General features: G+C 37.6%; 53 protein-coding genes (2 of these 53 running past the window's edge). 27 read left to right on the forward strand and 26 right to left on the reverse strand.

Annotation, left to right across the window (positions count from 1 at the left end; translation table 11 throughout):
• A protein-coding gene (crcB, locus tag BLP81_RS06260) for a fluoride efflux transporter CrcB (RefSeq protein ID WP_093367213.1) crosses the window boundary here: on the forward strand, positions 1–81 show its final stretch. The gene continues 300 nt to the left of window position 1, outside the view; the window shows 81 of its 381 coding nt (coding positions 301–381); its start codon lies beyond the left edge, outside the window; the stop codon is at positions 79–81.
• 59 nt (positions 82–140) lie between these two features.
• On the opposite strand, the gene BLP81_RS06265 is transcribed toward crcB, so the two are convergent.
• Positions 141–1067 (reverse strand): 2-hydroxyacid dehydrogenase, encoded by a 927-nt coding sequence (locus BLP81_RS06265; RefSeq protein ID WP_093367216.1) that lies wholly within the window; start codon positions 1065–1067, stop codon positions 141–143.
• 84 nt (positions 1068–1151) lie between these two features.
• Positions 1152–1382 carry a hypothetical protein gene (locus tag BLP81_RS06270; protein WP_093367219.1) on the reverse strand — a complete coding sequence of 77 codons (231 nt, stop codon included), beginning with the start codon at positions 1380–1382 and terminating at the stop codon, positions 1152–1154.
• A 37-nt stretch (positions 1383–1419) separates the two neighbouring features.
• On the opposite strand from BLP81_RS06270, the gene BLP81_RS06275 reads away from it, so the two are divergent.
• A complete protein-coding gene (locus tag BLP81_RS06275) occupies positions 1420–1809 on the forward strand; it encodes a pyrophosphohydrolase domain-containing protein (RefSeq protein WP_093367221.1) in 390 nt (129 codons plus the stop codon).
• A gap of 148 nt (positions 1810–1957) precedes the next feature.
• On the opposite strand, the gene BLP81_RS06280 is transcribed toward BLP81_RS06275, so the two are convergent.
• Genes BLP81_RS06280 through BLP81_RS06290 form a run of 3 tightly spaced genes read right to left on the reverse strand, consistent with a single transcriptional unit; the run spans position 1958 to position 3732 of the window.
• Positions 1958–2572, reverse strand: a complete 615-nt coding sequence (locus BLP81_RS06280) for a deoxynucleoside kinase (RefSeq protein WP_093367223.1) — start codon at positions 2570–2572, stop codon at positions 1958–1960.
• Between the two features lie 4 nt (positions 2573–2576).
• Complete coding sequence (locus BLP81_RS06285) at positions 2577–3365, reverse strand: hypothetical protein (RefSeq protein WP_093367225.1); 789 nt, start codon at positions 3363–3365, stop codon at positions 2577–2579.
• A 43-nt stretch (positions 3366–3408) separates the two neighbouring features.
• Positions 3409–3732, reverse strand: a complete 324-nt coding sequence (locus BLP81_RS06290) for a DUF6122 family protein (RefSeq protein ID WP_093367228.1) — start codon at positions 3730–3732, stop codon at positions 3409–3411.
• Positions 3733–3852: 120 nt separating this feature from the next.
• On the opposite strand from BLP81_RS06290, the gene rpe reads away from it, so the two are divergent.
• The 4 genes from rpe to BLP81_RS06310 are packed head-to-tail and all read left to right on the forward strand — an operon-like array spanning position 3853 to position 7551.
• Positions 3853–4515 (forward strand): ribulose-phosphate 3-epimerase, encoded by a 663-nt coding sequence (rpe, locus tag BLP81_RS06295; protein WP_093367231.1) that lies wholly within the window; start codon positions 3853–3855, stop codon positions 4513–4515.
• Between the two features lie 2 nt (positions 4516–4517).
• Positions 4518–5477: a YpdA family putative bacillithiol disulfide reductase gene (locus BLP81_RS06300; RefSeq protein ID WP_093367234.1), complete on the forward strand. Its 960-nt coding sequence runs from the start codon at positions 4518–4520 to the stop codon at positions 5475–5477.
• 48 nt (positions 5478–5525) lie between these two features.
• Positions 5526–6437, forward strand: coding sequence for a hypothetical protein (locus BLP81_RS06305; RefSeq protein ID WP_093367237.1), 912 nt, complete (start codon positions 5526–5528; stop codon positions 6435–6437).
• A 49-nt stretch (positions 6438–6486) separates the two neighbouring features.
• Positions 6487–7551 (forward strand): flavin-containing monooxygenase, encoded by a 1065-nt coding sequence (locus BLP81_RS06310; protein ID WP_093367240.1) that lies wholly within the window; start codon positions 6487–6489, stop codon positions 7549–7551.
• Between the two features lie 54 nt (positions 7552–7605).
• Here the strand turns inward: BLP81_RS06310 and sucC are convergent, their stop codons facing one another.
• Complete coding sequence (gene sucC, locus BLP81_RS06315) at positions 7606–8799, reverse strand: ADP-forming succinate--CoA ligase subunit beta (protein WP_093367243.1); 1194 nt, start codon at positions 8797–8799, stop codon at positions 7606–7608.
• 124 nt (positions 8800–8923) lie between these two features.
• Between sucC and BLP81_RS06320 the strand changes: the two genes are divergently transcribed.
• From BLP81_RS06320 to BLP81_RS06335, 4 genes are all read left to right on the forward strand, one after another.
• The gene (locus tag BLP81_RS06320; RefSeq protein ID WP_093367249.1) at positions 8924–9148 is read left to right on the forward strand and encodes a DUF3820 family protein; all 225 of its coding nucleotides are present in this window, start codon (positions 8924–8926) and stop codon (positions 9146–9148) included.
• Between the two features lie 83 nt (positions 9149–9231).
• A complete protein-coding gene (locus tag BLP81_RS06325) occupies positions 9232–10842 on the forward strand; it encodes a CTP synthase (RefSeq protein ID WP_093367253.1) in 1611 nt (536 codons plus the stop codon).
• Positions 10843–10948: 106 nt separating this feature from the next.
• The gene (yidC, locus tag BLP81_RS06330; RefSeq protein WP_093367256.1) at positions 10949–12889 is read left to right on the forward strand and encodes a membrane protein insertase YidC; all 1941 of its coding nucleotides are present in this window, start codon (positions 10949–10951) and stop codon (positions 12887–12889) included.
• A 217-nt stretch (positions 12890–13106) separates the two neighbouring features.
• Complete coding sequence (locus tag BLP81_RS06335; protein WP_093367259.1) at positions 13107–14462, forward strand: NAD-dependent succinate-semialdehyde dehydrogenase; 1356 nt, start codon at positions 13107–13109, stop codon at positions 14460–14462.
• A gap of 325 nt (positions 14463–14787) precedes the next feature.
• Here BLP81_RS06335 and BLP81_RS06340 read toward each other — a convergent pair whose 3' ends face one another.
• Positions 14788–16566, reverse strand: coding sequence for a fasciclin domain-containing protein (locus BLP81_RS06340; RefSeq protein WP_093367262.1), 1779 nt, complete (start codon positions 16564–16566; stop codon positions 14788–14790).
• Between the two features lie 163 nt (positions 16567–16729).
• Here BLP81_RS06340 and mnmA point away from each other — a divergent pair, with 163 nt between their 5' ends.
• On the forward strand, positions 16730–17926 hold the full coding sequence (mnmA, locus tag BLP81_RS06345; RefSeq protein WP_093367264.1) for a tRNA 2-thiouridine(34) synthase MnmA: 1197 nt from the start codon (positions 16730–16732) through the stop codon (positions 17924–17926).
• A gap of 9 nt (positions 17927–17935) precedes the next feature.
• Positions 17936–18886 carry an NAD(P)H-dependent flavin oxidoreductase gene (locus BLP81_RS06350; protein ID WP_093367266.1) on the forward strand — a complete coding sequence of 317 codons (951 nt, stop codon included), beginning with the start codon at positions 17936–17938 and terminating at the stop codon, positions 18884–18886.
• A 19-nt stretch (positions 18887–18905) separates the two neighbouring features.
• Here the strand turns inward: BLP81_RS06350 and BLP81_RS06355 are convergent, their stop codons facing one another.
• Positions 18906–20831 (reverse strand): amino acid ABC transporter substrate-binding protein, encoded by a 1926-nt coding sequence (locus tag BLP81_RS06355; protein WP_245686426.1) that lies wholly within the window; start codon positions 20829–20831, stop codon positions 18906–18908.
• Positions 20831–22360 (reverse strand): glutamine-hydrolyzing GMP synthase, encoded by a 1530-nt coding sequence (gene guaA, locus BLP81_RS06360; protein WP_093367272.1) that lies wholly within the window; start codon positions 22358–22360, stop codon positions 20831–20833. The genes BLP81_RS06355 and guaA overlap by 1 nt, the downstream gene beginning before the upstream one ends.
• 70 nt (positions 22361–22430) lie before the next feature.
• Between guaA and BLP81_RS06365 the strand changes: the two genes are divergently transcribed.
• Complete coding sequence (locus BLP81_RS06365; protein ID WP_093367275.1) at positions 22431–22970, forward strand: pyridoxamine 5'-phosphate oxidase family protein; 540 nt, start codon at positions 22431–22433, stop codon at positions 22968–22970.
• A 48-nt stretch (positions 22971–23018) separates the two neighbouring features.
• On the opposite strand, the gene BLP81_RS13640 is transcribed toward BLP81_RS06365, so the two are convergent.
• Together BLP81_RS13640 and BLP81_RS06375 are read right to left on the reverse strand one after the other, a co-directional pair.
• A complete protein-coding gene (locus tag BLP81_RS13640) occupies positions 23019–24956 on the reverse strand; it encodes a CHRD domain-containing protein (RefSeq protein ID WP_176752691.1) in 1938 nt (645 codons plus the stop codon).
• Between the two features lie 110 nt (positions 24957–25066).
• Positions 25067–25699, reverse strand: coding sequence for a 7-carboxy-7-deazaguanine synthase QueE (locus BLP81_RS06375; protein ID WP_093367278.1), 633 nt, complete (start codon positions 25697–25699; stop codon positions 25067–25069).
• A 114-nt stretch (positions 25700–25813) separates the two neighbouring features.
• Between BLP81_RS06375 and BLP81_RS06380 the strand changes: the two genes are divergently transcribed.
• The 6 genes from BLP81_RS06380 to BLP81_RS06405 are packed head-to-tail and all read left to right on the forward strand — an operon-like array spanning position 25814 to position 29851.
• Positions 25814–26371, forward strand: coding sequence for a hypothetical protein (locus BLP81_RS06380; protein WP_093367281.1), 558 nt, complete (start codon positions 25814–25816; stop codon positions 26369–26371).
• Between the two features lie 35 nt (positions 26372–26406).
• The gene (locus BLP81_RS06385) at positions 26407–27255 is read left to right on the forward strand and encodes an alpha/beta fold hydrolase (RefSeq protein WP_093367283.1); all 849 of its coding nucleotides are present in this window, start codon (positions 26407–26409) and stop codon (positions 27253–27255) included.
• 2 nt (positions 27256–27257) lie between these two features.
• Positions 27258–27959: a pseudouridine synthase gene (locus tag BLP81_RS06390; protein ID WP_093367623.1), complete on the forward strand. Its 702-nt coding sequence runs from the start codon at positions 27258–27260 to the stop codon at positions 27957–27959.
• A 21-nt stretch (positions 27960–27980) separates the two neighbouring features.
• Entirely contained in the window at positions 27981–28406 is a 426-nt protein-coding gene (locus tag BLP81_RS06395) for a VOC family protein (protein WP_093367286.1), read from the forward strand.
• A 1-nt stretch (position 28407) separates the two neighbouring features.
• Entirely contained in the window at positions 28408–29478 is a 1071-nt protein-coding gene (locus BLP81_RS06400; protein ID WP_093367288.1) for an AI-2E family transporter, read from the forward strand.
• Positions 29438–29851, forward strand: coding sequence for a YkvA family protein (locus BLP81_RS06405; RefSeq protein WP_093367291.1), 414 nt, complete (start codon positions 29438–29440; stop codon positions 29849–29851). Before BLP81_RS06400 ends, BLP81_RS06405 begins: the two co-directional genes overlap by 41 nt.
• A gap of 40 nt (positions 29852–29891) precedes the next feature.
• Here the strand turns inward: BLP81_RS06405 and ffh are convergent, their stop codons facing one another.
• The 6 genes from ffh to BLP81_RS06435 form a co-directional block, all read right to left on the reverse strand.
• Positions 29892–31220: a signal recognition particle protein gene (gene ffh, locus BLP81_RS06410; protein ID WP_093367294.1), complete on the reverse strand. Its 1329-nt coding sequence runs from the start codon at positions 31218–31220 to the stop codon at positions 29892–29894.
• Positions 31221–31338: 118 nt separating this feature from the next.
• Entirely contained in the window at positions 31339–31845 is a 507-nt protein-coding gene (locus tag BLP81_RS06415) for an inorganic diphosphatase (protein WP_093367297.1), read from the reverse strand.
• Between the two features lie 88 nt (positions 31846–31933).
• Positions 31934–32350 (reverse strand): DUF2141 domain-containing protein, encoded by a 417-nt coding sequence (locus tag BLP81_RS06420; RefSeq protein WP_093367300.1) that lies wholly within the window; start codon positions 32348–32350, stop codon positions 31934–31936.
• A gap of 154 nt (positions 32351–32504) precedes the next feature.
• Positions 32505–35033, reverse strand: coding sequence for a TonB-dependent receptor plug domain-containing protein (locus BLP81_RS06425; RefSeq protein ID WP_093367303.1), 2529 nt, complete (start codon positions 35031–35033; stop codon positions 32505–32507).
• Positions 35020–35907: a FecR family protein gene (locus BLP81_RS06430; protein ID WP_093367306.1), complete on the reverse strand. Its 888-nt coding sequence runs from the start codon at positions 35905–35907 to the stop codon at positions 35020–35022. Before BLP81_RS06430 ends, BLP81_RS06425 begins: the two co-directional genes overlap by 14 nt.
• A 43-nt stretch (positions 35908–35950) precedes the next feature.
• Positions 35951–36472: an RNA polymerase sigma factor gene (locus BLP81_RS06435; RefSeq protein WP_093367309.1), complete on the reverse strand. Its 522-nt coding sequence runs from the start codon at positions 36470–36472 to the stop codon at positions 35951–35953.
• 125 nt (positions 36473–36597) lie between these two features.
• On the opposite strand from BLP81_RS06435, the gene BLP81_RS06440 reads away from it, so the two are divergent.
• Positions 36598–37638, forward strand: coding sequence for a hypothetical protein (locus BLP81_RS06440; RefSeq protein ID WP_093367312.1), 1041 nt, complete (start codon positions 36598–36600; stop codon positions 37636–37638).
• A gap of 12 nt (positions 37639–37650) precedes the next feature.
• Entirely contained in the window at positions 37651–37881 is a 231-nt protein-coding gene (locus BLP81_RS06445; protein ID WP_093367315.1) for a hypothetical protein, read from the forward strand.
• Between the two features lie 499 nt (positions 37882–38380).
• On the opposite strand, the gene BLP81_RS06450 is transcribed toward BLP81_RS06445, so the two are convergent.
• From BLP81_RS06450 to BLP81_RS06460, 3 genes are all read right to left on the reverse strand, one after another.
• Positions 38381–39400, reverse strand: coding sequence for a hypothetical protein (locus tag BLP81_RS06450; protein WP_093367318.1), 1020 nt, complete (start codon positions 39398–39400; stop codon positions 38381–38383).
• 75 nt (positions 39401–39475) lie between these two features.
• The gene (locus BLP81_RS06455; protein WP_093367321.1) at positions 39476–41968 is read right to left on the reverse strand and encodes a DUF5686 and carboxypeptidase-like regulatory domain-containing protein; all 2493 of its coding nucleotides are present in this window, start codon (positions 41966–41968) and stop codon (positions 39476–39478) included.
• 64 nt (positions 41969–42032) lie between these two features.
• Positions 42033–43010: a pyruvate dehydrogenase complex E1 component subunit beta gene (locus tag BLP81_RS06460; RefSeq protein WP_093367324.1), complete on the reverse strand. Its 978-nt coding sequence runs from the start codon at positions 43008–43010 to the stop codon at positions 42033–42035.
• A 155-nt stretch (positions 43011–43165) separates the two neighbouring features.
• Between BLP81_RS06460 and BLP81_RS06465 the strand changes: the two genes are divergently transcribed.
• From BLP81_RS06465 to BLP81_RS06480, 4 genes are all read left to right on the forward strand, one after another.
• Entirely contained in the window at positions 43166–43912 is a 747-nt protein-coding gene (locus BLP81_RS06465; RefSeq protein WP_093367327.1) for an electron transfer flavoprotein subunit beta/FixA family protein, read from the forward strand.
• A gap of 18 nt (positions 43913–43930) precedes the next feature.
• A complete protein-coding gene (locus BLP81_RS06470) occupies positions 43931–44899 on the forward strand; it encodes an electron transfer flavoprotein subunit alpha/FixB family protein (RefSeq protein WP_093367330.1) in 969 nt (322 codons plus the stop codon).
• Between the two features lie 91 nt (positions 44900–44990).
• Positions 44991–45608, forward strand: coding sequence for a bifunctional nuclease family protein (locus BLP81_RS06475; RefSeq protein WP_093367333.1), 618 nt, complete (start codon positions 44991–44993; stop codon positions 45606–45608).
• 3 nt (positions 45609–45611) lie between these two features.
• Positions 45612–47303 carry a NupC/NupG family nucleoside CNT transporter gene (locus BLP81_RS06480; RefSeq protein WP_093367336.1) on the forward strand — a complete coding sequence of 564 codons (1692 nt, stop codon included), beginning with the start codon at positions 45612–45614 and terminating at the stop codon, positions 47301–47303.
• Between the two features lie 585 nt (positions 47304–47888).
• Here BLP81_RS06480 and BLP81_RS06485 read toward each other — a convergent pair.
• Genes BLP81_RS06485 through BLP81_RS06510 form a run of 6 tightly spaced genes read right to left on the reverse strand, consistent with a single transcriptional unit; the run spans position 47889 to position 56176 of the window.
• Positions 47889–49550 (reverse strand): sodium/sugar symporter, encoded by a 1662-nt coding sequence (locus BLP81_RS06485; protein ID WP_093367339.1) that lies wholly within the window; start codon positions 49548–49550, stop codon positions 47889–47891.
• Positions 49551–49561: 11 nt separating this feature from the next.
• The gene (locus BLP81_RS06490; RefSeq protein WP_093367342.1) at positions 49562–50614 is read right to left on the reverse strand and encodes a UDP-glucose--hexose-1-phosphate uridylyltransferase; all 1053 of its coding nucleotides are present in this window, start codon (positions 50612–50614) and stop codon (positions 49562–49564) included.
• Positions 50615–50626: 12 nt separating this feature from the next.
• Positions 50627–51793: a galactokinase gene (gene galK, locus BLP81_RS06495; protein ID WP_093367345.1), complete on the reverse strand. Its 1167-nt coding sequence runs from the start codon at positions 51791–51793 to the stop codon at positions 50627–50629.
• A complete protein-coding gene (locus BLP81_RS06500) occupies positions 51793–54129 on the reverse strand; it encodes a glycoside hydrolase family 2 TIM barrel-domain containing protein (protein WP_093367348.1) in 2337 nt (778 codons plus the stop codon). Before BLP81_RS06500 ends, galK begins: the two co-directional genes overlap by 1 nt.
• Before the next feature lie 2 nt (positions 54130–54131).
• On the reverse strand, positions 54132–55145 hold the full coding sequence (locus tag BLP81_RS06505) for a glycoside hydrolase family 53 protein (protein WP_093367351.1): 1014 nt from the start codon (positions 55143–55145) through the stop codon (positions 54132–54134).
• A gap of 2 nt (positions 55146–55147) precedes the next feature.
• Positions 55148–56176: an aldose epimerase family protein gene (locus BLP81_RS06510; RefSeq protein ID WP_093367354.1), complete on the reverse strand. Its 1029-nt coding sequence runs from the start codon at positions 56174–56176 to the stop codon at positions 55148–55150.
• Positions 56177–56267: 91 nt separating this feature from the next.
• On the opposite strand from BLP81_RS06510, the gene BLP81_RS06515 reads away from it, so the two are divergent.
• Both BLP81_RS06515 and BLP81_RS06520 read left to right on the forward strand, forming a co-directional pair.
• On the forward strand, positions 56268–57266 hold the full coding sequence (locus BLP81_RS06515) for a GntR family transcriptional regulator (protein ID WP_093367627.1): 999 nt from the start codon (positions 56268–56270) through the stop codon (positions 57264–57266).
• A 57-nt stretch (positions 57267–57323) separates the two neighbouring features.
• On the forward strand, positions 57324–57671 hold the 5' portion of the coding sequence (locus BLP81_RS06520) for a thymidylate synthase (RefSeq protein WP_093367357.1). Its footprint extends 477 nt past the window's final position; 348 of the gene's 825 nt are visible here — the first part of the coding sequence; it begins with the start codon at positions 57324–57326; its stop codon lies off the right edge, out of view.

Below are 57671 nucleotides of genomic sequence, written 5' to 3' on the forward strand. Positions count from 1 at the left end.
CTTTGGTATGGGTTAGGCAGCCTGTTGTTAGGAATACTCGCTGTTTTTATAGGCATTTTAATCATGAGGATAAAAGACTAATGCGTGCTTTAGTCTTGCACGAAATCATAAGCCTTCGCTCAGCTTTGTAAAGCAATTAGCTAATAGCCTTTATCCACATCCACTTCATTCATCAAAGACTCACCATTCTGCATGCGTCTGTAATTTTCCAACAACTGATTTGCTACCGACTCTGGGTCTGTCATACTGGCTACATGCGGTGTGATTTGAATATGGGGATGATTCCAGAAGGGATGAGACTCAGGTAAGGGTTCCTCCTGGAAAACATCCAAACTCGCTCCTTGGAGGATACCTCGGTCTATGGCTGATATCAAATCTGCTTCCACTACATGTTCTCCTCTTGCTACATTTACCAAATAAGCATTTGACTTAAGTTTCTTGAAGACTTCAAGGTTTAAAATGCCTTTGGTTTTGGAGGTCACCGGGAGTAAACACACCAAAATCTGTGTGTTTTTCAAAAACTCATCGCGCTCATCTGCCCCATAAACTTTAATGCCGTCTACAGTTTTGGAGGTGTTCGCATAACCCCTCACATCAAACCCGTTTGCTTTTAAAACATTTCCAGCTGCCTGTCCCAAAACCCCGTAACCCATGATACCGACACTGGTTTTCTCAGGGGTTTGATAGGACTTCATTTTCCATGTCTTGGACGCCTGATCCTGAAGATGAGTAAAAAGATTTCGAGAGACCGCCAGGCATTGCAGCAATACAAAATGGCTCATGTCTTTGGTCAATTGATCATCAACAATTCTTGTGACTTTTACATGTTCCGGGAGATTTTCATCTTTTAAAATATGATTTACTCCGGCACCCATGGAGGCGATCACCTTTAAATTGGGATAAGTTTGATAAAGCCCCTCAGGATGTTTCCAGGAAATAGCAAATTCTATATCTTCAGGTCTGTCGACATCAGGATAAATTTGGATATCGAGAGATTCATTTTTTTCCTTCAGTGTGGAAGCCCACTTTTCCGGAGCTCTAGCAGTACTAACTAATACTATTGACATAAACTTTAAATTTTAAATTGGCCTTATACCTCAACTATTTCAAAATGGGGCACACTTGCCTGAATTCTCTAATAACAAATCACCCTAAGAACCTCCCATCATCTGTTTAATGAGATCTAGGAGAGATTCTTCTCTCCAATAAAACCTAAGAAAAACCAAGGATATGATGAAAATAAAAAAGCCTAATAAAACAAACAAAGTTCCTTTATAATATTTGTTGTGTAAGCCTTTATCTTTGATGTAAGAGTAAATCAGAATAGAGACAAAAGCCACTACAAAAAAAATGATAAAGGCAATGCGGCCTGGAGTAAACATAAATGTTTTATTTTAGACAAAAATACTCCATATTCTCATGAAAAAACCCCTAGACCAGGTAAAAAAATTCCATAAAGCTTTTGGCTTGGATGTTTCAGAATCTCAAAAAGCCGACTTGGGACTCGATAAGAATTTGTTGCGATATAAACTTATGAGAGAAGAAAACGAAGAATATTTAGATGCCGCTACTCAGGGAGATATGGTAGAAGTCGCCGATGCTTTGGGGGATATGCTTTATATTTTATGCGGCACCATTATTTCTCACGGCATGCAACACAAAATTGAAGAAGTCTTTGAGGAAATCCATAGCAGTAACATGAGCAAACTTGGAGATAATGGTCTGCCAATTTACAGGAAGGATGGAAAAGTTTTAAAGGGACCCAATTATTTAAGACCAGAACTCAAAAGGATTATTGAAGGGGATTAGTTTGTTAGTCTATGAATTGGTGAGTTCCTGAGTCTGGGATTCACTGAGGTTAACTCTGTGTTCTCTGTGACTTTGTGGTGAGTAGTGGTGAGTCTTTGAGTTGATGAGTGCTGAGTTCCCCTTCTTTGGTGGGGCAGAGGCATCTTTTTTAAAACAATCCGTTAATTTCTCCATCAATTTTATTTAAGATAACACCAAAGTCTTCAGGCTTATCCACAAAATCTAATTCATCTACATCTATGACGAGCAATTTTCCTTTGTCATAAGTTTGTATCCAGGCTTCGTAACGTTCGTTGAGCTTGTTGAGATAATCTATGGAAATAGAATTTTCATAATCCCGCCCTCTTTTCTGAATTTGCTTCACTAAATTGGGCACACTGCTTCTGAGATAAATCAACAAATCCGGCGCTTCTGTTACGGATAACATGAGATCGAACAGGGACGAGTAATTTTCAAAATCTCTATTGGACATCAATCCCATCGCATGCAAATTGGGAGCAAAGATATAAGCATCCTCGTAGATGGTCCTATCTTGGATAATATCGATTTTATTTTCGCGAATTTGAAGGATTTGTCTAAATCGGCTGTTTAAAAAATAGATCTGCAAATTGAAAGACCAGCGCTTCATGTCTTCATAAAAATCCTGTAAAAACGGATTTTCTATAACATCTTCATATTCTGCTTTCCAATTGTAGTGTTTGGCGATAAGTTTAGTCAGCGTAGTTTTTCCAGCTCCTATATTTCCAGCGATTGCAACGTGCATAAAATCAGTTATTTACTATATTATATTGGTACGTATAAAGTACTTTATCGCTGTAAATATAGAGGTTTTCACCATTGAAATAAAATTGATTGAAGCTAATTTCAGGTTTTTTAAATCTGATTTTGAATTCTGGATTTTTATCGAATAACTCTAAATAATTTTCGGTCTGAACCATGACTTGATTTTTGAAAATATTGAATGAGACCGCTTCTTCAAATTTAAATTCATCGATAAGACTACCATTGATATTAAATTTTAAAAAGCCTTCAGGATGTCTCAGCCAAGAGAAATTGTAATTGCTTCTGAAGCCTATAATTTCTTTAGTGAGCGGTAGTGAAGAACTTCTTGTACCCAAGGATTCGTAATTGAAAAGTTCTAACTGCTGCACTTCGGCATTGAAGATCCAAAACAGATTATCCTTTGAAATTCCTGCAAAATCGAGGGTTTTGAAATCGGGGATAAAATTGAAGTTCACACGCTCAATTTCATTGAGCCGGTTGTCCACAATCACAATGGTATTGGCATCTTTGTAAAACAGAAGAATTTTAAGTGGATTCAACAAATCTACACCTTCAAGTTCGCCGAGTTGTAAATCCTGAAATTGAAATCTCTTTTGTTTTTCAGTTTTGTAAAACACATTGTTTTTAGAAAAATAGAGGTGTTGATAGGTATCAACTCCCCAGAACTCATCGGCATCTACTGCCAGTCTGTCCACTAGCTTTAATCCGGAGGGTTGTGCACATAAAGCCAAGGCGAATGCATTCAGAAAAAAAAACACAAAAAAACGATTCATGGAAAATTGATGTTGTGAAATATAGCAAATAAAGATTAGTGATTCAAATTCCAGACCACAAACAGTCGAGGCCATCAGTAATCATGTGGAAGATCAGACCAATACAAAAGAGTTTGATCCATTTATTTCCGATGATAAACAAACTAAAAATGTAAATAATAATTGCAATTTCGGAATGAAAGGTATGAAACCCAATGCTACAGCGGTTAGGGTCAAAAATGGGAGTTGCCCACAAATGGTCAACATCAACCAGCATTGTAGACGCTAAGATCAAATAAGCTTTCCAAAAATGCCCGGGGCTATAAATCCATGCGATCAGCAGAATGACGATAAAGTGATTGGAGTAATGAACTAAAGTTTGCCACATTTTTTTGTCCTAAGTATTCTTGCAAAATACAGTTAAACAGCTCTTAAACACAAGTCGTTTTAATGAATTATTATCCTTTTACCCAACTAAAATCTTATTTTTGCAAAAAAAAACACTCTCATGAGCAACAAACTTATTGCCCCCTCTCTACTGGCAGCAGATTTTGCAAATCTGCAACGCGACATAGAGCTTATAAACGACAGCGAAGCAGATTGGTTCCACATCGATATTATGGATGGTGTTTTTGTGCCAAACATTTCTTATGGAATGCCGGTTTTAAAAGCCATGACCAAGCATACCAAGAAATTTGTAGATGTTCACTTAATGATTGTAGATCCGGATCGCTACATCAAGGAATTTGCAGATTTGGGAGCGAATATGCTTACGGTCCATTATGAAGCCTGTACACATCTGCATAGAAGTTTGCAATCTATCAAACAACACGGGATGCAGGCTGGAGTGGCCTTGAATCCTCACACCAGCGTTGAGCTGCTGAGAGATACGATCAATGATATTGATATGGTTTGCCTGATGAGCGTTAATCCAGGCTTTGGCGGTCAGCATTTTATCGAACGAAGCTTTGATAAAGTGAAGCAGCTTAAGGCTTTGATAAAAGAAGAAAATGCTTCTACCAAAATTGAAGTCGATGGCGGAGTCACCGATAAAAATGCAAAAAAACTGGTAGATATGGGTGCAGATGTTTTAGTTGCTGGCAGTTATATCTTTAAGGCTGAAAACCCGAAACAAACCATTTCAGATTTAAAAAAATTAATAAATAAATAAGTATGCTATATGATGTTTTGATTATTGGAGGCGGTCCCATTGGGATTGCATGTGCATTGGAGGCGAAGAAGAAAAACCTTTCTTACATCATTATAGAAAAAGGAACTTTGGTCAATTCCATTTACAATTATCCAGATAAAATGACTTTCTTTTCCACTTCAGAAAAGCTAGAGCTGGATGATATTCCTTTTGTGAGTAATAGTCCAAAACCTAGCAAACAAGAAGCCTTAGAGTACTACAGAAGAATTGTGGAATCCAAGCAAATTCATATTCAATTATTTGAAAAAGTAGAGCGTGTAAAAAATGAAGATCATGTGTTTACAACCACTACTTCAAAATCTACGTACCAATCCAAAAATTTAGTACTGGCCACCGGATTTTATGACATCCCCAATTACTTGAATATTCCTGGAGAAGATCTAGACAAAGTCACACACTACTATAGGGATCCTCATTACTATGCCACACAAAAGGTGGTGGTGGTAGGCGCAAGCAATTCTTCTGTGGACGCTGCTTTGGAGACCTACAGAAAAGGAGCTGAAGTGACCATGATTGTTCGTGGGGAACAAATTGGCGAGCGTGTCAAATACTGGGTAAGACCGGATGTTATCAACAGAATAGAGGAGGGAAGTATCAAAGCTTTTTTCAATTCTGAACTGACAGAAATTGGAGAAGATTACGTAAGGTTTAAAGACAAAAATGGAAAAATTCAGACCCTGGAAAATGATTTTGTATTAGCACTTACGGGGTATAGACCCAATTTCGAGTTTTTAGAAAAAATGGGAATTGAATTGAGCGATGACCAGCTTTCCATTCCCAAGTACGATAAACAAACCATGAAAACCAATATCGAAGGCATTTATTTGGCAGGTGTCATCTGTGGCGGTATGGAAACTCATAAGTGGTTTATCGAAAACTCAAGAATACATGCCAAAATGATTATGGAGGATATTAAATCTTAATTAAGTTTTGTGCAAAGTTCTGTTTTAAGAATTTAGCTATATTTAGGCATGCCAAAGACCAAATTAAGCAAATATTATTCTCAGTTAAATTCTTTTGTTCTTTCTGAAAGCCTCAAAGAGAAACTGGAAAAGGTAATCGTTATTACCGCTATCTTAAGTTTCCTGATACATCTGGCCATTATTGGTCTGATTGACTTTGACCTTATAGATTTCGGGGGATATGACGGTAATCTGATCATTAGTCCCATTTCGGCCATCTACACACCCTTCTCGATTATTCTGATCTATGAAGTTTACCTGCTTGTATTTTATCTACCCAAGTCCATCACCATCTACATCGGCAAGCAATACGAAATCATTACCCTCATTTTGATTCGGAAAATATTCTACGATTTATCCAATTTACAGTTTTCTTCAGACTGGTTTTCCATAGAGGCAGATATTCAGTTTACCATTGACCTCGTCTCTACGTTAATCCTGTTCTTTTTAATATTTCAATTCTACAGATTGAATTCTAAAAATAAAGCTGAAAAGGAAAAAATCACTACCAAAACAAAATCACACATCCAGGTTAAAAAAGTATTTGCAACTGTTTTGGTTCCGGCTATTGTAGTCCTGGCCTTGTTTTCCTTTGGGTCCTGGTTTTATGATACACTCACCGGTACCGATTACTCCTCTACCTCCATCAAGACTGTAAACACTATATTTTTTGATGATTTTTTCACCGTATTAATCCTCATTGATGTGCTCTTACTTCTCTTTTCATTTTTACAAACCGAAGAATTCAGCAGAGTGATACGCAATTCAGGATTTGTAATTTCAACCATTCTCATCAAATTATCATTCTCTGCAGATAACATCATCAATACGATATTAATCATAGTAGCCGTAAGCTTTGGTGTTTTAATCCTTTACATTTACAATCAATATTTCAAACTGAATAAAACGCTCAAAGCTTAAGCATTTGCCATTGTCGTTTAAAATTTTATATTGGAGTAAACCTTGAAAAATGTACGATTTTATAATTATTGGTGCTGCACAGGCTGGACTTTCCATGGCTTATGAACTTGAGCAGCTGGGAAAAAATTATATAGTCTTGGATAAAGAAAAGGAAATAGGCGCTTCCTGGCTCAAGCGCTGGGATTCGCTCAGGCTTTTTACCCCTTCAGAATTTAATAATTTGAAAGGCATGGATTTTCCTAAACCCAAAGGGCATTATCCCAATAAATATGAAGTGGCCGATTATTTCAAAGCCTATGTGGAGAACTTTGAAATTCCCATAAGGTTCGACACCCTGGTGATCGAAATTCAGGATAAAACCGATCATTTTGTCGTTAAACATGAGGAGGGATCTTTTGATTCCAGACAAGTCATTGTTGCTACAGGACCGTTCCATATCCCGTATACCCCTCCTTTTCATACCAAAATAGACTCTTCCATCTTTCAGATTCATAGTGATTATTACAAAAATCCGGGTCAGCTGCAGGATGGAAAAGCCATGGTCGTAGGGGCCGGAGATTCCGGGTATCAAATCCTGGATGAAATTTCCAATACCCGCAGGGATGTTTATTTCTCCGGAGATACCGAGGTGAAAACACTGCCTCAGGAATTCCTAGGTAAAACCTTATGGTGGTGGTTTACAAAAACCGGCTATTTAAGTTTTGGAAAAGATTCTTGGCTTGGCAAAAAAATAAGCGAATCTAAACAACCTGTTATTGGGGTAGATGTGAAGGGCATTTTGAACAAAAAAAATGTGATTCCAGTCGGGAAAACCGTCGATGCCAAACAGGAATTGATTATCACCGAAGAAGCCAAATTGGATGATATTAAAAACATCATCTGGGCGACGGGCTACCGGCCTAAATTCGACTGGATTGAAGGTCTGGAGCTCGATAAGAACGGCTATCCTGTTCATGAGAGAGGTGTCAGTAACGTGGAAGGTCTTTACTTTATCGGTCTGCCATGGCTACATACTCGAGCTTCAGCTACGCTTGGCGGCATCAAAAAAGATGCAGATTATCTGGGTGGTTATATCAAACACAAAGCTTCAGACCGAGAATCCGTTTTGGTTTAACAAAAAACCCTCGATAAATCGAGGGTTTTGGAATTGTATGAAATGGATGTTTTATCAATCTAAAACTTCATGAACTTTATCTGCAGCTTCTTTAAACTGAACTGCTGTTTTCACGTTGATTCCAGCGTCGTTGATAAGTTCCACAGCTTTTTCAGCGTTGGTCCCCTGAAGTCTTACGATGATAGGCACTTTGATTTCATCACCCATATTTTTGTAAGCTTCAATAATTCCTTCAGCAACACGATCACATCTTACGATACCGCCAAAAATATTGATCAGAATCGCCTCCACTTTATCGTCTTTTAAAATCAGCTTAAAAGCTTTTTCAACGCGTTTGGCATCTGCAGTACCACCAACATCAAGGAAGTTGGCAGGCTCTCCACCGGCAAATTTGATCAAATCCATTGTCGCCATGGCAAGGCCGGCTCCGTTGACCATGCAGCCTACGTTCCCGTCAAGATTTACATAGCTCAAACCAGCTTCTCTGGCTTCTACTTCGGTAGCGTCTTCTTCACGCGTGTCCCGCATGCTTTGGTAATCTTTATGTCTGAATAAAGCTGAATCGTCTAAGGTAACTTTAGCATCAACAGCAATAATTTTGTCATCACTTGTTTTCAGGACAGGATTGATTTCAAACAATGAAGAATCTGATCCATCATAAGCTTCATAGAGTGAAGTCACGAACTTGGTCATCTCTTTAAAGGCTTTTCCTTCCAAACCAAAATTGAAGGCAATTTTTCGAGCCTGAAAAGGAAGAATTCCCGTAGCAGGATCGATTTCTTCTGTAAAAATTTTTTCTGGTGTTTTATCTGCAACACTTTCGATATCCATTCCCCCTTCCGGAGAATACATAATCATGTTACGTCCTGTAGCTCGGTTTAGCAATACAGACATATAATATTCTTCGGGCTCATTATCACCCGGATAATAAACATCCTCTGTCACAAGCACCTGGTGTACTTCTTTACCTTCTTTACTTGTTTGAGGGGTTACCAAATGCATTCCTAAAATCTCATCTGCAAGTTGCTCAACTTCTTTTAAGTTTTTGGCGAGTTTCACACCCCCACCTTTACCACGTCCACCGGCATGGACCTGGGCTTTAATCACGTGCCATCCCGTTCCAGTTTCTTCAGTAAGCTTTTTTGCAGCTTCAACAGCTTCTTTTGGAGTTTTTGCAACTATTCCTTTTTGGATAGCAACGCCAAAACTACTTAGTATTTCTTTGCCTTGATATTCATGTAGATTCATAATCAGGTTTTATGATATAAATTTGGTTCACAAAAGTAATAATTTAAAGTTTGGCTACAATAATTTAAAAGGGTTTCTTAGCATCCTAAGCAAAAGCTTATTTCGTAATGATAATTAACATCAAATGAATTCCGAACCTCATAAAAAAGCTTTACTTGAATTGGCGAATGCCAAAATGCATTTTGGCAAATACAAAGGCTTTTATCTTTCAGACATTCCAGAATATTATTTGATATGGTATAGGCGTAAAGGCTTTCCAGATAATAAGCTGGGTCAACAGATGCAGGAAGTACTCGAACTGAAAGAAAATGGCCTGGAGTATCTCTTGAGAAAAATCAGGAAAAGCTAAAGGATTTTTGAACTAATTCTCTGATAAAGCAAAAATTAAATGATATTTTTGCATCCCGTATAGACACAAAACTCATAACACAAATGGCCGATACAAAGTATATTTTTGTAACAGGAGGTGTTTCTTCGTCTTTAGGGAAAGGAATAATCGCAGCATCTTTAGCTAAACTACTTCAAGCACGAGGGTACAAAGTCACCATCCAAAAACTTGATCCCTATATCAATATCGATCCGGGAACCCTCAACCCCTATGAGCATGGTGAATGTTTTGTAACAGAAGATGGTGCAGAAACCGACCTTGATCTTGGACATTACGAGCGCTTTTTGAATGTCAATACCTCTCAGGCCAATAATGTCACAACCGGTAAGATTTATCAAAGTGTCATCGATAAAGAGCGAAGAGGTGATTTTCTTGGGAAAACAGTTCAAGTGATTCCTCACATTACCAATGAAATAAAAGAACGCATACAGATTTTGGGGCAGGACGATGCTTACGATATCGTCATTACTGAAATTGGCGGAACCGTTGGAGATATTGAGTCCTTACCTTATATAGAAGCCGTAAGACAACTAAAATGGGAGCTTGGCGAGCACAATGCCCTGGTTATTCATTTAACTTTAATTCCTTATTTATCGGCTGCCAAGGAACTTAAAACCAAACCTACACAGCACAGCGTCAAAACACTGATGGAGAGTGGTATTTCTCCTGAGATTTTGGTGTGCAGAACTGAGCATCAGATCAATGATGACATTAGAAGCAAACTTGCTCTATTCTGCAATGTTAAGAAAGAAGCTGTCATCCAATCCATAGATGCTGAGTCGATCTATGACGTGCCTAACCTCATGGCTGAAGAAGGCCTGGATACCATAACCCTAAGAAAACTTGACCTTAAGGATGATGTAGTACCTAATCTCGATAAATGGAACTTCTTTGTCGATAAATTGAAAAATGCCACAGAAGAATTATCCATAGGTTTAGTCGGTAAATATGTGGATTTACAAGACTCCTATAAGTCAATTTTAGAATCCTTTATCCATGCTGGCGCCTACAACGATGTGAAGGTAAATGTAGTATGGATCAATTCTGAGCAGGAGGATCACAATGAAACGATTTTTCACAAACTGGACGGACTTCTCGTTGCTCCGGGTTTTGGGGAACGGGGCGTTGAAGGAAAAATAGCCGCCGTAGAATATGCAAGAACGCATGATGTCCCCTTTTTGGGCATCTGTCTGGGGCTGCAAATGGCAGTTATAGAATTTTCCCGTCATGTCTTAAAACTAGCAGAGGCCAATTCAGTAGAAATGAACCCCAATACACCACATCCGGTTATCGGGCTTATGGAAGATCAAAAAGATTTAAAACAAATGGGGGGCACCATGAGACTGGGAGCCTGGGACTGCGAACTTCAGCCCAATTCTAAGCTTGCCGAAATTTATGGAACCACTCAAATTTCGGAAAGACATCGCCACAGATACGAAGTCAACAATAGCTATGTAGCCGATTTAGAGAAACACGGAATGCTTTGTACCGGTAAAAACCCACAAACAGGTTTGGTGGAAACTATCGAGCTGGAGAATCATCCCTGGTTTGTGGGTGTGCAGTTTCATCCGGAATATAAAAGTACTGTGGCCACACCACATCCGTTATTTTTAGGATTTATAAAAGCTGCAAAAAAATTTCACACAAAAGCTTGATCAGATCAATTCCTTAAATAATCTGAGAATAAGTTTATATAAATAAATTAAATGTTGATTTTTGCACAGATTTTGAAAAAATCATTATTCACAATAGTTATAGTCAATGGAAGATAAAAAGACGTTTGATACAAACTCTATTATAGGATTTACGCTTATAGGTTTGATACTGATTTTATTCATGTACCTGAATCCGACTCAGGATGCAGCACCTGAGGAAAAGCCTGCAGAGCAAGTTGAACCCTCAGTTCAAAAAAATCCTGAAGTTGCCAACCCGCAAAGCTCACCTTCTCTTACTGAAACGACTGGAAGCAGTTTACAGGACTCTGTCACTGCAGAACTCGCCAAGAGAGAATATGGTGCTTTTGCCTACTCTGCTGTAAAAGATTTTGCCAAGGATGATGCGGTTACGACTATTGAAAATGAAGTTTTAGAACTCAAAGTCAGCAATAAAGGCGGACAAATCGTTGAGGCTAAAATGAAAAAACATGATACCTATAAAGGTGATCCTGTTTATTTGATAAAAGATGGTAATGCTGATTTCAATATTTCTTTTGAAGCCAGCGATGGTCGCACCTACAATACCCGTGATCTTTACTTCGAGCCCAATCTAAGCACAGATAATGGCAACCAGACTCTGAGCATGAGAGCAAAAGTTTCTGATATTGAGTTCCTGGAGTTTTATTATGAATTGGAACCTGGGGACTACATGATGAATTTCGGGATTCGCTCTCAGGGCTTAAGCAATTTAATCTCTTCAGAAAACGCTAATTTGTCCTGGGAGGTGAAAGCGCTGCGAAAAGCGAAAAGCATCTCTTACGAAAATAGATATACCGAAATTGTTTATCTCTACGAGGGTGACAAAGACGATTACACAGGACAGGGAGACGAAGCCATTGAAGAAGATGAACTTATAGAATGGATTGCCTTCAAGCAACACTTCTTTACCTCCATTTTACTCTCTGACCAGGCTTTCCCAAGTGCAAAAATGACGTCGAGAAATCTGGTTCAGGACGAACAGATCGACACCTTATATACCAAAAATTTTCTGGCTGAGGTTCCTTTGAAATTGAATAATGGAGAATTTGCAGAGACGATGAATTGGTACCACGGTCCCTCAGATTTTGACATACTGAGTTCTTACGAACGCAAGCTGGACGAAATCGTTCCTCTGGGCTGGGGTCTTTTTGGATGGATCAACAGATACGTGTTCATTCCGTTCTTCGGGTTTTTGAGCAGTTCGCTTCCAAGTTATGGATTGGCGATTATTGTGATGACTATTGTGGTGAGAATTGTCCTTTCGCCTATTACTTACAAATCCTATTTATCCCAGGCCAAAATGAAAGTTTTGAAGCCGGAGATCAATGAGATCAATGAAAAGTACAAGGACAATGCGATGAAAAAGCAGCAGGAAACCATGAAATTGTACAGCAAAACCGGAGTGAGTCCGCTGGCAGGCTGTATACCGGCGCTTTTACAGATCCCTGTGTTTTACGCTCTTTTTCAATTTTTCCCAAGTGCCTTTGATTTAAGGCAAAAAGGATTCTTGTGGGCAGAGGATTTATCGAGTTATGATGTGATTTACGAATGGGATACCTACATACCTCTCGTATCCTGGGCTTATGGAAATCACGTGAGTTTATTCCCTATTCTAGCTTCTGTAGCTATCTTCTTTTATACGCAGATGACCGCAGGTCAGAACATGCAGCAAAGCTCGCAGCCGGGAATGCCAAACATGAAAGTTATCATGTACTTCGCTCCTCTGGTGATGCTTATCTTCTTCAACAATTACGCGAGTGGTTTATCACTGTATTACTTCATATCCAACTTGATTACCATCGGTATCATGTTAGTTATCAAACATGTGATTATCGATGAGAATAAAATCTTAGCGAAAATCGAAGAGAAAAAGAAAAAGCCTAAAAAGAAAGGTAGATTTGGTAAAAAATTCCAGGAAATCATGGAACAGGCTGCCGAACAACAAAAAAAGAAGCAAGGCGATAAAGAAGATCCTAAAAAGCTTGGTAATAAAAAAGATAAGAAATAATTCTTATCTAGGGTTAAGCAAAAAAGGAGTCCAGTTTGGACTCCTTTTTTATTTAGATAAAATTCAAGTTCTGTTTTAGTTAACAGATAATCTCAGATTTATAAAAATCGCTACTTATGAATTAAGTCAAGTATTTATAAACGACTCAGCGTTAATGTACTCTTAAGTAGCTCTTACTTTATAAGTTTCTGTTTTAAATTTTAGTAAAAATTAAAACATGAAATCCGTTAACCCTTACAATCAAGAAACCGTATTTGAAATAGATGAGTTGTCTGATGAGCAAATCAATCAAGCAATTGAAAACGCCGATAACCGCTTTTCGTCCTGGCGCAAGACTTCTTTTTCGGAGCGAAGCAAACTCATGTTTGCTGCTGCAGAAGAACTGAAAAAAAACAAGAGAGAATATGCGGAAACAATGACTTTAGAAATGGGAAAACCCATAAAACAAGCCATTGCTGAAATCGAGAAATGTGCCTGGGTTTGTGAATACTATGCTGAAAATGCAGAAAATCACTTGTCGGATCGTCACATTGAAACAGATGCTGAACAGAGTTATGTAAGTTACGAACCTATTGGGGTTGTTTTGGCGGTGATGCCCTGGAACTATCCTTATTGGCAGGTATTTCGTTTTGCTGCTCCTGCACTCATGGCAGGAAATATCGGTATCCTAAAGCATGCCAGCAATGTAATGCACTGCGGAGAAAAAATTCAGCAAATTTTTGAAAGAGCTGGTTTTCCCGAATATTGTTTTCAGCATCTGCCATTAAACAGTGATAAAGTAGATGGCATTATTAAAAATAAGAAAGTAAAAGCCGTTACCTTAACCGGGAGTAAACCAGCAGGGAGCGCAGTGGCTTCTAAAGCTGGCTCAGAAATTAAAAAATCTGTTCTTGAATTGGGAGGAAGTAATGCTCTTGTTGTTTTTCCAGATTGCAACATGGAAGAAACTTTAAAAACTACAGTCCAAGCTCGATTTCAAAATACGGGACAAAGTTGTATTGCAGGAAAAAGATTACTCTTACATGAATCTATTGCGGAAGAATTTACAGAGAAATATGTGAGTGCTGTTCGTGATTTAAAAAGTGGAGACCCTATGAATGAGGATACTTACATAGGTACAGTTGCACGAGAGGATCTCGCAAAAGATCTCGAAGAACAGTTGCGTAAATCTGTTGATGCCGGGGCCAAAGTTTTAACAGGTGGCAAACGTGACAAAGCTTACTTTGAGCCTACAGTTGTGGATGGTGTTACAACAGATATGACCCTGTTCAATGAAGAAACCTTTGGTCCTGTCATCGGGATTACAAGATTTAAAACCGAAGAGGAAGCCCTAAACCTTGTCAACATCTCTGCTTTTGGTTTGGGTGTTTCTGTTTTTACCCAAGATCTGGATCGCGCCAAAAAACTCATCCCAGAATTTGATGATGGTGCTGTATTCATAAATGAACTTGTAAAAAGCGACCCACGACTTCCTTTTGGAGGTACAAAAATCTCAGGTTATGGTCGCGAACTTTCTAAAGATGGAATTCGAGAATTTATGAACCTGAAAACGGTATATATCAACAAATACTAGGCTTATATTTTTTTAAGAATTTATCTATTTTGGAATTGTAATTCCAAAATAGATAAATTCTTTTTCAAGTCTGGTATATTTCAATCTATAGTTTAGTTGTTATTCACAACTAAAAAATCAATACCTTCTGTGAATGGTCTTTGTTCCTATGCCACTTTCTACAAAACATGGTAAATCTAAAAGACCTGTTATTTTAGATAAACAGCACATATGTTCTAAACTGTGAAATCCCTGAGCCTCCTCTGTTTTGAAACCGATCGTGACTGTAAACTAAAACAGGCGCTCTTTCGAGCGCCTGTTAAAATCATAATTAAGGAATTCAGTATTATTGTTGATTTGGCAATAACACCTTATCAATAGCATGAATTACTCCATTTCCAGCTTGAACATCTACAGCAATGATATTTGAAATACGACCATTTAAATCAGTTATCGTCGTATTTTGAGCATCAATTATAATGTCATCTCCCAAAGTTGAGACTGTTCCACTAGCTAAAGTTGAAGATGTTACATTAGTTCCTGGTATAACATGGGTATCCAGAGTAGCTTCTAAAGTTGCTGTAGGAATATCAGCTAGAGAATTTACATTTAATTCATCCAGTAAGTCAACAAAAGCTGCATTTGTAGGAGCAAATACTGTGAATGGAGCTGGTGAATCTGTAGATTGCAGCGTGCTCACGTAAGTAAAGCCTGGCTCTCGCGTTAGTGCAGCAACCAAAGTACTAAAATTAGGATCTGCTGTAGCAAATGTGGTTACATCCGGGATAGTAATCACCTCATCAACTACGTGCACTACACCATTATCAGCTTCTAAATCTGCTGTAGTAACACTAGAAATACCATTCAAACTTACACCGGAGTCTGTATTGATGTAAAGACTTAGATTATTGTCGTTACCTGTATTAGTCTCTACTGCTAAAGTATTCACATAAGTAGTTGATAAATCGGTTGATAAAAAGGTACCATCCACTACGTGATTCAGTAACACATTCGATACCTGAGCAGCTGATAAGCCAGAAATATCAATTAAACCGAACGCAGCATCCGTTGGAGCAAATACAGTATATTCTCCAGAATTTAAAGCATCTACTAAATTAGCATCGATTAATGCTTGCTCTAAAACGGTATGGTCTGGGCTTTCCGAAATGATTTCAAAAGTGGTTTCTATAGCTGAATCTGGAAGTATAACTCTGTCTATGGCATGTATGACACCATTTCCAGCTTGAACATCTGTAAGAATAATCTCTATTATTCTACCATTGCTATCCGTAATTGTAGCATTTTCAGCATCGATCGAAATATCACCACCTAAGGTAGTTACTGTACCACTGCTTAACATTCCTGAGGTTACATTCGCTCCTGCAATGACATGAGAATTTAAAGTGGCTTCCAAAGTAGCCGCTGGTACATCTGCCAGAGACCCAATGCCAAGCTCATCTAATAATGCCGCAAAAGCTTCGTTGGTAGGTGCAAATACCGTGAAAGGTGCAGGTGCCTCAAAAGAGCTTAAAGTGCCCACAAAATCAGGCTGATCCTCTCTGGTTAGTGCTTGAACTAAAACTTCAAAAGTTGAATCTGCAGTTGCAAACGTAGTTACATTCGGAATTGTAATCACTTCATCTACAATATGAACAACCCCATTGGTCGCTAAATTATCTGGACCAGTCACTGTTGAAATTCCATTTAATGTAATCTCACTTCCCACATTAACATACAAACTCAAGGGATTTTCATTACCGGAAATTTGTTCGGTAGCCAAAGTCGTCTGGTATGAAGTGATTAAATTTGAAGACATTGCTGCACCAACAAGAACATGATTTAAAAGTAAATTTCTCGCCTGATCTGCAGAAAGAGAAGAAGTGTTTATATTGCCAAAGGCATCATCAGTAGGTGCAAAAATTGTATAGACACCATCGTTAAGCGTCTGGCTTAAACCAGCATCGTCCAGCAATTGCTCTAAGATGGTATGATTAGGGCTATTTTGAATAATTTGTAAGGTAGTCAGATCCTCACCAATTGGCCCTGAAGCATCATCATCGTCACTACAAGAAGTAACAAAGATTGCTATAAAAGCAATAATTAATGTTTTAAATTGAGTATTCATAGTTGTTTTTTTTAAATACCTTATAAATGTATAATAAGAAGCAGATATATACTGTTTAACTTTAGTTAATAGTTAATAAACATATGTTAAGTAAATAATTTAAGAGTTCTCTAATTCTAAAGCTTATTCTTTATCATTAATTTTGCAAATCAATTAAATCAATATGAAAAAACGCGTTGTTGTTGGACTTAGTGGAGGGGTAGATTCAAGTGTTGCCGCATACCTGTGCAAAGATCAGGGCTATGAGGTGATAGGTCTATTCATGAAAAACTGGCACGATGATTCGGTAACGATTAGCGATGAATGCCCCTGGCTGGAAGACAGCAATGACGCAATGCTGGTTGCAGAGAAGTTAGGAATTCCTTTTCAGACTGTAGATCTTAGCAAAGAATACAAAGAGCGCATCGTAGATTATATGTTTGCAGAATACGAAAAAGGAAGAACTCCAAACCCTGATGTACTTTGCAACAGAGAAATAAAATTTGATGTCTTTATGGACATAGCCACTTCTTTAGGAGCGGATTATGTAGCCACTGGACATTACTGCAGAAAAGATAGTATAGAAAAGAACGGTCAAACGCTTTACAGATTACTAGCTGGAAAAGATCAAAACAAAGATCAGTCCTATTTTTTATGCCAGGTATCTCAACAGCAGTTGGCTAAAACGCTTTTCCCCGTCGGCGAGCTTCAAAAGACTGAAGTGAGGAAAATCGCTAAAGAGCAAAATTTAATAACCGCAGAAAAGAAAGATTCTCAGGGCCTTTGCTTTATTGGTAAAGTGAAACTTCCAGATTTTCTTCAGCAAAAACTTGAACCCAAAAAGGGTCAGGTCATTGAAATCGATTCTTCACACGAAGTTTTCGCCAGGATCAACGAAGCGGCAACAACTTCAGAATTGATAACTCAGCTTAAAAAACAGAGCAAAAAACCCGAGTTAAAACCTGAGTTTGGAAAAGTGCTGGGCACACATGAAGGTGCTCATTTTTTTACCAAAGGACAGCGAAAAGGCCTGGCTATTGGGGGAACTAAAGAACCTCTTTTTGTCATCGATACCGATGTAGAAAAAAATATTTTATATACGGGTCAGGGCAAAAACCATCCAGGACTCCATAAAAAAGGACTCTGGGTGAACAACGATGAGGTGCATTGGATCAGAGCAGATTTGAAACTTAGTAGTGGTGAAACCATGGATGTGAAAGCAAGAATACGGTATAGACAACCTCTGGAACATGCCAAACTTTACCAAATGGAAAATGAACTTTATGTCATTTTTGAAAACGAACAAACCGCTATTTCGGAAGGCCAGTTTGTCGCTTGGTACCAAGATGACGAGCTTTTAGGCTCTGGAGTAATTGCTTAAAATAAAGTCATGACTCAAAATAGAATTACAGAATTATTTGCTATAAAATATCCCATTATCCAGGCAGGCATGATTTGGGCAAGTGGCTGGAAATTGGCTAGCGAAGTTAGCGAAGCCGGAGGTCTTGGTATCATTGGCGCAGGATCTATGTATCCGGATATTTTACGAGAGCATATTCAAAAGTGCAAAAAAGCCACGTCAAATCCCTTTGCAGTCAACGTGCCCATGCTTTATCCAGATCTGGATAAAATCATGGAAATCATTATTGAAGAAAACGTACCCATTGTATTTACCTCGGCTGGAAACCCGAAAACCTGGACGTCTCATTTGAAATCTCACGACATCAAAGTCGTACACGTAGTGAGCAGTGTAAAATTCGCTTTAAAATCTCAGGAAGCAGGAGTGGATGCCGTTGTTGCCGAAGGTTTTGAAGCAGGCGGTCACAATGGTCGTGAGGAAACTACTACCTTTACGCTCATCCCTATGGTAAAAAAGGAACTGGACATTCCCCTTATCGCCGCCGGTGGAATTGCTTCCGGTGCAGGCATTCTTGCTGCCATGATCCTAGGCGCAGACGCCGTACAGATAGGGACGCGTTTTGTCGCTAGTGAAGAAGCATCCTCGCATGTCAATTTTAAAAACGAAGTGGTAAAAGCTCGAGAAGGAGATACTAAGCTTACTTTGAAGGAACTTGCTCCCGTGAGATTGCTTAAAAACAAATTTTATCAGGACATTGAAAACCTCTATACTACTTCGCCCAGCAAGGAAAAACTTCAAGAATTGCTCGGAAGAGCAAGAGCCAAAAAAGGAATGTTTGAAGGCGACCTTGATGAAGGAGAACTAGAGATTGGTCAAATTTCCGGACTGGTCGGAGATATTTTGCCAGCTAAAAAAATCGTGGCAAGGCTTATTTCCGAATTTGAAGCTGCTAGAATTGAAGCGAGCACATTCCGGTTTTAAACCAACCTCATCATTCATTTTACTCAACGTCCAGAACAAGGAAATCAGCCAAATCTAAAGCTTTTACTTTCAAGCCTTTTTGGTACTGCAAAAGATAAATCGCATCGTTTTCATAGCCCAAAGAAAACTCTTTCTTCACATAATTGAACTTGTTTTCAGCATGCTCTGTAAAGCCTTCAATTTCTGTGGAAGCCTGAAGGGTTTTAGCATAAGCAAGTCGCAAAATTAAATCCATCATCACATCAAATCCCCTCATCACGTAGCGACTGGGATAAACACCATATTTTTGCTTAAACGTCTCAGTATACTTATCCTCTCCAGATAATAACTGTGTTTTTGAGATGGATGGAAATGTAAAATTAAGATTGCTTAAATAATAGTTAGAAATTTCATTATCATAAAAGGCATTTCTTTTGGATGTAAACAAACGGATATCAAAACCGTCTCTCCGAAAAGAATTAAGTAATCCCACTGCAGACTCAGCCAAACCCAGGTTTTGAGTTTCTAAAATAAACCAGTTGGTTCCCAGAGAATCCAGCTGGGGTCTCAGGTCTGATCTCTGCAAATAATCGGACTTAGCCTGATTTACCACTTTAAGATCGGGAAAAGTATAGCTATATTTTCTTTGGATAGGTTTTGAAATACTATCTGAAAGAATTACCAGGTTCTCATCCGTATGTGTTTTTTGCAAATAAGTAATTAGGACTTCCTGCATTTCCTCGTCTTTGGGAAGGGTATTGAAGAGGTTATTAAATTCAAAGTTGGGATTTACCAAAGGAGAAATTACAGGAACGCTATCAGTAGACAAATAACTGGCCACTACTTTTAAGCTTGGGTCCAAAAGTGGACCTACGACAGCCTGGTAGTTTTTGAAATCTTCATTTAGTTGTTCCCTGACATAACTGGGATTATTCCTGGTGTCGAAAACATCCAGATTCACTCTTATCCCCTTATTTCGAGCAGAATCGATAGCCATCTGTATACCTTCATAGAAGTCTAAAGAGATCCTCAACAAATTACTAGCTTTCAGTAAAGATGTCGGACTTATACTATCGATTTCTGTTCGCTCTAAATTTAGAGGGAGCATAAGTGCTATCTTTTTAGTATCAAAATATCGAAGTTTGTCTTCAAAAATGAACTGCTTATATTTTGAGTAATTTATTTTTTCGGCTTGTGGTATTTTCAAAACAAGGCCTACACTCATGCCTTCAAATTTCAGTGAAGGATTAGATTCAATAAGCTCCTCTTCAGTAACATCGTAGTTTTCTGAAATGCTTTGAATGGAATTCTCAGAATTTACTTCAAGAAAAGCATAATTTTTATTTTTTAATCGCTTGGTTTCTGAAGTATCTGCCGGGCGCTCTATGTTCAAAAATTGACCTGGCTGAATTTCCTTTTCATCGATTCCAGGATTTAAGTCTTCTAACTGCTCAACTGTAAGTCCATATTTTCTAGAAATACCATACTTGGTTTCTTTTGGCAGAACCAAATGCATAAGTGAATTAAATTCAGAATTCTTTATACTTTGGTTGATGTCCAAATCCTTGTCCTTAAGTTCATAAGTTGGGATTCTCAAAACATCATTGTAATTCAATTCTCTTTCGGTTAAGAAAGGATTGTAAATCTTAAGATCCTTTACCTTGAGGTTGTAAGCTTTAGAAATGCTATACAGTGTTTCTTTCGGACTTACATCATAAGCGATAAGCTGAACTCGCGGGTCCAAGCTATAATTAGGCTGGGTTGGCACTACCAACAGACTATTGGAAAGGTCACTTTCATTCAGAATGTTTGGGTTTAATCTTTTTAAAGTAGTCAAGTCGATCTGAAACTTAGAAGCAACATCTTCGAGTTCTTCATCTGCACCTGCTTCATAGGTTCTCAAGTCCTGAGCATTCAGGCTTAAAACTGAAAGCAGTAAAATTATACTTGTTAAAAAAGATTTCATTATTCCCATTCTATTGTTGCTGGTGGTTTAGAACTGATATCGTATACTACTCTATTAACGCCTTTTACACGATTTATTATTTGGTTGGAGACTTTTTGTAAAAAGTTATACGGTAAATCCACCCAATCTGCTGTCATTCCATCTGTGGATTCAACAGCTCTCAAAGCTACAACTTTTTCATAGGTCCGCTCGTCACCCATAACCCCTACCGAATCTACAGGGAGAAGAATGGCTCCGGCCTGCCATACTTTGTCATAAAGATGCCATTCTCTGAGTCCGTCAATAAATATAGCATCGACTTCCTGTAAGATACGGACTTTTTCTTTGGTGATATCCCCAAGTATTCTAATGGCCAATCCAGGACCTGGAAACGGATGCCTCCCCAATAATTTAGAATCAATACCCATCTCTGCCCCTACACGTCTCACCTCATCTTTAAAAAGCATTCGCAAAGGCTCTACAACCTTCAGTTTCATAAACTCTGGAAGTCCTCCCACATTGTGATGAGATTTTATAGTAGCAGAGGGACCATTAACGGATATAGACTCGATCACATCCGGATAAATAGTTCCCTGGGCTAAGAAGGTGGCATCTTCAACTAAGGAGGCTTCATCATCAAAAACTTCAATAAAGGAATTTCCGATAGCTTTGCGCTTTTGCTCTGGATCTGAAATACCTTTTAAAGCATCCATAAACCTATCGGTGGCATCAACACCTTTTACATTAAGACCCATGTCCTTATACTGGTCTAGTACAGATTCAAATTCATTTTTCCTCAACAACCCATTATTGACAAAAATACAGTGCAGGTTCTTACCAATGGCTTTGTGGAGCAAGGTTGCGGCCACAGTGGAATCTACACCTCCACTAAGCCCAAGAATTACTTTATCGGCTCCAATTTTTTCTTTTAATTCTGATACCGTCATATCTACAAAGGCAGATGGCGTCCAGGACTGAGGAACTTTAGCTATTTTGACCAGGAAATTTTCCAGCAACTGAGCCCCGTCTGTAGAATGATAAACCTCGGGGTGGAATTGTATTCCATAAGTATCTTCGCCTTCAATTTTATAGGCTGCATTAAGAACATCAGTCGTACTTGCAATTCTCGTAAAGTGCTCGGGAATCGATTTGATGCTATCACTGTGAGACATCCAGACTTGAGATTGCTCGAGGATATTTTCAAAAAGCATTTCTCCGTCTTTTATGAAGGATAAATTGGCCCTACCAAATTCACGTGTGTCTGAACTTGCGACTTCGCCACCATAATTATGAGCCATAAACTGGGCACCAAAACAAACACCTAAAAGCGGTACTTTACCTTTGATATTTGAAAGGTCAGGTTGTGGAGCTTCCGGATTTCTACAGGAGAATGGACTCCCAGAAAGAATCACTGCCTTAAAAACAGATAAATCCTCAGGCAGTTTGTTAAAAGGATGAATTTCACAATAGATGTTGAGTTCGCGAACACGCCTTGCGATGAGCTGGGTGTACTGCGATCCAAAGTCGAGAATAAGGACATTTTTTTGCATAGGCAAAAGTATAAATTTGAGATAAAACAGGCTTCGGTTTACCTCCTCTTTTTTTACATTTAAAACAAAAATGCTAAATCAAATTTTAGAAGACTTAAAAAACGAAGTTAAATCCGGTTACCTCAAAAAGAAGCATCCCTTTCGCTATCCAAGCTTGGCTAGTATTGAAGACAACTCCCCTACTCAACGAACGGTTGTTTTAAGAGATACTTCAGATGATTTTGAATTAATCATGTACACCGATGAACGAAGCGATAAAATAAGTCAATTTGAAAACAACCCAAACTCTAGCTTATTGTTTTATAATCATAAGAAACTTCTTCAGGTCAAGATTGAAGGAAAAATGAAAATGATAAAGTCTGGTGAAGAATATAAAAAGTATTGGAGCAAAGTTCAGGGTAAATCTCAAAAAGATTTCATCACCCAGAAGCCACCAGGAACTCCTATTGAAAATCCGGATGAAATTGAATACAAAGAAGACGAACATCATTTTTGTTTGCTGAAATTGGTCCCGGAACGCATGGAATCCCTTCAGCTGAAAAGACCAAATCACATTCGCGCAGTATTCGAAAAATCCAATGACTGGGAAGGACAATTCTTAAACCCATAAAAAAAGCGGCCTAATGGCCGCTTTTCATTTATAATCGAATGGGTACGATTAATCATTAGCACCTATATTGCCTTGAGCAACAATGGTGGCCAGATCATTTGCGCTTAAATGAACGTTGACATATCCGTCAACAGTCAAGACATCGGAATATCCAAATGCAGTGCCATCATCTAAAGCTTCAACCTGAGATTGACTCATTCCTGTAGTACCATCTACTGGCGTAAAGGTATAAACTATACCACCACCCTCAGCTGCAGAGTTTTCATGAATATGCGCAGGATGTGTGCCGCCATCAGGTGTTCCTGTGAGGCTAATTGTTGCTAAAGCTGCACCACCTACTCGTTCTTCGAAGACTACGCTTCCGCTTATCCCTGCTACATCTGCTTCAGCAAGGTTATATGTAACCGAGTTTCCGGTCAATTCATTTATACCGATATCGCCTTGAGCAACAATAGTTCCTAAGTCTCCTGCACTTAGATGGACATTGACGTAACCGTCTTCGTCCAAGACGTCTGCATATCCAAACGCAGTTCCGTCATCTAATTCAGCTACATTGGACTGACTCATCCCTGTAGTTCCATTTACTGGTGTAAAGGTATAGAGTATACCACCGCCTTCAACAGCAGAATTGGCATGGATGTGTGCGGGGTGTGTTCCGCCGTCAGGCGTTCCTGCAAGACTGATCGTTGCAAGTGCTTCACCGTTCACCCTTTCTTCAAAGAGTACTGAACCGTTTATACCAGGCACTGCTCTTTCTTCCAGACCATAACTTTTGGATTCGCCTGTCAACTCATTTTGACCAATGTCTCCCTGAGCAACAATAGTTCCTAAATCAGCTGCACTCAAATGAACATTGACATAACCGTCAACGACCTGTACATCTGAATAGCCGAAAGCAGTTCCGTCATCTAATTCAGCTACATTGGACTGGCTCATACCTGTTGTGCCGTTCACTGCGTTGAAAGTATAGATTATGCCTCCGCCTTCTACTGCCGTATTCATATGTATATGTGCGGGGTGCACTCCACCGTCAGGCGTTCCATCCAGGCTGATTGTTGCTAAGGCTTCACCGTTTACTCTTTCTTCAAAGAGCACTGATCCGTTTATGCCGGGCACTGCTCTTTCTTCCAGATTATAACTTTTGGATTCACCTGTCAACTCATTTTGACCGATATCTCCCTGAGCAACGATAGTTCCTAAATCGTCTGCACTCAAATGCACATTGACATAACCATCAACCGTCAGTACATCTGAGTAGCCAAAAGCAGTTCCGTCATCTAATTCAGCTACATTGGATTGACTCATCCCTGTTGTGCCGCTCACCGCGTTAAAAGAATAGATTATGCCTCCGCCTTCTACTGCCGTATTCATATGTATATGTGCGGGGTGCACTCCGCCGTCAGGCGTTCCATCCAGGCTGATTGTTGCAAGTGCTTCGCCGTTTACTCTTTCTTCAAAAAGAATTGTTCCGCTGATACCTTCAACTGCTCTTTCTCCGAGATCATAACTTTTAGATTCACCTGTCAATACATTCTGACCGATGTCACCCTGAGCTACAATGGTGCCTAAGGCATCTGAACTCAAATGAACGTTGATATAAGCATCCAGATTCGCGATGTCTCCAAAAGAAATGGGAGTACCATCATCTAAAGATGTAAATGTTGTAATACTCAAACCAGTAGCACCATCAACAGGTTCTAAAGAAACAATGATTCCGCCACCTTCAGCAGCTGAATTCATATGGATATGAGCAGGATGCGTATTTCCACTTGAAGTTCCCTGTACTTCTAAAATAAGTTGAACCGAACCGTCTTCCTGTTCATTAAATGTTGCGTCACCACTAACACCCGAATCTGATTTTTCATCCAAATCATACTCGACACTATTTAAGATAGGGCCGTTATAAGGTTCGAAATCATCATCGCTACAAGAGATAAAAAGTACTCCTATAAATAAGAGCAAACTTAAATTTTTTAATTTTTTCATGACTATATGTTTATTTATTACAACATAAGTACGATGAAAATTGAATAACGGTTTTAAAATTTATGTTATTAAATATTTTTTTAACATTTGCGTCGCAAACCAAATTGGAGTTAAGGGATATTAAGATATTTATGAGTCTGCAGAGAAATTCTCCATTTAGGATTTTTCATCACATACTCCACAATTTCAGGAATCATTTTTTCTCTTACACTCCACTCGGGCTGAAGAAACAATTCACAGGTATCGTTTACTTTTTCAGCCTGCTCCTCAGCAAACTTAAAATCATGCTTGTTGTAGATAATGACTTTAAGCTCATCAACCCGCGCATAAATTTCAGGTTTCGGTAATTTTATTTTTTTTGGAGAAAGGCATATCCAGTCCCAAACGCCTGTCATATCATAAGCGCCGGAGGTTTCTATGTGAATCATCAATCCATTAGCTTTCAAACCCTCGGTGAGTGAGGTCATATCCCAGGTCAAGGGTTCTCCTCCGGTGATGACTATCGTATTGCTGTATTTTTTAGCATTTTCAATGATCGATCCAATCTGGGTTGGTGGATGTCTTTCCGGATCCCAGCTTTCTTTCACATCACACCAATGGCATCCCACGTCACATCCTCCTATTCTTATAAAATAAGCAGCGGTTCCCGTATGGTAACCTTCACCTTGTATGGTATAAAACTCTTCCATCAAAGGAAGCATCACCCCTTTTTGTACAAGTTTTTCAATATTTGAATTTTGCATGCTGCAAAGATACTGAAAGCATTTTTTGAATTAAAACTTAAATCTCAACTTATAACATAGAAGTTAGCGCATATTGTTGATGACTTTATTTATTTTTGAAAAAAAATAATTTTGATGAAACTTTTATCCTTATTCTTCCTTTCAGTAATTTTAATGGGGTGTAGCAACTCCACCTCTGAAACATTAATAGCTAAAAACCAGTTAGGGCTGCTTAGACCAAGCACGCAAATCAATGAAATAAGTTCTATTTTGGAGAAAGATTCTATCGGTGAATTTAATCTGAAGTCTCGCATAAACACTACAAATGAGATAGAAGTTTTCACTAAAGAAGGTGAAGTATCCCTTATTATTGAACCCAATTATCAAGGTGATTCTCTGGTGACTATAAGTGAAATTCAAATTTTGGATCCCAAATATAAAACCAGAGAAGGATTAACGATTCAGAGTGATTTTAAAACTATTTATGAGAATTACAAAATCAACAATATTCAAAACACCATCAACAGTGTGATTTTAAGCATAGATGAAATAGGAGCCTACATTGTGATTGATAAAAAGCATTTACCAAGTAAGTTAAAATTTGATTCTGAAATCAAAATTGAAGCCAATCAAATCCCAGGTAAAGCGCCATTTAAATATTTTTGGTTGAGATTTGAGGAATCCACTCCGTAAGCAACCTTATTTTTAACTGTTCCCATTTATTTTTTATGAAAGCTTCAAAAAAACTGCTTAATAAATATTTACCGAAGATTATAGGATTAAGACTTAATTCTTTATTTCTAATCAAACCGGAAAAAGCTGTTTACAAAGCTTATCTCTTATTTTCTTCACCCAGAAAAGGGGATGTAAAGCCAGAGCAAGAAAATTTTTTGAATAAGGCTAAAACAACATCTATAGAGTACGATTCCAAAAAAATACAGACCTACCATTGGAAAGGAGAGGGTAAAACAGTGATCCTTGTTCATGGCTGGGATAGCAACACGCACCGATGGAAAGATTTAGTCGAAGATTTACAAAAAGAAAAGTATAATATTATTGCTTTTGATGGTCCGGCGCATGGATATTCTGAAGGTAAGCTTTTAAATGTCCCCTTATATTCAAAATGCCTTGATCGCCTGCTCAAACTTTATCGACCAGAAGTCATCATTGGACATAGCGTTGGCGCAATGACTATTGTTTATAATCAATATTTAAAGCAAAGTCCTTTTGTAGAGAAACTGGTCTTGCTCGGGGCTCCTTCAGAAATGAGCCTGATAATGAGTGATTACAAACGCATACTAAATTTAACTGACAAATTTATGACGGCTCTGGAAACTTATTTTATAAAAAAATTCGATTACAGTTTTGATGAATTTTCAATTGCAAAATTTGCAAAAAATGTTGAAAAACAGGCCTTAATTATCCATGATGAATTTGACAGAGTAGCTCCTGTAGAAGCGGCGAGAACCATTCATAGAAATCTTAAGCACTCTAAACTTAAAATCACAGAGGGAGCGGGACACTCTTTAAATAAAGACGAAATTCGTCAAGAAATACTGCACTTTTTAAATCGATGAAAATGAGTCAAGATGCTATTCGAATTAATAAATATTTGAGTCAAGCTGGATTTTGTTCTAGGCGAGAAGCCGATAAACTTCTTGAACAAGGCCGAGTCACTATAAATGGTGAATTTATTGAAATGGGGACCAAAGTAAACCCAGGAGATCAGGTTTTTGTAGATGGTAATCTCGTAGAAAAGGAGACCGAAGAAAAAGTGTATTTGGCAGTCAACAAACCTAAAGGTGTTGTATGTACCACAAATTCGAAAGTCGAAAGAAACAATATCGTTGATTTTGTAAATTATCCTACTCGTATATTTCCCATCGGCAGATTGGACAAAATGAGTGAAGGACTTATTTTGATGACCAACGATGGTGAAATTGTGAATCATATACTAAGAGCTAGAAATTATCATGATAAGGAATATTTAGTGACCGTAGATAAAACCATTACCGATGAATTTATTCATAAAATGAGAAATGGTGTCCCTATTTTGGATACCATCTCCCGTAAATGTGAGGTCGAAAAGCTTGGTGACAGGAGTTTCAAAATTGTCTTGACGCAAGGCTTAAATCGTCAAATTCGAAGGATGTGTGAAGCTTTAGATTATAGAGTAAGAACTTTGAAGCGTACAAGGATAAAAAACATTAAATTAGACGTGGAAAAAGGTGAATATCGGCACCTAAGCCTCGAAGAAGTAAACGACTTATATCAAAATTAATAACCAAAACCCTTACAGCTTATGGCTTCACTAAATCCCTTCCACCTCGCAGTTCCTGTCAATGATCTTGCAAAAGCCAGAAAATTTTATACCGATACTTTAAGTTTTAAAGAAGGAAGAAATGATATTCATTGGGTTGACTATGATTTCTTTGGCCATCAATTCGTGATACACGAGGACAAAAGTCATCAGCCAAATCCAGATGCGTTCAGTATGGTGGACGGGCATGAAGTCCCTGTTCCTCACTTTGGAGTAGTCCTGGAATGGAAAAGCTTTCATGAATTCGCGAAGCATCTTCAAGAAAAAAACATTGAGTTTGTCATTGAACCATACATCAGGTTCGAGGGAAAGCCAGGTGAACAGGCGACCATGTTTTTCAAAGATCCCAGCGGGAATGCACTTGAGTTCAAAAGCTTTAAAGACATGAACCAAATCTTTGCAAAATAAGATGGAAAAGCTTTCACCCAGACTTGTAAGGCAACTCTTTATCTTATTGATTATATTATCTTTAGGAGGATTGATTTTTGCTGAAATCCTGCCTTACATTTCAGGAGTTTTAGGAGCGATTACGTTTTATGTACTGTTCAAAGGACTTATGCAAAAAATGCTTTCCAAAGGCTGGAATGCCAGCTTAAGCGTAAGTATTTTAATACTTGGATCTTTTATATTGATATTAGTTCCAGTACTGGGTATAATCCTGATGCTATCCTCTAAAGTAAGCAAGGCGATTAAAAATTCTGAAAAAGTTGTAGAAGCTACAAAAGCTCAGCTGGTACAATTAGAAGATCTGACGGGATTTAATATCAGTGAAAAAATAGACAGTTCAGCGGTTACAGACTGGTTATCTAGCAATCTCCAAGGTTTAGCAGGTGGCACTTTCGAAATTTTTATAGCGATAAGTATTATGTACTTTTTATTATACTACATGCTATTAAATCAGAAAAAACTCACCATCTCCATGGAAACTTATATTCCTATAGATGTTGAAAACTTAAAGCTAATAGGATCAGAATCAGCAAAAAAAGTTAAAGCAAATGCTATTGGCATTCCCATGGTCGCTCTTTTTCAGGGAATCATTTCCTTGATTGGTTATTGGATATTTGGCGTCCCTGAAGCTATGTTTTGGTTTGTAATTACGACGATTGGCTCCATGATTCCATTTGTAGGAACCGCCATTGGATTTATTCCTGTCACTTTATTGATGTACTACCAGGGAGATACGTTTGGAGCTATAGGGGTTTTAGCCTACGGCTTAATTGTCGTTGGCTCTTCTGATAATATTGTCAGACTTCTGGTATTAAAACAAATGGCTAATGAACACCCATTGATTACTTTGATAGGCGTGATTATAGGAGTACCTCTATTTGGCTTTATTGGCCTGATTTTTGGACCCTTATTATTATCCTTATTTTTATTAATCGTTATGATCTACAAAAAAGAATACGGAGAATTTGAATCTAATGCTGAAAAAAAATTAAATGAAAATCTTAGGAAAGAAGACGGAAAAGAAAGTGGATGAAGATTTTGTAAAAGAAGGGATCGAAACGGTATCAAACACAGATTTTGAAACTGTATTTGATAAAAAAGATCAACTCTTTGCAAAAATAAATCATCCTGACTGGAAAAAATACAAAGATAAAATCATTTTGATGTTTCAATTTCTGAAGGATGTAAAACAAAAAAAATATACAGACACACCCTGGAGAACGCTGGCAGCAATGATTTTTACCGTGCTATACATCATTAATCCTCTAGACCTGGTCCCAGACTTCATACCTTTCGTAGGATATTTGGACGATCTAACCGTGTTTGGTTTTGTCTTAAAACTTATCGGCAAAGATTTAGAATCTTATGAGGAATGGAGATTGGAACAAAAGTCCACTGTAGAGTAATTTCTTTAAAAAAACGCGTCGAACTTGCAGATGAGCCTTCTTACTGAAGGTTTTTCATCATTTGCATCATTTTCTTACCCCCGCCACCTTGCATCATCTTCATCATTTTGCTCATTTGAGAAAACTGTTTTAGCAATTGGTTGACTTCTTGAACCGATGTTCCTGAGCCTTTACTTATTCTCTTCTTGCGACTGGCATTTATACTTGTTGGATTTTCTCTTTCGTGAGGGGTCATGGAGTGAATCATAGCTTCTATGTGCTTAAAAGCATCATCATCTATATCCATGTTTTTCATCATTTTTCCGGCACCAGGTATCATTCCCATCAAATCCTTCATGCTGCCCATTTTTTTAACCTGCTGGATTTGCTTTAAGAAATCGTCAAATCCAAATTTATCTTTGGCAATTTTCTTTTGGATTTTTCTAGCTTCCTCTTCATCATATTGCTCCTGAGCTCTTTCTACAAGGGAAACGACATCACCCATACCAAGAATACGGTCTGCCATTCTCGATGGATAAAACACATCGATAGCATCCATTTTCTCTCCAGTACCTATGAATTTTATAGGCTTATGCACTACAGATTTGATGGAAATAGCGGCTCCACCACGTGTATCACCGTCTAGTTTTGTAAGGATAACGCCGTCAAAATCAAGAACCTCATTAAAGGTTTTTGCTGTATTTACAGCATCTTGACCAGTCATGGCATCTACTACAAATAATATTTCTTCAGGCTGAATTGCTTTTTTGATGTCTGAAATTTCATTCATCATTACCTCATCTACCGCAAGACGACCAGCGGTATCCAAAATGACAACATTGTGCCCATTTTGTTTGGCGTGGGCGATGGCTGCTTCTGCAATGGCAACTGGATTTTTTTCCTCTTTATTAGAAAAGACCTCGACATCAATCTGCTCTCCTACTACATGCAATTGATCGATAGCAGCTGGCCTGTAAACATCGCATGCCACAAGTAAAGGCTTTTTGGATTTTTTGGTCTTGAGAAAATTTGCCAGCTTACCCGAAAAAGTGGTCTTACCAGAACCTTGCAAACCAGACATCAAGATCACACTTGGATTTCCAGACAAATCGATACCTTCTGCATCTCCACCCATCATCTCAGTTAATTCGTCTTTAACGATTTTAACCATCAATTGATTAGGCTTTAAACTCTTTAGTACATTTTGTCCTAAGGCTTTTTCCTTTACCGTATTGGTAAATTCTTTAGCGATTTTGAAGTTGACATCGGCATCTACCAGTGCTCTTCTCACCTCTTTAAGTGTCTCTGCTACATTTACCTCTGTTATTTGACCATGACCTTTTAATACATGAAAGGCCTTATCTAACTTATCGCTTAAACTATCAAACATATGTTCTATTGAATTTCAGCAAAAATAAGAATTTGAAATCTATTAATGAAGATTTTATATACTAAAAAACCACCTCCAAGGAAGTGGTTATATTTTTATATATAATGCTGATCAACTTTTACAAACTAAAATTATGCGTAACTGTGTCGCTTTCTTTATAGCGCTCTATGGCTTTATTGACGAGATCTTTAGCTTCTTTCTCATCACCCCAGTTCCCTATATTCACCTCTTTATTTTCTAAATCTTTATATGTCCTGAAGAAATGTTCGATCTCTTTGACCGTATGAGGATTAAGATCAGAGAATTTATAAACCTCGTCTCCCATAGGATCCGCCACAGGAACGCATATGATTTTCTCATCTGGACCTTTTTCGTCAGACATATTAAGAACACCAACCGGCCTAACCTCGGCAACGCAGCCTGGCATTACAGGATTGGTGAACAACACAAGTACATCTATTGGATCATTGTCTAAGGCCAAAGTTTCTGGCACAAATCCATAATCTGCTGGGTAGATCATTGAGGTATGCAACATTCTATCAAAACGCATTTGTTTCAAATCAAAATCGTACTCATATTTATTTCTGCTTCCTCTAGGAATCTCTATCAACACATCAAATGTCATAATTGCTATTTTATATAAATTTCAAGGACGGCAAAAATAAGAAAAACTTTGAGTTCTCTATCAACAATGTTTAAATAAAAAAAGTTACCTAAATTTTGAGTTTTATCCTTTTCTTTTTTTGGTCGAATGTAAATTTCACATCTTCCCAGAAGGGAGCTGCGAATGGATTGGGATGTCCAGACATCGTCCAAGGCTCTAAAGGTATTCCATTGCTTTGCATATCCATGCTTTGGTTAGCGTTCAAATCCTGGAATACCGAAATGGCATAGACTCCAAAATCGAGATTTTCAAATTCTACAGTATGCGTTGAGCCTTTCACTTCTATACTTTTTGCCAGAGTGGGTTTCTTAAGAAAATTTTCTTTTTCAAAAACTCCTACGTGAAGTGTGCCTGAAGTATTTTTTATACGTTCAAATTCTACAATAAGCCTTGTTTTCTCTTGAGCTACAAAGCTTTGGTAACTCATCATAACCAGGATTAATGCTAATCTTACTAAATTTTTCATGACTTTAAGGTTTTAAGTTCATTTCAAAAGTAAGATGAGACTTCAGGTTTTTTCCAAAGTTATTGATGACCGGTAGAATATTCCGGATGAACAGTATTCAATCTGTCTGGGATTCCTGGAGACAGGATCAGAAGAAATCGAAGAGTCTCCGCCTCTAAAATTGAAATGAAATAAAAACATTAGGTGTAAACTCCAGGCTTTTTATCCTCACATTTTCTACAGAAGTATTGAAATCATTTAATCTAAAGAATTGCTGGGTGAGGTTAGTACTATTAAACAAATTCAAAATACTAAAACCAGTCCTTATAGATGAATGCTTTAGCTGAAACTGGTAACTGGCGGTCAAGTTGAGTTGGAAATAATCCTTAAGATTACTCGCGTTTGGACTAAGAAAATTAAGTTCCGGGTTAATATCAGGTGTTAAAATAGGGTTTTCTGTATCGATCTCTGTTGTGGGTCTTCCCGCAAAATAGCGTCCACCCAGAGACAAATTAATTTCATCAGCGGTATAATTAATACCAAAGGCAGAACTTTGAGTGATTTCAAAATTATTGGCAAATTGCTGAGGAGAAAAATTCTTGAAATCATAAGTATTGTCCATGAGTGAAAAATTGAACCAGAAATTGAAATCGTCTATTTGCTTTTGAACTAAAAACTCTACCCCGATAACTTCGTAATCTCCATTGAGCTGAAGAAACTCTAATTGATTCTGAAAGCCCTGGCTACCTGTTGAAATTCCTTCTATAACTTTATGGTATACACTGCTTTGAACCAACCATCCCTTTTTGTTGAAATTGACACCTACTTCTATTTGCTGACTATTAATAATGGGGAAATCTTCCTCATCGGCCAGTATCCAGCGCCGTTTTTCCACACCTAAAAAATCCTGCTGCTGGTCTATGACTTGCGTGAGCGTTTGGTTTTTAATTTCGCCCAGCACATTCCATCTCCAGTACCGATTGGCCTGATAACTCAAATTGAACCGGGGTTCAAGTCTAATATCTTCAAAATCTGAATAAAGATTTCCACGTATTCCAAGCCGAGTCCTTAACTTTTTATTTCTGGAATTATACTCCAGTTCAGCAATTCCAGAATGTGTGGTGAGCACGCGCTTTTCTCTTAAAATAACCTCCGGAGAAGTCACTTCATTATCATTCCTCACCCCAACTTCATTGAACTGATAGCCCGTATCTAAATGCAGATACTCCGAAAGCTTATAGGAATCTTTGAGACTGAATTTGAGGTCTAAGACCTGGTTGACCTGCAATACCTCCTGATTGGATAAAACCGATTGATTAAAGGCTTCAAGCCTGTAGAAGGAAGCATTAAAAGCTACAGCTGTCGAGTGCCTTTTATTCCATTTGGTTTTATAACTTAGGTTGGCAAGAAAGTTCCCCTGTTCGAAATCATTACGCTTTTGCTCTGATGTTGTTTCTAAAACTTCGTCGAAAGTAAGTTGATTTTGAATGGCTAAAACATCGAAATTCAATCTATTATCTGCATTGAATTCATAGGCATATTGTAACGAGACGTCGAAGAATTTAAGCTCTTGCTGCGTTGTAATTCTATTATCATTTCCCAGCTGTAAATCTTGAATTTCTGTATTTTGAAACACTTTATCCGTATACCCTTTATAAGTTGGAGATTCAAAAACATCTGTTAAGGATTTTCTAGCCGCAATTTGAAGGTCGGAATTGTCATTCAATTCTAAAAAAACAGCTGCATTTGCACTTAAAAAATCCAATTGAAAAATTCTTCTATAGTCCTGAGAATGTTCCCGCGAAGAAATATCAATGACAGAAGAAACTCCTTCATTGAAAAAAGCTGATCCTCCGTTTTTAATGACTTTGATTTGATGATTTATAAGAGGATTGATAGCTGAAATCATTCCAAAAAAATGGCCGGATTGGTACATTCGAGAACCGTTCCATAAGATGAGATTTTGATCGTGAGTTCCCCCTCTTACATTTATTTGAGCGATGGTTTCATTTGTGTTTACAATACCTGGGACATACTGTAAACTATGTAAAACATCGGCATTAATCAGACCTGGAAGCACACCAAACTCCTGAGGTATTATCTTTAAACTATGGTCTGAATTCAAATAAATACCCTTGGTTAAATATTCTTTTATGATGATTTCATCCAACTCGATTTCTGGATATAAATAAAAAATTTCACAGACCTCCGAAGTTGAAAATTCAAAGCTTCCATCAACATTAAAGTAATTAGGATGTGAATAGTGAAGCTTACCGAGATCTACTGAATCCATAACGAAAACTTTACCAAAAGAATTGGAAAATCCTAAGGTCTGCTTGTTATATATCACTTGAACATCCGCAATCGATTTGCCAGAGGTCGCATCGAAAAAACTTAAGCATTTAAAGGAATGAAGGAAATTTACAGCAACACTTTGCTCTGATATAAAAGTAAAGCTTAGCGGTAATTGCTTCTTTATAAAACCTAAAGCTTCTTCTAAGGAATAAGACTCTCCAGGTGAGAAAACTTCAATATTTTTTAAATCTTCGTGTAAATAATTAAAACTGACTTCAAATTTATTCTCCAGACTAGTTAATAATACAACAAGCTCAATCTTTTTTTGAGATTGAGCTTGGAGATTGTAGCCTGATAAAATCAGGATGGCTACAAAAAAAACTAGAGTACTTAACTTAGAGCTTGACATTATCAACAAAAATAAATTTATTTTCATTGATAATTGTATAATTCATTTGATAAGTTTTACTCAATATGTCCAAAGCCAGAGATAAACTATCTGAAGGCAGTGTTCCCGTAAAACGCTTATCCTCTGTCACGTTTGAAATATCTGTTCTGATTTGATATTCTTTTTCCAATTCATGCATCACTTCAGCAAGACTTACATTTACAAATTGATGTGTTTTTGAAATCCATGATGGCTTTTCACTGTAGACGTTACTTTGTTCAATTTTCACCCCGTTATTATAAGTGATAAACTGACCTTTGGTAAGAATAACCTCTTCTTTTTCATAAGTTACTCTTACGGAACCCTCATAGCAAATGACTTTGAAAAATGAATCCCTTGCTTCTACATCAAATCGAGTTCCCAGTACTTTTACGTTCCCAAGCTCAGTTTTGACTGTAAATGTTTTCCCCTTTGCCACTTCAAAGTAAGCTTGCCCATTAAGTCTTGTCGTTCTATCAAAACTCCAGAACCAATTGTTGAATTGAAATTTACTGGCTTCAGCAAGAAATACTTCAGACTCATCTGGTAATAAAACGGTTTGCTGTGAATTGATTTTCGAAGTAAAGTCCTTCACAGAAAACAAAAATGCTAAAGAAGAAAATCCTAAAATAAGTAAAATTGAAGCTGCAATAGACCAGTTAAATTTTCTTTTATGCGCTTTATTTTGCCTGCTTTTCAATTCTTGAAAAACAGGCTCTTTTCTGAATTCTGGTTTCTGTAACTGAGCAGAATAGAATTTGATTTTTTGTAGCGTTTCAAAACCTTCCGTATCCTTCAGGAGGTCATCGCTAATTTTATTATCAAGCCAATCGGCTAAATTGTAGTTTTCTTTCATCGGTTTAGATTCTATAACTGTAACACCTCAATCTTTAATTACCCTACTTAAAGGCCTCTATTTTTTCTCTCAGACTTTGCAAAGCTTTTTGCATTCGCTTCTCCACAGCTTTCACACTTATGTTTAGAATTTCTGCAATTTCTTTATACGATTTCTCATCTATGCGATGAAGCAGGAAGGCAGTTCGTTGCTTTTCAGACAGGTCCTGAATAGCTCTTTCCAGCTTGAGCTTGAATTCCTGCTCCTCCATTTTATAATCGGGACCCTGATTATTTTCGGTTTGCTGAGGAACGCTATTGGCGTATCTGAGGACCACTTTTTTATGCTTATATCTATTGAGTGAAAGATTATTTGCAACTGTATACAAATATGATTTTGCATTGCTAAGAGGCACCTTTCTACAATTCTCCCATAGTTTTATAAAGGCTTCCTGTACAGACTCTTCAGCCATTTCTCGATTGCCAAATTTGTAATAGAAATAATTATTAATACCTTCAGAATAGGTGTCATAAACGCGTTTATATATCTTTTCTTCGCAAACATTATCAATAAGCTCTTTTTCCATAGACTAAATGTACATTGCTCTTTTACTTTTTAAACAATCAAATACAAACTTACCCTATCTTGAACTTAGGGTAAAATTAAATTTGATTGTTATATATAAGAAGGTTTTTAATAAATTTACAAATGATGAAATATTTTTACCTTTTTATTTTTAGCATCCTATTCACCAGCTGCCAAAATGAAGAATTCTTTGAGCAGGTTGAGGATAATACAAGTTTATCCAGCCAAAGCGAGTTGAGTGATCTCATATCCAGACTAACACAAAATCCTACAGCCTTTGATGATTTCATAGATAAATCCAACAGCCTGAGTCTTGAATTTCCATTTGAAGTTACCATCAATTCCGAAACTTCTTTCAACATTAATAAATTTTCAGATTATGAACTTCTTATCTCTGAATTATCTACTCTCACAGAAGATTACTCTGTAAGTATAAGTTTTCCCGTGGAGGTATCTCTCCCTAATTATGAATTCATCACTTTGCAAAATCAATCTAAATTCAATGCATTGATTGCCAGCGTGGAAGGCAGTTCTGAAATCACATGCTTGACATATGATTTCCCAATTGAAATCAATATTTTTAAGACAGAAAACAGTGTTTCAACACGTCGCAGTATTCGAAATGAAGCTCAATTTTACAACCTGATTAAAAATCTAAAACAAAACAATGGTTTTTACGAAATCCTATACCCCATTTCAATTTCTATCGATGGAGAATCACAATCTATATCTTCAAACACAGACCTTAACACAGCCATTCAAAACCTTGATGAAGACTGTTTTAATCCATCATTCTTAACCAATAAATTTTCGAGATTAAATCGCTTTGTGGAATTTATTAACTCAGGTGAATTTAGAATCGCTAATTATATAACTGATACTGGTGAAAATGAAACTTTAGATTATGAAGATTTTAGATTCACATTTAATCCAAATAACAGCATTTCAGTTGAAAACATAGCCACGGGAGAATCCTTTTCTGGTCATTGGGAAATAGAGATTGATGATGATGAGCTTGTTTTTGATTTGGATTTTGATGGAAATGATATTTTAGATAATTTAAATGATGACTGGATCATAGAAGGATTTGCTAACCCGATTAGAATTTTACTAAAAGATGATCATAATGCGGGAGAAAACACTACTTTAATTTTTGAAAAAATCTAAAGATCAGCTTTTATGGATAATGAAAAACCTTCTCAGGACGATTTAAAATCAAAGTTGAAAACCATATCTATTATTTTCTATATTTTTTTAATCACTTGGCTAGTCTTTATTGGATTTATAATTTTTAACCTGGTAAGCGGAAAAGAAACTACGAGTTTATTTATCGGCACAATCCCCATAGTAGCCATTCTTATTATTTTAAGTCAGATCAAATCTAAAATCAAGAAAGAAATTAATTACTAAATACGTTGTACAACTGCTTAGTAAAAAACTTCCTAAGAGATTGAGAAGTTTTTTTTATGTCTAAAGATCAATTTAAATGCAGCTTATTTTTGTATTATTTCTGACTTTAAAAAAACAGCTGAAGAGTAACTTTAAACTCATCTAACTTTGCCTGACTGTATCACTTTTTTAGCTCCCTGTTCTTCAGCAGTGCAGTAACTACTGACTAGGCTTACATCATTTAATTGGAGCCTTTTTCTTGATCTAGTCAAGCTTAGGTTTTATTTTCTAGCCATTCTGAATGCTGTCTTTAAACTTTACAGCTCTTGAACCTCAATTAAAATTCGGATCAAGCCTTCGCTTCAGGCTAAGAAGAAGCCTTAAGCAAACTGAGCTGATATTTAATTGTTCACTCCTAAAGCTGACTCTCTGACCAGGACAACAGATTCTGAAAAAATTTTATAAAAAAATCCCTGACACGAGAGTGTCAGGGATTTTAAAATTGAGATCTAAACTTTAATTAATCATCAGAAAGATCTACATAATCTTTGATGGCCTCTTTTATTCTATTGGCCAACTCCCTGTTACCATCATTGTCTTCCGGACTGATTTCTATTATTCCATTTCCATTATTATCCGTGGCATTTGAGAGGTCTACCAGATTGAAAACAGTAACTAAATCAAATTCGAAAACTACGGCATTATTGTTGTCTTCTGTGATGATGAGGTTTTGACCTGCATCTTCGTAATCTACTTCAAATTCTTCACTGAAGGTATGGAAAAATTCAAATGCTATACCGGAAACAGTTCCTCTCATCAAAATTGACTTTTGATAAAGATCGCTCATCGGATTTTCACTTCTATCCATTTCAAATTCTACTTCATCATATTCTCCTACCGGGATTTCTACTTCAATAACGTTTACTACGCCTGAGCTTAAATTGAGTTCGAATGGACCGGTCAATTCAAAATCGTCTTCGAAATCATATCTGTCATCATCCCCTTCATTATCGTCATCATCTTCATTTTCACAGCCCTCATCATCGATTTCTGTAGCATAAACGCTAAAATCACTCCTGAAGTAAATTTCGGTGCCGCTCTGTAATTCAATTTCATATTTATAAGGATCATCCTCGTCATCCTCATCTTCTAATTCTCCCTGACAAAAAGCATCGTTTGGATAATTTTCTTCGAGGTAAGTTGTAATTTCACTAGGCAGTTCATCAAAGTTAAGACTGTCATCCTCGTCATCTGAACTCGCTGAAGAATCCCCTGAAATTCCAAATCCTTCAGCAAATTCCAATTCAATATTTCTAATATTGATAAAAAATTCTGAAATTTCAACATCTGAAGATGCTTTACCCAGACTCGCTGTACTAAGTTTGGCTTCACTTGCTGTAGTAGCATCAGTGGTAGCTGTAGCTCTAATTTCTAAATTTGATTTTTGTACAAATTCCTCATCAGGATTTGAATCCTCTGTTGAACAGGAAAATAGCAGTGCCATTGCTAATATTCCTGCTACTGGTTTTAAAATTTTCATAGCTTAAAGGTTTTATTGTTTTGCTATAAAACAACACTAAAGACCCCTACCCTAGGTTCAGTTTATTTTTTTCTTCTAAAAACTAAATCCAAAACCTCCCGTTACGCCAAAATTTCTGGCTTCTGGCAAATCTTTATAATTTCCTCTAAAGTGAAAATCAATTCTTAAAATTCTGAATATATTGTCGATACCTAGGCTGTAAGACCAGTAGGGTTCTTTATCGGGTGCTCTCAAAACAGGAATGCTCGAAGAAGCATTAAGCAACTGATTTTCTTCTGAAATACTTCCGGATACAGCTCTTACTGAAATCACCTCTCTTAAATCTAAATCTCTTAAAAGAGGAATTCTAGAGAAAAATCTTCCGTTAAAATTATGCTCAAAATTGACACTTAAATAGGTGTCTGTAACAAAATCGTAAAAATCTAATAGGGGAAAAGTTCCTTGAATCGTAAAAAGGGTTTGATTTCCAGGTACGATATCCAGTAAACTTAATGGAACTGCTCCAAAGGTTTTTCCTACTTCCACATTGGAAACAAATTCGCCAAAACCACCAATCTGTATAGGCTGCCTGTAATAAAATTGGATTTTCTCATAATCAAAATCAGACCTGGTGATATTTCCTAATCCTTTGGTATAATTGAGAAAAAACTCAGGATATTCGCCATCATTAACTGTAATTCGCTCGACCCCATACCCTGTAGTTTTACGTCCAGGAGAAAATTGAATGATCGAAGATATTTCGACTTGCTCGGTTACAGCTTTGGTTTCCGTTCGCTGCGGATCGGTGTAATAGGCAAGACTAAACTGGTCTGATGCGGATTCTAATTTTTTGAAATTACCTTCAAATCTCAATATAAAATTCTGAAAAGCCTCAAAACTCAAGTTAAGGCTGGTAAGATTGATACTAGTCAGATTGGTATTGGAGCCCACTGTAAGGACAGAAGAAGAAGCTAAGTTTCTACCTAATACATCCGTAGTATTGGTTAGGCTAGCTCCCAGCTGCTCAACATCTCTCCGGTTTCCTGCCCCAATGATAAGTCTGATTATTGGATCTACCATCCATTTCCCTGATAAACCATATTTGAATTTATCATCTTTAAATCCATAGGCCAAAAACCCTTGTAATCTCCACATGTCGTTTTGTGAAAAGTAGGTCCTTCCTCCTGCTCTTAGCCGGACACCCTCTACGTCGTTATATCCAAAAGTGGAAAAGACTGGTCCAAAATCCCAACCTTTCTTTTCCCAATATCCTGTAGCCAGTATAGTCCCTATATTATAGATTCGCTTAAAAGCGTCTACCGTTTTTAGAGTGTCAAGCATTTTATAGACCTGTTGTTCATCTTTATTTAGGTCTTCCTGTCTGTTTTGAGCCCAAAAGTCATCATCTCTGTTATAGACTTTTTCATTAAAGACTTCTGGTTCATATTTGTAAAACGATTTTGCTTTAGGCTGATCGAACACATAATTATCATAAAGCGTCGTCCGTTTACCGTAAACACCCCGCGAATCTTCCTCTTTGTTGAAGGAAAAATCTGTCATAAATAAGTCTTTGGTAATCAAGAAAACCGAATCGTTAAGGACATCAAATTCTTGTTCTATATACACATCCTTCACCCAATTGATGTTGGCCCCTTTAGCCATTGAAAGGTTGATTTTTTTTATAGCCCAAGTCGTATCATTTACCCAAAAATCACCTTTGAAGTTCAATTCGCCTTCTCTTCTGGGATAAAATACGATATTGTAAGACCATTTATCTCCAATAAAAGTACTATCGGTCAATACATAGTTGTAATTATCTATTCCTGTTGTAGATAATGGACCCACGAAACTCTTATCGAAAAATTTGAGATAATTATCGTAGATATTATATTCGGCATAAAGGTCTTTGATGAAAGCAATAAGGCTTTGATTGTTGCTAAATCCTGCATTTTTATTTCCTGTCAGTATTTCTTTTTCAACCCCTGAATTGTTATTGCCATAGACTTTATACGTGGCCTCATTGAGAAAAATAGGCAGGTAGGTTTTACCTGTCACCGTATTGGTATCCAAATCATCAAAAATGAACTCCATACCGTTAAACACTCTGGAATTTATAAGAGAACTATCTATAGTATTCAAGTCAAATTCCAGCTTTTCGTACTTATCGTATTGGTAATGATCGAATTTTTTGATCCCGTTATCGCGCTTATTCTTCCATATTTTTCTAAGAATATCAATTGCAGGATTATTTTTTTTAGAAGTCTTTCCTGAATAGATCATGACCTCACTTAATTCTGAGGAATTTTCCTCAAGCTCAACTTCAATATTATAGGTAGTTCTTCGGTCCAGAGGGTATGTTAAAGTTTCAAACCCCATAAAGGAAAACTCCAAAACGGAATAGTCATTTTCAGATTGCAGGTAAAATTTCCCGTTTTCATCAGAAATGGTTCCTTCAGAGGAATTTGAAAAATAGACGTTTACATACGGGATCGGGTTTCCGTAAGTGTCTTTTACATAGCCACTTACTTTAGTCTGACCAAAAGAAACAAAAGATAGGAATAGTAATAAAAGGTTCAGTATGTGTTTCATTAATCAAAAAAAGCTTCAAATGTAATTTTATACAAATGAAGCTTAATTTATAATTTGATTTATGTTAAATGTATAAAACTTTTTTAACTGCTTTTATAACATCATCGCTATTAGGTAACCACTCTTTCAAAAGACCTGGTGAATAAGGTGCAGGAGTATCTGCTGTATTGAGTTTTATAATGGGAGCATCCAGATAATCGAAAGCTTCATTTTGAACTTTATAAGTAATTTCAGTTGCTACATTTCCGAAAGGCCAGGCTTCTTCTAAAATTACCAGTCTATTAGTTTTCTTTACTGAATTTAAGATGGCCTCATAATCCATAGGCCTTACCGTTCTTAAATCAATAATCTCACAGGAGATATCCTCTTTTTCAAGTTCCTCTGCTGCTTTATAAGCTTCTTTTATAATCTTTCCAAAAGAAACTATAGTGACATCTGTGCCCTCTCTTTTAATATCGGCTTTCCCTAGAGGAATCGTGTATTCTTCTTCGGGAACTTCTCCTTTATCACCATACATTTGCTCGCTTTCCATAAAGATTACGGGGTCGTTATCCCTGATGGAGGATTTCAAAAGTCCCTTGGCATCATAAGGATTGGAAGGAATCACCACTTTCAGTCCCGGAGTATTTGCAAACCAGTTTTCGAAAGCCTGAGAATGCGTAGCTCCAAGCTGACCAGCAGACCCGGTAGGACCTCTAAACACAATAGGAATATTGAACTGCCCACCAGACATCTGTCTCATTTTGGCGGCATTGTTAATGATTTGATCTATTCCAACCAATGAAAAGTTGAAGGTCATAAATTCAATGATAGGACGGTTGCCATTCATCGCAGAACCAATACCTATTCCAGAAAAACCTAGTTCTGAAATGGGAGTATCGATAACTCTCTTTTCACCAAATTCATCCAGCATACCCTTGGATGCTTTATAAGCGCCATTATACTCTGCCACTTCCTCCCCCATCAGGTAGATGGATTCATCGGCACGCATCTCTTCACTCATTGCTTCTACAATAGCTTCTCTAAACTGAATTGTCCTCATTTATGTGTATTTACCTTTGTTAAAAAAAGAAAGACAAAAATAGTAATTCAAATTTCTATATCCCATAAGAATCTTATAAAAATTTTATTATGCATGCATAGTATTTTTGTCCTAAAACTACTATATTTGTCATATTCAAGAAAAAAATCAAAATAATGAAAATATTAGTATGTATTAGCCATGTCCCTGATACGACTTCCAAAATCAATTTTGTTGAAAATGACACAAAATTCGACACCAGTGGAGTCCAGTATGTCATCAATCCAAACGACGAATTTGGATTAACACGAGCTATGTGGTTTAAAGAAAAACAGGGTGCTACCGTAGATGTGGTAACCGTAGGCGGCAAAGATACCGAACCTACGATAAGAAAATCTTTAGCTATTGGAGCTGACACCGCTTACAGAGTGGATACCGAACCTTTAGATGGTTTTCAGGTTGCTAAAGAACTCGCAAAGGTTGCCAAAGATGGTGAATATGATTTAATCATTGCCGGAAGAGAATCTATCGACTACAACGGTGGGATGGTTCCGGGCATGCTGGCTAAATTAATAGGCGCTAACTTTATAAATACCTGTGTAAGTCTTGAAGTTGAAGGTGATACTGCCACTGCTATAAGAGAAATTGATGGCGGTAAGGAAACCCTCAAATCTTCTTTGCCATTGGTCATTGGAGGACAAAAAGGACTTGTAGAAGAAAGCGATCTTAAAATTCCTAACATGAGAGGAATCATGATGGCCCGAAAAAAGCCTCTGAATGTCATTGAACCGGTTTCTGCAGAGGTTTTAACTGAATCTAAACACTTCAGAAAACCAGAACCAAAAGGGGAAGTTACCCTGATCGATCCGGATAACCTGGATAAATTAATCGACTTACTTCACAACGAAGCTAAAGCTATATAACTTTTAAAAACTAATAAAATGTCAATTTTAGTATATACAGAATCAGAAAATGGCAAGCTTAAAAAAGCAGCTTTTGAAGTTGCTTCTTTTGCCAAAGGAATTGCAGACTTAATGAACACCAGTTTAACAGCGGTTACGATTAATGCTGAAAACGTTGATGAACTCAAAACCTATGGCGTTGAAAAAGTTTTAAAAGTCTCTAACGATAAACTTTCAAAATTTAATGCTGACGCTTATGCCGAAGTTATTTCTCAAGCATCTAAAAAAGAAGACTCCAAAATAGTTGTTGTTAGTCAGAGTGCAAATGCAAAATATTTAGCTCCCTTATTAGCTGTAAACCTCGAGGCTGGTTATGCTTCCAATGTTGTAGCTCTGCCAAAACTGGGCGAAGGTTTCGTAGTGGAACGAACAGCTTTCACCAACAAGGCCTTTAATATGACTTTTATTTCTACAGATGTCAAGGTTTTAGGTTTATCTAGCAACTCCTTCGGGCTAAAGGAAAATGAAGCATCACTTTCAGAAGAAGATTTTTCACCAGAGTTATCTGATGATGAGTTTGGTATCGATGTAGTATCTGTAGATAAAAACAAAGATAAAGTAAGCATTGCTGATGCAGAGGTTGTCGTTTCCGCTGGACGTGGTATGAAGGGACCAGAAAACTGGGAAATGATAGAAGAGCTGGCAGATGTACTTAATGCAGCGACAGCCTGCTCCAAACCTGTGAGTGATATGGGCTGGAGACCTCATAGTGAACACGTTGGACAAACCGGTAAACCTGTAGCGACCAATTTATATATTGCTATAGGAATCTCTGGAGCTATCCAGCATCTTGCAGGTATTAGTGCTTCCAAAAATAAAGTCGTTATCAATACAGATCCAGAGGCTCCATTTTTTAAAGCAGCAGATTACGGTATCGTTGGTGACGCATTTGAAGTTGTTCCACAATTGATTGAAAAACTCAAGGAATTTAAGGCGAATAACTCATAAATTTTATAAATTGTGCCCCTTTAAAGGGCGGTCTAATTTTTAAGCAGTCCTTATAAATTAGACCGCTTTTTTATTCAATATATATTGTAGTATGAGCTTAGCTAGACTTAGCATAAAAGGAATTTCTTATAGTCAAACTCAGAACGGAGCTTACGCTCTGCTTTTAAGTGACATGGACAGCAATAGGCAACTGCCGATAGTTATCGGCGCATTTGAAGCCCAATCTATCGCCATAGCCTTAGAAAAAGAGATAAAGCCTCCACGTCCACTTACCCACGATTTATTTAAAACCTTTGCTGACAGATTTCAGGTTCTTGTCAAGCAGGTGATTATCCATAAGCTTGTAGATGGTATTTTTTATTCAAGTTTGGTGTGCGAAAGAGATGGCATTGAAGAAACCATAGATGCCAGAACAAGTGATGCTATTGCTCTTGCTTTAAGGTTTGACGCTCCTATTTACACTTATAAAAATATACTGGATAAAGCAGGCATCTTTCTTAGCGATAAAAATCAGGATACAGATATTTATAGTTCAGATCATATTCAACATACTGGTGACGTTGAGCAGGAAGAGAAAAAATCTTCCTTTAAGAGTGAATTTAGCCAGATGACTACCAAAAAACTCAACGAACTTTTAGAAAAAGCTGTGAATGATGAAGACTACGAAAGAGCAGCAAAAATTCGTGATGAAATTTCTAAACGAAGCTAAAGAATGAAAAACTTTACCTGGGCTTTTTTGATGTGCCTCCCTACACTGATTTTCGCTCAATCTTTTCAAGGTGAATGGAACATCGAACTCCAAGAAGATCAAGATTCTACTTCTTATTTTAAAGATCAGCAGCGTATAACTTTCAATGATTCGGTGTTCAGCATAGTCCATGAACAAATGGATTTAATCTATAAAGGCCGTTTTGAAATCAGCCAGGATTCTTTAATCTTGACTCCATCCCTTAGGTCTTTTGAAGTTATTCAGTTTGGCATTCAATCCACAACCGATTCTCTAATAAACCTCTCTTCTGACAGGTTTCGAGTTCAACTGAAAAAAGCATCCTCTACTCCGATACTTCAGGAGGAAATGGCAGCGAAAGTCATTACTCCCAATGGAGAATTCAGTTTTAATAGTTTATGGAGAGGTGTTCTTGGCATGTTGAGCCTTCTGCTTATCGCCTACCTTTTAAGTAAAAACAAAAAAGCAATCAATTGGAAAACGGTCGGTATTGGCTTACTTGCTCAGCTTATATTAGCCATTGGTGTATTGAAAATTCCGTTTATTCAATCAACGTTTGAATTTGTTGGAAATATTTTTGTGAAGATCTTAGATTTTACCGCAGCCGGAAGTGAGTTTCTTCTCGGGGATTTGATGGACACCAGTACCTATGGGTATATCTTTTTATTTCAGATCTTACCGACGATTATTTTCTTTTCAGCACTTACCTCTATACTGTTTTACTTAGGAATAATTCAGAAAGTAGTTAAAGCCATGGCCTGGATCCTTACCAAACTGCTCGGTATTTCAGGAGCGGAAAGCCTGAGTGTAGCCGGTAATATTTTCCTGGGTCAGACCGAAGCCCCCTTAATGATTAAAGCTTATTTGGAACGCATGACCCGTTCTGAAATACTCCTGGTCATGATTGGCGGTATGGCCACCGTAGCAGGCGGCGTTCTGGCGGCCTATATTGGATTTCTTGGAGGAGATGATCCCATTATGCGTTTAGCCTTTGCAAAACATTTGCTGGCAGCCTCCGTCATGGCTGCTCCCGGTGCTATTGTAATTTCAAAAATTTTATACCCTCAACAGGCTGAAGTCAATACGGATGTGGAGGTGTCTTCAGAAAAAATAGGCTCCAATATTCTCGATGCGATAGCCAACGGAACGACTGAAGGTCTCAAGCTTGCTGCCAATGTAGCGGCTATGCTTTTGGTTTTTGTCGCTTTAATCGCTTTTATCAATTATGGATTCGAAAAATTCGGTGAATTGACCAACCTCAACGCTTTAGTTGCAGAATATACACCCTATCCCAAATTTTCTCTGGAGGCCGTTTTAGGACTTATATTCTCTCCTTTGATGTGGCTGATTGGTGTTGCCAAAGAAGATGTGATGCTGATGGGACAACTGCTCGGTATCAAGCTGGTGGCCAGCGAATTCGTGGGCTACATCCAGCTTGCTGAACTTAAAAACACAGCCAATGCCCTGAGTTTGAATTTTGAGAAATCGGTTATCATGGCTACGTATATGCTATGTGGATTTGCCAACTTCGCTTCCATTGGTATACAAATTGGAGGAATTGGTTCTTTAGCTCCGGGACAGCGCAAAACGCTTTCCGAATTCGGTATCCGTGCTTTGATTGGAGGAACCCTGGCTTCACTGATGTCTGCAACGATAGCAGGAATGATTATAGGCTAAACAATATTTTTCGTGAAAATAAGATTCATTTTTTTGTCAATTGAAATTTGAATCTTCTTTTATTTCAAATAGACAGAAATTTTTGAAAATTTCGGTTTATGCTTGATGAATTCTGGGCCTCTGAAAATGAAATAGATGCAGTGGTATTCCTTTTCCGTATTCACCACCACAGAACACATAGTCTTGTAAACAGACCTTAATTTTCATTTTCTTTCTGCTTTAACCTGGAAGGAGAGAGACTCTGATCCTGAATCGTCGACTGAAGTAGTTAAGCTTAAGGCTCAATTTACGCATCCAGTAACCTAATCTTCGATTTTGTTTTGCACTTATCCATCGACCTGTAAAACTTTCCGGGCTAACCAAATCATATTTTATTATTCCCGTCTGTCCCATTTTGGATTTTGCTGCTTCTACAGGTCCTGTATCCCCATTTGATGAAATCCAACTCTTATTCAGGCGCAGAAATTAAAACCCAAGACGGAATGAAGTCACAAACATTGCCAGTATACTGTTCCCTCGATTCATTTAAAAAAAACTCCCGGAGCATGACTCCAGGAGGATTTTCTGTAAGTAATAATAAATAAATTAATAAAAAACTGAATAAAGCACTGCCAAAATTATCATTACCGCAAAGGCGCTAATGTTGAATACAGGACCGGTTTTAAACGTGTCTTTCTTCAGTTCGATTCCTTTTTCATCATCCTGGCCCTTGTTCTGTAACCAACTGATAAACATAATGATTAACATAGTTACAATAGTAGTATACCCCATCTGGTTAAGGAAAGGCTGGATAGGAAAGTAAGGTTCCAAAGACGTATTCGCTACCCATCCTGTGGATCCAATTTTAAAAAACATAGCCACGGGTATAGAGATGATCGCTCCCCAAATCGCCGCTTTGTTGGTTGCTTTTTTCCAAAATAATCCCAATAAAAAAACTGCTAAAATTCCAGGACTCACCAGGCCAGTATATTCTTGAATGTACTGAAAGATCTGGTTTAAACTATCCAGTGCCGGTGCTACAAGCACACCTATACCAAGAGCTACAAAAGAAGTAATTCTACCTACTTTCACGGTTTTCTTATCACTTGGATTTTTATTGATGTATTGCTTGTAGATATCCATTGTGAAAATGGTAGAAGTCGAATTCAGCATAGAAGCTAAAGAAGAAACGATTGCAGCCGATAAAGCCACGAAAGCAAGTCCTTTAAGTCCAGTTGGCAGAAATTGAATAAGCCAAGGATAGGATTTGTCAGCTTCTTCCAGACTTGGAATATTGATAAGTCCCTCTGCCCCAAGTCGAGCTAACATTTCAGGATCATTAACAATTACATAAGCCGCAATACCAGGAATTACAATGATAAAAGGAAGTAATAATTTTAGAAAAGCAGCTAAAACGATTCCCTTCTGAGCCTCTCTTAGATTTTTTGCAGCTAGTGCACGTTGAATGATATACTGGTTAAAGCCCCAATAATAGAGATTTGCCACCCACAGGCCACCGATTAAAACACCGATTCCCGGTAAATTAACGTATTGGGGATTACTTTTATCCAAAATCATATCGAATTTTTGAGGAGCTTTATCGTAAATAATACCAAGCCCTTCCCACATGCCATCACCTCCAGATACGGTATTCAGTGCCAAGTATGTCGTTGCAAGTCCTCCAACGATGAGAAATACCACCTGTATAGAATCTGTCCAAGCAATAGAAGAAAGTCCGCCATAGATAGAATAGGCTGCTGCAAACATGGCAAGGCCAATGATAGCCCACGTCATATTAACACCCATCACCGTATTCATCGCCAAGGCTCCAAGGTAGAGAACTGAAGTGATATTGACGAAAATATAGAGCGCAATCCAGAAGACGGCAAGGATGGTTTTTAGGTTGGTTGAGAAACGCTTTTCAACAAATCCTGGTATGGTATATATCCCCTTTTCAATGAATATGGGTAAGAAGTATTTCCCTACAATGAGCAAGGTAATTGCAGCCATCCACTCATATGAAGATATTGCTAAACCTACGGCAAAGCCAGACCCGGACATTCCTATAAACTGTTCTGCTGAAATATTTGCTGCAATAAGCGAGGTACCAATTGCCCACCACGGGAGCGATTTGCTTGCTAAAAAATAATCTTGTGCGTTTTTTTGATGCCCCTTTTTATCTCTGGACATCCAGAGCCCAATAAATAAAATAAGAATAGCATAAGCTATAAAAATGACGTAATCTAAGGTTTCAAATCCTGTGTTCATAAGTAATACCTTTAATTGGAAGATTTATAATGCGTAGTTGGTAGTTCTCTTAAAATTTTTGCGGCCTGTTCTGCAGAAATATCGCGCTGAGCCTCGCCGAGCATTTCGTATCCCACCATAAATTTCTTTACAGTGGCACTTCTCAATAACGGCGGATAAAAATGCATATGAAAATGCCATTCCGGATGAGGCAGACCATCGGTTGGCGCTTGGTGAATTCCAGAAGAATACGGAAAAGATGTTTTAAACAAATTATCATATTTCACAGTGATAACTTTCAACATATGCGCAAATGCTTTTTCTTCTTTCGGTTGTAAATCTGCCAGACTTGCAAAATGTCTTTTACTGATAAGCATAGTTTCATAAGGCCAGATGGCCCAAAACGGTACCAAAGCTACGAAATGCTCATTCTCAGCTATAATTCGCTCTTGATGAAGCAATTCTTCATCCAGGTAAACCTCAAGGAGACTCTTCCCGGTTTTCTGATAATAAGCGTTTAGATTATCCTGCGTTTTTTCTGCTTTCGAAGGAATTGAAGATTGAGACCAAATTTGACCGTGGGGATGGGGATTACTACACCCCATCACAGCGCCTTTGTTTTCAAAAATCTGAACGTAATTTATAAATTCATAAGCTCCTAGTTCCAGATACTGTTGCTTCCAGGTTTTTACGATAGCTTCAATTTCCGATAATTCCATTTCTGGAATTGTTAAATTATGCTTAGGTGAAAAACAAACCACTTTGTTGATACCACGCTCTGGTTTAGATTGCATTAAATTCGAGGTTGTATCTGCAGTTACTTCCAATTCCTCCTTTAATAAGGATGGAAAATCATTTTCAAAGACATAACAAGCCTCGTAATCTGGGTTTTTGTTTCCGTTGGAACGTGTATTACCGGGACACAAATAACAGTCTTTATCGTATTCAGGGCATTGCGCTATGTTTTGCTCCTCTTCCTGACCTTGCCATGGACGCTTTGTCCTTTGTGGAGAGACCAAAACCCATTCGTCTAACAATGGATTATAGCGCCTGTGAGGATGTTTACTGGAATTAAATTTTTGCATTAAAATTTATTTTTATTGGACTTGACAAAGTCCATCGCTTATGTGAATAGGAAACACCCTTAAATTCACATTGAATTTTTCAATATACAAGCTTGATAGTTTTTCTATAAGCTCATCTTTCGATTCCTGATGGACCAGATTGATCGAACAGCCACCAAACCCACCACCCATCATTCTTGCTCCTAAAACCCCAGGAATGTCCATAGCTTTTTCCACTAGAAAATCCAATTCTGTGCAGCTTACCTCATAATCTTTAGACAAACCCTGATGGGTCTCAAACATCAATGTCCCAAGTTTTTCAAAATTATTATTTTGAATTGAAAAAGCCGCCTCATTTACTCTTTGAATTTCTTTAACTACGAAACTACAACGTTTAAATAAATTTTCTCCTAGTTCTGTCCGAAGAGATTTCACTTGAGAAAAGGTGCAGGATCTAAAACTCATCACTTCTGGATAATGAGATTTTATGATTTCCAATCCAGTTTCGACCTCTTCCCGTCTCACATTATAACCCGATGTAAGGTGCTCATGTTTTACATTACTATCGAGTAATAAAAAGGAATAAGAATCCAAATCTGCATCGAAATAACTGTAATCCAATGTTGTACAATCCAATTTTATAGCTTTGTCTTTTTTACCAAAAACACATGCAAACTGATCCATGATACCGCATTTAACTCCAACAAAAGTATGAGAGGTTTGTTGACCCATCAAGGCAATATCTTGCTTAGATATCCGTAATGAAAATAAATCATTTATGGCGTAAATCAATCCGCACTCTAAAGCTGCCGATGAAGACAATCCTGCACCAATAGGAATTGTACTGCTAAAAACCAGCTGAAAACCTTTCATTTTAAATCCTTTTTGTTTAAGTTGATGCAAACCTCCAAGAATAAAATTAGCCCACATTTGCTTCACTGGCTTGAGATCATCGGTCAAATTAAAACTAAATTCCTCATCCAAATCTTTGGCCACCAGCACACACGCATCAGACTGTACTGGCGAGATCGCAAAACAAATATATTTGTCTATAGCGGCTGGCAGCACAAAACCATCGTTGTAATCTACATGTTCGCCAATAATATTGATGCGTCCTGGCGATAGAAAAATTGATGTTGCCGGGGTGTTGAATCTTTCTGCAAAATGATTGCTGGTCTTTAGTATTAACTCCTCTTTCATCACTTGAGCTCTTCTCTTAGTATTAAACGATCAGATTCTAAACCTTCCCCTTCAGCAAAGACTTCGACAGAATCTAAATCGCCTTTGGTTTTCAACAAAATACTGGCAATTCCAGCTTCAGCTTTTATTGGATTTTGACCAATAAGCTCTGCAGATTCGCTTTCAATACTAAACCTGATCTTCCCATCAAAAGAGGGAACTAAAGTACCTTCCTTATCAGTGATTTCAGCATATAAAAAGACAACATCTTCCTGGTTTTTGCTTATCTCAACGCCAGAAGTGTCTATTTTCAATTTTATTTCTTTTGCTTCTGAAGGTGTTTTTATCTCATGTAAGGCAACTTCTTTTCCATCGATATAACCGACAGCCTTAAGCGTTCCAACTTCAAATTCAGATAACTCGAATTCAAAGGGGGGTTGTGGTAATTCACTTGAAAACTTATTTCGGGTTGGTTTTTGTTTAGATAGTAGTTTGTCGTTCAGATACAAAGCAACCTCATCGGTATTGCTAAATACCCGCACATTTAGCGGAGATGAGGGCGTCCAGAAATTAGCTATAAAAACCATAGGTCCAGACTCTAAAGGTTCTGGATAGGAGATAGCTGAAGACCGCTGACTTTTATAAAAGTAATAGGTGAATTTAGGAATTCTAAAAATATCACTGATGCCGGAACTCTCAATATCAAAAGCATAGCCTCGATTATAATCAAACATCAGCCAGTTGGCTTGCCCTATGGTATGCTCACCTTTCAAATTGGAATTGAAAGCTTCCTGAAAATTCAAAGCTTGTTGGAGTAACCGCTTTTCTCCAGCGCCACGAAGTTGCCTACTGTTTCGTTCGGCTTCAGAAAGATCTGCAAATGCAGTTTGGTTGAAACCTGCATTTTGCGCATAATACTCCCAGTCCCCATATTCTGCAATGAAAATCTTTCTCGCATTCTCATCATAGTCGTTCCAATACCCCGGAGCTTTAGCATGCTGCCTGGCCGGGATATAAAGATCGTAACTTGGATGATCTATCCACCCTGCCGAGTAAGTGTCCTTATAAGGTAACTCAGCCTTTAGAAGAAGATTGGCTTTGATCATAAACTCCTCCGTCATGGGACTTTCATTCAAAGAATTTTCCCAAAACACAATGCTGGGATGATGACGATCTCGCCTGGCAAAATCTTTAATTTCTTGATACGCATTTTCTTGAAATTTTTCTCCTCCGAAAAATTGCCATCCTGAAATACAATTCATCACCAAAAGCCCAACTTCATCACATGCATCCAAAAAAGCTTCAGATTGCGGATAATGCGATAGTCTTACAAAATCAAAACCCGCATTCTTTATTTTTACAGCATCTCTATAATTGGCTTCATCGGAAATAGCATAACCAATATAGGGGTATTCCTGATGACGATTGGTTCCATTAATAAATAAATTCTCACCGTTCAAGAAAAATCCATCTTCGCTGAGTTCAATAGCTCTTATTCCTGTTGTCAGTTGTTTGATGTCTAAGGTCTTTTCACCTTCCATCAATTTCACACTAACACGGTATAATCTTGGAGAATGAATACCCCAGAGTTCAGGATTTTCAATGTCAATTTCAGTTGAAAGGACTCGATCGCTATTTGAAGAAACTTCAACAGCTTCAGTCAGCTTTGATAGTATTTTCCCGGAAGGAGATTCAAATTCAATTTTTGCAGAGATGCTTTTGTCTTCAGCAGACTCATTTCTGAAATGAACCTTAACCTTGGCTATAGCTTTTTTATTTGAAATTGAATCAAAATGAACTAAAATCCCACCGCTGTTTACTTTTCTGGCTGCAACAGGATCGGTTATGTAAACTGAATTGGTTTCAATTAAATTGACATTCCTGTAAATCCCAGCGTAGTAATTGAAGTCTAGTTGTTCTAAAAGCTTTCCAGGAGGAATGTCTGGATTATCTTCGTTATTCACTTTTATCACGATGGTGTTTTGAGCTTCCAAAACATCGGTTAAATCTAGCGTAAAGGGCAGATACCCTCCCTGGTGATGCTTTAATAAATACCCGTTTACCCAGACCCAGGCTTCATGCATAACGCCTTCAAATTCTAAAAAAGTTTTCTTGCTCTCTGGATTTTTTTTGAAGGTCTTTTTATACCAGGCATCGCCCTGCCACTGGTCATTGACCACTAAAGGCTCTATCTGTGGCGTGTGAGGAATATGAATGGAATCCCACTCCAGTGAGGCAGAATCTTTAGTGAAGGTCCAGTCTGAATTGAAACTTGTATTTATTCTCATAAAATGATCGGTTTCCTGGCAAGAATAGAGAAATACGATAAAAGTCAAAAAAATAAATGATTTTTTCATGTTCAATTTTTAAAAGCATCTAATGCTGGTGAAGGTGTTCCATCTTCCTGCCATGCACTAAGGCTGTATCCACTCCATGACTTTTCGCCCTGGGGCTCCCAATACATAACGCCCAGACCTCGATTATCAGGCACATCTCTTACGGCTTTAATGGTAGCTTCAAGCAAATTTTTGGTGTTTTCAACCTGGTCGTAAAGCCCGCCTACTTCCACAATCATGACGTCTTTGTCATATCTTTTCACCATATCTTTAAGATTAAATGCAAGATTATCGATTGTTTCTGTATAATCCTTTTCTACCCAGTAAGGGTAGTAGGATAAACCAATAATATCGTATTTCACTTGTTGTTCGGAAGCATTATCATAAAAGTGGACAAATTTCTCATTATTATCTCCTTCGTCCACATGAATGATCACCTGAATATTGTCATCCACTGCTTTTGTAGCTTCATAGCCAGCATTCAAGAGCTGCCCCAATTGATCCCAATTATCTGTACTCCCTTCCGGCCATAGCATCCCACCAGGAATTTCATTACCTACCTGCACCCATTTTGGTGTCACACCTCCTGCTTTTACTGCGGAAACTACCTCGAAGGTATGTTCATAAACTTTTTCTTTTAACTCCTTAAAGCTTAGGTCCTCCCAGGCTTCAGGTTTATGTTGTTTACCCGGATCTGCCCAAGAATCACTGTAATGAAAATTGATCATCACATCCATACCCATCTCTTTTGCTCTTAAAGCCAGGTCTACGGTTTCTTCTTGACTGCAGTGGCCACTTCTTGGATCGCTTGATGGATTTACAAACACCCGTAATCTTACTGAATTCATTCCCCGATCTTTTAAAAGCTGAAGCACATCTGCTTTATTGCCTTCTTCGTCTTTGAATTCATAACCCGTGGCTTCCATTTGTGGTAACCAGCTTACATCAGCCCCTTTGGCAAATTCAGCAGTAGCGGTTTCATCTGTGCAGGAAACAAAAAGCAAACTGATAATAAGAAATCTAAAATATTGTATCATAATTAATTTTTTGTGTGTTCACTCGATAAGTTCATAAATTGAAATTTTGTGTGTTGCTGGTAAACATCATCTTTTTTCAAAATAGCAGATGGAAAATCATCAAGGTTGGGAGCATCGGGAAAGGCCTGGGTTTCAAAACAAATCCCACTGGTCTTATGGTAGTTTATTTGGCCTTTTGATGTTAATTTGGAATCTATTTTTCCACCTACATAGACTTGCAGACAAGGCTGATTGGTATAAACTTTCATGTGCAAATCGTTTTTTTTACTTTTTAGTTCTGCCGCTAAATCGTTTTCGAAATCCAGCACAAACGCATCGTCGATCTGACTAGGAACCGGTTTGAATTTTGAGAAATTACAGGGGTGATTTTCTAGCGAAATCCGTTGACCCGTAGGTACATTTTCCTCATCTGTTTCTAAAACTTTATCAGCCTTAATCTTCAGTTCCTGGTGGGTCACATCCCCTTGATGCCCGTCAAGATTAAAATAAGAATGTTGCGTTAGATTGACCAAAGTATCTTCCGAAGAAGTTGCCTGGTAGTGAATAACTAACTCGCCCTTTAAAGTCAATCTATACCTGACTTCAACTTTGAGCTCTCCTGGATAGTTTTGGTCCATATGAGGACTGGTTATTGCGAAGGTAATAGAAGGTTCATCTCCCACTGTTTGTGAACTAACAGACCATATTTTATTACTAAAGCCTTGTGTTCCTCCATGAAGGTGATGATCCCCTAAATTCTTATCGAGTTGAATAATTCTACCGTTCAATTCAAATTCGGCATTTCTTATTCTCCCGGCAAAACGACCAACTACAGCTCCAAAATAAGGAGCATGACCAAACTCAAAAGAATTTACATAATCTCCTGGTGAATTAAATCCTAAAACCACCTCAACAAGGCTGCGATTTTGAAGTGGGACTTTTAAAGAGCTTATGGTCGCTCCATAGTTAAGCACCCTCAACTGCATCCCTGTTTTGGAGGTGAGAACAAATTCCTGAATTGATGCTATTTGATTTTTAATTTCTATCGACATCGTTTTAGCAAAAATTAGATTTATATTTGAATAATTCTTACCAGTACCTACCAGTTTGAGTTGGAGTTCCAACCAGTTTAATTCTCATGCTATGACATCCATTTTTAAAAAACCCAATATCAACTCTCCTAAATATAGCTATATAATAAAATCTATAGAAGAAGCTATTTCTGAACGAGCACTAATCAAAGGAGACAAGCTACCTTCATTAAATAAGGTTTGTATGGAGCTCCAGGTTTCTAGAGATACTGTACTGATTGCTTATCATGAATTGAAAAAGAGAGGAATTGTCTATTCCATTCTGGGTAAGGGTTATTATATAAAAAGCAGTGACGTGAATTTTGAAAAGCGGTTTTTTCTGTTATTTGATGAACTCAACAGCTTTAAGGAAGACTTGTACACCTCACTACTTAAGGAGCTGGGAGATAAAGCAGAAGTGGATATTTACTTTCATCATTTCAATAGAAAAATGTTTAAAAAACTGGTAAATGATAGCAAGGGTAATTATTCAAAATATATCATCATGCCTACAAAATTCGAGGATGCCAGGATCGATATTTCCAGCCTGCCTGTGGAGGATGTCTATATTTTGGACCAAACCCATTCATCATTGATGCAGTACCCCGGTGTATTTCAAAATTTCTCCAAAGACATATTTAAAGCGCTGATTAAAGGATTAGATAAGTTAAAAACTTATCAGCATTTAAAATTGATTTATCCTGGCAATAAAGAACCAGAAGGTATGGTTTTAGGTTTTCAGCAGTTTGCAAAAGCCTACCGGTTTCCATATTCCATTCAAACTAATTTTTTTGAAGAAGAAATTAAACACCACACCGTTTACATCGTTCCAAGCGATAGAGATTTGGTGAGCATTATAGAGCAATCTAAGCGACAAAACTTAAGTATTGGAAAAGATTTTGGTATCATCTCCTACAATGACACCGTTTTAAAAAAAGTGGTCGAAAACGGAATCACAACTATTTCTACAGATTTTAAGGCAATGGGGAGCATTCTGGCACAAATGCTGCTCAATAATTCCAAGGAGCAGGTAGAAAATGAGTGTGAATTAATTTTGAGGAATTCTCTTTAAAATCTGAAAAGCTTAATCCAATAAAATTTCTATTTTTATCCACTCAAACTCTATTTTATGAAACAGTATCACGATCTTATTTCTCATATTCTTGAAAACGGAGTCCAAAAAGGTGACAGAACAGGTACTGGAACTAAAAGTGTGTTTGGTTACCAAATGAGATTTGATCTAAGCGAGGGTTTCCCTTTGGTGACGACCAAAAAAATTCATCTCAAATCCATCATCTATGAACTCTTGTGGTTTCTAAAAGGAGATACCAACATTAAGTATTTACAAGACAATGGGGTGAAAATCTGGAATGAGTGGGCTGATGAAGATGGAGATTTAGGGCCTGTGTATGGTCATCAGTGGAGAAACTGGAATTCTGAAGATATCGACCAAATTAAAGAGTTGATTCATACTTTA

The organism is Psychroflexus sediminis, from assembly GCF_900099815.1.
In the GTDB taxonomy this organism is placed as follows: domain Bacteria; phylum Bacteroidota; class Bacteroidia; order Flavobacteriales; family Flavobacteriaceae; genus Psychroflexus; species Psychroflexus sediminis.

Coding starts and splice junctions, on each gene's coding strand:
- BLP81_RS06265 (WP_093367216.1), bottom strand. CDS start 1,067: ATGTCAATAGTATTAGTTAGTACTGCTAGAGCTCCGGAAAAGTGGGCT.
- BLP81_RS06270 (WP_093367219.1), bottom strand. CDS start 1,382: ATGTTTACTCCAGGCCGCATTGCCTTTATCATTTTTTTTGTAGTGGCT.
- BLP81_RS06275 (WP_093367221.1), top strand. CDS start 1,420: ATGAAAAAACCCCTAGACCAGGTAAAAAAATTCCATAAAGCTTTTGGC.
- BLP81_RS06280 (WP_093367223.1), bottom strand. CDS start 2,572: ATGCACGTTGCAATCGCTGGAAATATAGGAGCTGGAAAAACTACGCTG.
- BLP81_RS06285 (WP_093367225.1), bottom strand. CDS start 3,365: ATGAATCGTTTTTTTGTGTTTTTTTTTCTGAATGCATTCGCCTTGGCT.
- BLP81_RS06290 (WP_093367228.1), bottom strand. CDS start 3,732: ATGTGGCAAACTTTAGTTCATTACTCCAATCACTTTATCGTCATTCTG.
- rpe (WP_093367231.1), top strand. CDS start 3,853: ATGAGCAACAAACTTATTGCCCCCTCTCTACTGGCAGCAGATTTTGCA.
- BLP81_RS06300 (WP_093367234.1), top strand. CDS start 4,518: ATGCTATATGATGTTTTGATTATTGGAGGCGGTCCCATTGGGATTGCA.
- BLP81_RS06305 (WP_093367237.1), top strand. CDS start 5,526: ATGCCAAAGACCAAATTAAGCAAATATTATTCTCAGTTAAATTCTTTT.
- BLP81_RS06310 (WP_093367240.1), top strand. CDS start 6,487: ATGTACGATTTTATAATTATTGGTGCTGCACAGGCTGGACTTTCCATG.
- sucC (WP_093367243.1), bottom strand. CDS start 8,799: ATGAATCTACATGAATATCAAGGCAAAGAAATACTAAGTAGTTTTGGC.
- BLP81_RS06320 (WP_093367249.1), top strand. CDS start 8,924: ATGAATTCCGAACCTCATAAAAAAGCTTTACTTGAATTGGCGAATGCC.
- BLP81_RS06325 (WP_093367253.1), top strand. CDS start 9,232: ATGGCCGATACAAAGTATATTTTTGTAACAGGAGGTGTTTCTTCGTCT.
- yidC (WP_093367256.1), top strand. CDS start 10,949: ATGGAAGATAAAAAGACGTTTGATACAAACTCTATTATAGGATTTACG.
- BLP81_RS06335 (WP_093367259.1), top strand. CDS start 13,107: ATGAAATCCGTTAACCCTTACAATCAAGAAACCGTATTTGAAATAGAT.
- BLP81_RS06340 (WP_093367262.1), bottom strand. CDS start 16,566: ATGAATACTCAATTTAAAACATTAATTATTGCTTTTATAGCAATCTTT.
- mnmA (WP_093367264.1), top strand. CDS start 16,730: ATGAAAAAACGCGTTGTTGTTGGACTTAGTGGAGGGGTAGATTCAAGT.
- BLP81_RS06350 (WP_093367266.1), top strand. CDS start 17,936: ATGACTCAAAATAGAATTACAGAATTATTTGCTATAAAATATCCCATT.
- BLP81_RS06355 (WP_245686426.1), bottom strand. CDS start 20,831: ATGAAATCTTTTTTAACAAGTATAATTTTACTGCTTTCAGTTTTAAGC.
- guaA (WP_093367272.1), bottom strand. CDS start 22,360: ATGCAAAAAAATGTCCTTATTCTCGACTTTGGATCGCAGTACACCCAG.
- BLP81_RS06365 (WP_093367275.1), top strand. CDS start 22,431: ATGCTAAATCAAATTTTAGAAGACTTAAAAAACGAAGTTAAATCCGGT.
- BLP81_RS13640 (WP_176752691.1), bottom strand. CDS start 24,956: ATGAAAAAATTAAAAAATTTAAGTTTGCTCTTATTTATAGGAGTACTT.
- BLP81_RS06375 (WP_093367278.1), bottom strand. CDS start 25,699: ATGCAAAATTCAAATATTGAAAAACTTGTACAAAAAGGGGTGATGCTT.
- BLP81_RS06380 (WP_093367281.1), top strand. CDS start 25,814: ATGAAACTTTTATCCTTATTCTTCCTTTCAGTAATTTTAATGGGGTGT.
- BLP81_RS06385 (WP_093367283.1), top strand. CDS start 26,407: ATGAAAGCTTCAAAAAAACTGCTTAATAAATATTTACCGAAGATTATA.
- BLP81_RS06390 (WP_093367623.1), top strand. CDS start 27,258: ATGAGTCAAGATGCTATTCGAATTAATAAATATTTGAGTCAAGCTGGA.
- BLP81_RS06395 (WP_093367286.1), top strand. CDS start 27,981: ATGGCTTCACTAAATCCCTTCCACCTCGCAGTTCCTGTCAATGATCTT.
- BLP81_RS06400 (WP_093367288.1), top strand. CDS start 28,408: ATGGAAAAGCTTTCACCCAGACTTGTAAGGCAACTCTTTATCTTATTG.
- BLP81_RS06405 (WP_093367291.1), top strand. CDS start 29,438: ATGAAAATCTTAGGAAAGAAGACGGAAAAGAAAGTGGATGAAGATTTT.
- ffh (WP_093367294.1), bottom strand. CDS start 31,220: ATGTTTGATAGTTTAAGCGATAAGTTAGATAAGGCCTTTCATGTATTA.
- BLP81_RS06415 (WP_093367297.1), bottom strand. CDS start 31,845: ATGACATTTGATGTGTTGATAGAGATTCCTAGAGGAAGCAGAAATAAA.
- BLP81_RS06420 (WP_093367300.1), bottom strand. CDS start 32,350: ATGAAAAATTTAGTAAGATTAGCATTAATCCTGGTTATGATGAGTTAC.
- BLP81_RS06425 (WP_093367303.1), bottom strand. CDS start 35,033: ATGTCAAGCTCTAAGTTAAGTACTCTAGTTTTTTTTGTAGCCATCCTG.
- BLP81_RS06430 (WP_093367306.1), bottom strand. CDS start 35,907: ATGAAAGAAAACTACAATTTAGCCGATTGGCTTGATAATAAAATTAGC.
- BLP81_RS06435 (WP_093367309.1), bottom strand. CDS start 36,472: ATGGAAAAAGAGCTTATTGATAATGTTTGCGAAGAAAAGATATATAAA.
- BLP81_RS06440 (WP_093367312.1), top strand. CDS start 36,598: ATGAAATATTTTTACCTTTTTATTTTTAGCATCCTATTCACCAGCTGC.
- BLP81_RS06445 (WP_093367315.1), top strand. CDS start 37,651: ATGGATAATGAAAAACCTTCTCAGGACGATTTAAAATCAAAGTTGAAA.
- BLP81_RS06450 (WP_093367318.1), bottom strand. CDS start 39,400: ATGAAAATTTTAAAACCAGTAGCAGGAATATTAGCAATGGCACTGCTA.
- BLP81_RS06455 (WP_093367321.1), bottom strand. CDS start 41,968: ATGAAACACATACTGAACCTTTTATTACTATTCCTATCTTTTGTTTCT.
- BLP81_RS06460 (WP_093367324.1), bottom strand. CDS start 43,010: ATGAGGACAATTCAGTTTAGAGAAGCTATTGTAGAAGCAATGAGTGAA.
- BLP81_RS06465 (WP_093367327.1), top strand. CDS start 43,166: ATGAAAATATTAGTATGTATTAGCCATGTCCCTGATACGACTTCCAAA.
- BLP81_RS06470 (WP_093367330.1), top strand. CDS start 43,931: ATGTCAATTTTAGTATATACAGAATCAGAAAATGGCAAGCTTAAAAAA.
- BLP81_RS06475 (WP_093367333.1), top strand. CDS start 44,991: ATGAGCTTAGCTAGACTTAGCATAAAAGGAATTTCTTATAGTCAAACT.
- BLP81_RS06480 (WP_093367336.1), top strand. CDS start 45,612: ATGAAAAACTTTACCTGGGCTTTTTTGATGTGCCTCCCTACACTGATT.
- BLP81_RS06485 (WP_093367339.1), bottom strand. CDS start 49,550: ATGAACACAGGATTTGAAACCTTAGATTACGTCATTTTTATAGCTTAT.
- BLP81_RS06490 (WP_093367342.1), bottom strand. CDS start 50,614: ATGCAAAAATTTAATTCCAGTAAACATCCTCACAGGCGCTATAATCCA.
- galK (WP_093367345.1), bottom strand. CDS start 51,793: ATGAAAGAGGAGTTAATACTAAAGACCAGCAATCATTTTGCAGAAAGA.
- BLP81_RS06500 (WP_093367348.1), bottom strand. CDS start 54,129: ATGAAAAAATCATTTATTTTTTTGACTTTTATCGTATTTCTCTATTCT.
- BLP81_RS06505 (WP_093367351.1), bottom strand. CDS start 55,145: ATGATACAATATTTTAGATTTCTTATTATCAGTTTGCTTTTTGTTTCC.
- BLP81_RS06510 (WP_093367354.1), bottom strand. CDS start 56,176: ATGTCGATAGAAATTAAAAATCAAATAGCATCAATTCAGGAATTTGTT.
- BLP81_RS06515 (WP_093367627.1), top strand. CDS start 56,268: ATGACATCCATTTTTAAAAAACCCAATATCAACTCTCCTAAATATAGC.